This window comes from Roseibium aggregatum IAM 12614 (assembly GCF_000168975.1).
GTDB classification, from domain to species: domain Bacteria; phylum Pseudomonadota; class Alphaproteobacteria; order Rhizobiales; family Stappiaceae; genus Roseibium; species Roseibium aggregatum.
In genome coordinates this window covers 1-55,985 of sequence record NZ_AAUW01000024.1, presented here as the reverse complement: position 1 = coordinate 55,985, position 55,985 = coordinate 1, and the positions used below count along the sequence as shown (strand labels likewise).

Sequence of the window (55,985 nt, the reverse complement as noted above, 5' to 3'; positions counted from 1 at the left end):
TTCGGAGCCTCAAGCACAGTCAAACTCCCGGATTTTCTGCCCCTTGCGATCCGACTCATAGATGGCCTGTTCGATTGTAATCACCTTCAGGTAGCTCCGCGCCTCGTTTTCCAGCGGCTTTCCATCCAGGAGACCGTCTACAACATGGCTTATCAGATTCTTGACGCAATCGCCGCCAAAGCCAGGCCAATCCTGTGCCGCCAGCAGAAGAGTTTCATCCTTGTCGCCGAAATGACGCAAGCGCACCGAGCCGTCGCCTTTCAATGTCAGCGTTCCCCGAGTGCCCTCCAACAAAGCTTCACCAAGTGTGGTTCTGCAATTTTCGGCTGCGTGGTCCAGAAGCCTGTTGCCGTCGAAGAGCGCTCTCACCCCGTTTGAATAGTCGAAAATGAAGTAACCGGCATCCTCACCCTTGATGGCCGGGTTGAGCCTGCGAAGATCCGCATAGACCGCCTCGGGCTCGCCAATGAGGTAGCGAAATGTGTCGATCCAGTGAACACCGGTTTCATGGATCAGCAATCTGGGCATTTCCTGAAAATACGGTTGCCGGTCCAGGTAGGCATTCGGCCCCTGCCCGTCCCCTGTGCGCAGCCGGAAAGTTACCTGAAGCAAATCGCCAAGCAGCTGCCGTTCCAGAGCCTGTCGGATTGTCCGGTACCAGGGCTGGAAGCGGAAGTTTTCATGGATGACGATGGTCACGCCGGCTCCTTCTGCCAGCTTCGTTGCCTTCCGGGCTTCCTCGAGCGAGGTACAGAACGGTTTCTGACAGATGATCGTCTTCACCCCCTTCCTGATGGCAAGCTCGATGGCTCTGAAATGCGTTGGCGGCGGCGTGATGATGTCCAGCAGGTCTGGCTTCGCCATCTTCAGCATGCACTCCAGATCACTGAAGGCAGTCAGTCCAGTAGCCTTGGCTTTCGCGGGATCCTGATCACAGGAACCGACCAGCCGAACCCGTTCGACCCTGCGCCAGGCATCATAGTGAAACTGGGCAAAGTAGCCCGCTCCAAGACAGGCAACGCGTAACGTGTCCGAGACGCCCAAGTCTTTTGCAGAGTCTTCGTTCATCTTTTTTCGTCCTCCCGCACACTCCTGAAATCGGCAGAAGACCCGAGGGCTTTCCCTGTTTCGAAGCGGCAATTCCATCATTGGAATTTTGATAGTCGACATTAGCGCCGTTGACAAGGGATTGAGTAGCGTATACGCAGTTGAATGTGTAAATTGATACGGCCTTGGAGCGGCCGTGGGAGGAGATTGAAATGCTTAACAAGAAATCCTTGAGCCGCCTGCTGATGAGCGCGGCAATTCTCACTATGGCCATGAGCGGCGCACAAGCTGTCGAAACATTACGATTCAGCCATACAGACAACCCCGGCGGATCCCGTCAGCAGGCTGCCGAACTGTTTGCGGAGAAGGTCGCGGAATATACGGACGGCCGTTACGAAGTGCAGATCTTTCCGTCCGGATCGCTCGCAAACGATCCGAAAGCCATTGAACTGCTGCAGCTTGGCGGCATCGACTTCACGGTTTCGGCCACGGGCAGCTACGCCACGCACATGCCGACGCTGAACCTCACGGCCATGCCGTTCCTGGTTGACACCTACGAGCAGGGTTGGGAGCTCTATGACAATTCCGAATGGCTGCAGGGAGAATTCGCCAAGCTGCCGGAAAAGGGTTTCCGGGTACTGTCGACATGGGAAGCCGGCTTCCGCAGCTTCACCACCAACGAACCACTGAATTCGCCAGAAGACGCCAAGTCCATGAAAATGCGCGTCTTCCCGAACGACATGATCCGCTGGTCGATGGAAGCCATCGGCTTCCAGACGGTCGTCATGCCGATCACCGACGTCTACATTTCCATTCAGCAGGGCATCGTCAACGGCCAGGAGAACCCGGTCGACACCATCAAGTCACTGCGGTTCTATGAAGTTGCGCCCTACATAACGCTGACACGCCACGTCTACAGCCCTCTGCCCCTGACGGTGGCCGAAAAGACCTGGCAGTCCTTTTCCGACGAAGACAAGGAAGCCGTGATGAAAGCTGCAGCCGATTCCGCAGCCTTCAGCCGAAACCTCGTCAAGAGTTCGGTTGAAAGCCAACTCACGGAAATGCAGGAATCCGGCGCCACGGTCAGCGTTCCCGATATCGCGCCGTTCCGCGAGGCGGTGCAGTCGGTCTACGCAAAGGCCAAGGATGTCTACGGCGAGGAAGCCGTCGACCAGATCCTGTCCGATGCGGCAGCGATCCGCGAAAAACTCCCGGCCGAGAACTGATCAGGCAACGAGATCAACGCACGGGTGATCGAGCCGGTTGCCCGTTGAACAGTTGATCGTTTCTTGTGGGTCGGAGCGCCAAACGGCGTTCGAAAGAACGCAGGGTGCTCCGGGGCTCAACTGTCGGAACCGCACGTCACGCGGCGGTTCTGGCACTTTTCAAAAAGAGACGACCCTTGGATTACCGAGATCACTATCCGGCTGCGCTTCGCTGGCTCAGCCACCTGGTCGATATATGCCTGGCGCTCGGCGGCTTTTCGATCGTCACCCTGGTGTTCTGCAACGCCTGGCTTCGCGGCTTCGCCGGCTTCGACCTTGCTTGGTCGCTGGAAGTGACCAGCTTCCTGCTGCTCTGGAGCACCTTTATCGGCTGTGCAGCAGCGGTTGCCCGAGGCGCGCACATGCGCGTTACCGAAGTTGTCGAGAAACTGGTGCCGCTGACGGGTCAACGTGTCTTGTCGATCGCAATCGACGTGATCATCGTCGTCCTGCTGCTCAGCCTGATCTACACCGGTATCAATATCTCGGTCCACACCTGGGCACAGAAGACAACCGTTCTCTACTGGCCTGTCGGTCTGCTTTATGCGTCCATGCCAGCCGGCATGACACTGACCCTGATCTTCCATCTCTTCAACATGGTCTACGACCTCAAAAATCCTGTCGTTCCTCATGCAGCGCACTCAGATGGCGGCGAGGCCCTCTCATGATCCTGATCTTCGTTGTTGCGGTCTTCCTGACCTCCGTTTTCATCGGCATTCCGCTGGTCTGGGCAATTCTGATCACCGCTGTCTTGCCGATCATCGTCTTTGACCTCGGCTACCCCTTGCAGGCGCTGTTCCTGAATTTTATCGGCGGGGTGGAGCCGAACCACTTCCTTGCGATCCCGCTCTTCATCGTCGCCGGGGAAATGATGAGCCGCGGGGGTGTCGGCCTGCGCATCATCGGCTTTGCAAGGGCTGCCTTCGGCTTCATGGCAGGCGGGCTCGGCATGGTCGTCGTCGGCGCATCCATGATTTTCGGTGGCATTTCGGGTTCGGCCATTGCCGACAGTGCAGCCATCGGTTCGGTCATGATCAAGAACATGTCCCGCGAGGGCTACAACACCGCCTTCGCTGCCGGTCTGGTGGCTGCAGCCGGGACGATCGGCATCATCATCCCACCATCCATTCCGATGCTGATCTACGGCTTTGTCGGCAACGTTTCGGTTGCCGATCTCTTCCTCGGTGGCATGGTTCCCGGCATTCTGTTCGGCGCCTTGTTCATGGCTGTTTGCTACTATGTCGGCAAGACCACCAAGTGCGACCCCGGTGGGCGCACAACGACCTTCAAGGAATTGACCAGTTCCTTCATCGGTACCGCCCCTGCCCTGTTCATGCCGATCGTGATCCTCGGCGGCATTTTCACCGGCTGGGTGACACCGACGGAAGCCGCGGCCCTTGCCGTCGTCTACGGTCTGATCGTCACAACGGTTGTCTACCGGGACTTCAAACTCCGCGATCTGCCGCGTCTTCTGATCGACAGCTTTGTCACCAGCGCGGTGGTGATGGTCGTGATCGGCGCAACGACAGTCCTTGGCTGGCTGATCACGCTTGAACAGATGCCCCAGATCCTGGTCGGTTTCGTGCAGGAATTTTCAACCGGACCCTGGATGTTCCTGCTCTTGGTCAACATCGTTCTGCTGGTACTAGGCCTAGTGCTTGATCCGGTCCCGGCAATCCTGCTGACGGCGCCGCTGTTTCTGCCGACCGCACAGGCCTTCGGTGTCGATCCGGTCCACCTCGGCGTGATCATGACGTGCAACGTTGCCGTCGGCCTATTCACACCGCCCGTAGGCGCAACACTTTATGTTGCCTCGCGGATCTCCGGTGTCGGCGTACTGTCGATTGCTCGGAATATGGCACCGCTCTACATCGCCGCCATCGCCGCGCTGCTGGCTGTCACATACATACCCTTCCTTTCGATGGGTATGGTGAACCTGTTCCGCTGAGGAGAAGAGCATGTATGCCGTAACGGTGGTGTTCCAGATCAAGGTCGAGGCGGTGGAGGATTTTCTGCCGCTCATGATCGCAAACGCCGAAGCGTCCCTGAAGGACGAACCCGGATGCAGGCAATTCGACGTCTGCACCGACCCCGATCGCCCCGGCGATGTGTTTCTCTATGAACTTTATGACGATGCCGCCGCCTTTCAGGCGCATCTGCAAACCCCCCACTTCAAGTTGTTCGATGCAAAGGTTGCCGGGATGATCGCGCAGAAAACGGTCCGAACCTACGCGAAGGTGGCCTCATGAGCCCCTGGCAGGTTTTCGCGGTCAAATATGCCGACAGGAATGCGCGCACGCGCAAGGACAGTTTCCTGTTCGACGACAACCACGACCAGCCACACGAGATGGATTACTTCATCTGGGTGCTGCGGCGGCAGGACGAGATCATTCTGGTCGACACAGGTTACGACGGCGAGGAAGGTGCGCGGCGCGGCCGTCCTGTCCGGCTCAATCCGGTAGAGGCCTTGGCCCCTCTCGGCATTGAACCTGAGGCCGTGACGACCATCATCGTCACCCATCTGCATTATGACCACGCGGGCGGCTTGAAGCATTTTCCCAATGCCACCATCCATCTGCAGGCAGCGGAAATGGCTTTCGCCACAGGTCCCTGCATGTGCCAGGGCGCGATGAAGGCTCCCTACACCGCGGACCATGTCTGTGAAGCTGTGCAAAGGCTCTACTCCGGGCGGGTAATCTTTCATGAAGGAGATGGCGAAGTCCGGGAAGGACTTACAGTTCATCGCATTGGCGGGCACAGCAAGGGATTGCAGGCGGTTCGTGTACTGACAGAAGCCGGCTGGATGTGCCTGGCTTCCGACGCAGCGCATTACTACGAGAATTTCCTGGACGCCAAACCGTTCCCGATCGTGGTCGACATGCAGGACATGCTGGACGGTTTTGGCACCATTCAACGTCTCGCCAGCTCGGTAAACCTTGTTGTACCGGGACATGATCCGCTGGTGCGCACGCTCTTTCCGCAACACGGCCCGGACCACATCTTCCGTCTCGACCGCGGCCCGCTCATGGGGATTCGCTCATGAAGCTGGGCGTGATCGCGGATGATTTTACCGGAGCCTCTGACATCGCATTGATGTTGTCGGAAGGCGGCATGACGGCGGCTCAATATGTCGGTGTCCCCGATGTTCCGGCACTTGCGTCGGTGGACGCCGGCATCATCAGTTTGAAGTCCCGAACGATCCCAGCTGCAGAGGCAGTTGCCCAGTCTCTGCGAGCCTGCGACTGGCTGACCGATCAGGGATGCAAGCAGATTGTCTTCAAGATCTGTTCGACGTTCGATTCGACTGACGAAGGCAATATCGGCCCGGTGGCGGAAGCCCTTGCCGACAGGCTTGGCGAGACGTGTGTGATCGTCTGCCCGGCCTTTCCGGAAAACGGACGAACCGTCTACCAGGGACATCTCTTCGTCGCAGACAGGCTTTTGAGCGAAAGCGGCATGCGACACCATCCGTTGACGCCAATGGGCGACCCGGACATCCGGCGCGTGCTGGCTCGTCAGACGTCTTGGGCAGTCGGTCATGTCTCCCTCGATCACGTGGCAGATGGTCCGGCGGCAATCAACCTCGCCTGCCCTGCCGACTGCAAGTCGATGGTGATTGTGGATGCAGTCCGCAACGATGATCTTGCGACCATTGGGCGGGCAATCGCGGCGCGAAAGCTTCTTGTCGGGGGCTCGGGCATAGCCCTCGGCTTGCCCAAGAACTTTGGCCACGCGCCTGCGGGAAGCAGTTGGACCGGACATTCGGGCAAAGCCGTGGTTCTGTCCGGTTCATGTTCAATGGCAACTCGCGCTCAGGTCACGCGCTACAAGGCCATTGCCCCCTCGCGTGAATTGAACGTCGATGACATCATGGCGAAGACACTGTCGGTGCAGGAAATCGCCGGTTGGGTGCTTCGCCAGGAAGCATCGCCCCTGCTTTATTCCTCCGCCGACCCTGAGGTGGTGCGAGCAGCCCAACAAAAATACGGCAGGGTAAAAAGCGCGGCGGCGATTGAGGAGCTTTTTTCCGATCTGGCGGCGTCACTGTTCAGCGCCGGCGTCAGCCGAATGGTGGTCGCTGGCGGCGAAACGTCAGGGGCCGTTGTTTCCGGTCTCGGAGCAAACACGCTGGATATAGGTCCTAAGATTGCGCCGGGTGTTCCCGCGCTCAAGGTGAGCGGTCAGCCGCTGGCGCTGGCGCTGAAATCAGGCAACTTCGGTGGGCCGGACTTCTTCTCCGAGGCGCTAAGCGTTCTGGAGACAAGCCAATGAGCGAAAGCGCAACCACCCGCGAACAGATTTGCCTGATGGCAAAATCGATGTTCGACCGTGGTTTGACACATGGATCGACCGGCAACCTTTCCGTTCGTCTGTCGGATGGCACATTGCTCGTTACCCCGACCGGCTCCTCCATGGGGTTTCTGGACCCGGCCCGGATCAGCCATCTTTCTGTCCAAGGCGAACTGCTTTCGGGTGACAAGCCGACGAAGGAAATCCCGCTTCACACGGCTTTTTACGAGACCCGCCATTCGGCAGGTGCGGTCGTGCATCTGCATTCGTGCCACTCGGTCGCGCTTTCCCTGTTGCCGGAGATCGATCCGGACAACGTTCTGCCACCCCTGACGGCCTACGGGATCATGCAGCTTGGCAAGGTGAAACTTCTGCCGTTTTTCGTGCCGGGAGATCCGGCAATGGGAGACGCGGTCCGCGGACTTGCGGGCCGTCGCTCTGCCGTACTGCTGGCCAACCACGGGCCCGTTGTTGCCGGCCGGGATCTGGCCGCCGCCGTCCATGCCATGGAAGAGCTGGAAGCAACAGCCAGGCTTGCCCTTCTGCTACGCGGCACCGCCGCATCGGCGCTCAATCCGGACCAGATCGGCCGGATCGTCGAGCGCTACGACGTTGATTGGATTTGAGGAACAGTCCCATGAAAATTGCCCTGATAAAAGGTGACGGTATTGGCGTCGATGTCGCGGAAGCAGCCATTGCCGTGCTGGAAACAGCCTTGAAGCACACAGGAGAACCCGCGCCCCGCTATGACGAGATCCAGGCAGGGGCGGGTTACTTCAAGGAGACTGGCCTCGACATCGAAGACGGCGGAGAGGAACGCGCGGGGCTTGCCGATGCAATTTTCCTTGGGGCCATCGGCCTTCCCTCGATCCGGCATGCAAACGGCACGGAGATCTCGCCGCATTTGCGCCTGCGCGATCGCTTTGGGCTTTATGCGGGTGTTCGTCCGGTCAAAGCCTATCCCAACGCACCGCAAAGGCTCGCCGATCCGCGCGCTGCCGGTATCGATCTCGTTATCCTGCGAGAATCTACCGAAGGGCTGTTCTACTCTGCAGCGGCACACAAGCGCAGCCTCGTAGTCAATGATGACGAAGTGCAGGACGTTTTGCGCATCACGCGCAAAACCACCACCAAACTGCATCGCTTTGCATTCAACCTTGCCCGCAAACGGCGCGAGCGCGGCCATCCGGGCAGGCTCACCTGTGTCGACAAGGCGAATGTGTTCACCTCTCTGGCCTTCTTCCGCCAGATCTTCGACGAAGTGAAATCGGAATTTGCCGACGTGCCTGTCGGTTACAATTACGTCGACGCTCAAGCACTCGACCTAGTGCGCAAGCCCTGGGAGTTCGACGTTTTGGTGATGGAAAACATGTTCGGCGACATTCTTTCGGACCTTGCCGGTGGCCTGGTGGGTGGCATGGGCATGGCCGCCTGTGGGGAGATCGGCGACACCACCGGTTTGTTTCAGCCTGCCCACGGCAGCGCCCCCGACATCATGGGAGAAGACAAGGCCAACCCGCTGGCCGCGATCTTGAGTGCTGCGCTGATGCTGGACTATCTCGCCGAGAAGTTGGACAAGCCCTCCCTTGCCGATGCCGCAGAGTTGATTGATTCGGCAGTGGAAACCGGCTTTTGGCACAATGCGTTGCGGCCGATTGAATTCGGCGGCGACATGGGGACAAGAGCGGTGACGAAAGAGTTGCTTGGTCGGGTTGCTCAAACGGGCATAGGCCGCAAGAACCGCTGATCCGTCGAGTTTCTTCGTGTCCTGGTCAGCCCCGTTGAGCCAATCCCCGACTTTCTGCTTGAACCTGCGAATGCGTCTGGGGACGATATTGCTTTGACTCATCGGTACCACTTCTGAAATTGAATTGCTCGGTTGGCATTGCCAATTTGTTGATCTGGTTTCAGTTTGGTAGATCGCTGTTATGTTTCCAAGTTCAGGGCTTGTCACGGCAACTTCTCGAAAGCGTAGCAAGAGCATGGATGCCGGGTTTCAGTTGGCCTTGGTCACGACGTACCATTCCGCCATCGTCAGCAGGCGGTGATTGCGAATGTGTTGAGCCCAACGATGTGAACGGGGTGGAACGAAATGATTGCGGAGAGCGGAGAAGATCGAGACGAAGCGTTGCAGACCTCCAGGCGACCGAAAACCCTGCATCGTTCTTTCCCGTTTTCGCAAAGGCACATGGGAACCCTCGGCCCGATTATTCAATCCTTTATATGAGCGATGGTCGATGGTCGGCATGACAAGGCGTTTGGCCGCACCATAGGAACGCAGCTTGTCGGTGATCATGCGCTTGGGTGCGATACCCTGTTTCTTCAGAAGCCGGGTCAGCAACCGCCTGGCTGCCTTGGTGTTGCGACGGGTCTGCACGATTTCGTCGAGCACATATCCGTCCTGATCGACGGCGCGCCAGAGCCAGTGCTTCTTGCCAGTAATGACGATGCGCATTTCATCAAGAAACCAGACATCACTGCGGGATGGCTGCTTGCGGCGCAAACGGCGTGCATAGACGGGACCGAACTTTCTGCCCCAGCGTCGGATCGTTTCGTAGGAGACCGTGATACCGCGCTCCAGCAGCATTTCTTCGACCATGCGGAGGCTGAGCGGAAACCGATAATAAAGCCACACAGCGTGCGCAATGATCTGAGGCGGAAAGCGATGGCGTTTGTAGCTGACAGATACGGTCTTCATATCAGTGGGTCTAACCCGTAAGCGCCTGCCCCATCGTTAACGTGATAACCCCCGAAACGGAAGTTAATCGACGGCGTTGCTTAGGCTTTGTAAACTTGACGCCCGTCCATCCAAGTTTGGACCACCTTGATATCCTTAAGGCTGTCCGGGTCGACAACACGCGGATCCTGCTCGAGGATCACCAAATCGGCAAACTTGCCAGGCTCCAGACTTCCGATCTCATGGTCGGAGAACAATTGCCACGCGGCCTCAGACGTGACCGCCCGAATGGCCGATTCCACAGAGATGCGTTCCTGCGGGGCCAGAACGTAATCCGGCTCCTTCCATGTTTTTCGCGTGACCGCCATCTCGATCATGTGCAGTGGCACGGGGTCGGTCACCATGAAGTCCGAATGCAACGTAAAGCCGACACCGGCGTCTTCGACACTCTTGCAACGGTCGAGCAATTGCGCCTTTTCCTCGCCAAAGACCTCGTCGCGCATCGCAACGCCCCAGTAATGGACATGGCCGATCAGGAAACTCGCCGAAACGCTGAGGTCCTTCATGCGTTCGATCTGTTCATCGTGCAGAATCGAGCAATGCTCAATCCGTGCTCGGACGCGTGACATGTCAACACCCGCGTCGCGTACCACCTCACAGGCATCGAGAACGTTGTCGATCGCAGCGTCACCGTTGCCGTGAATCGCCAGATGCCAGCCCTTCGTAGCTCTATCCACCGCAAGTGCGACCAATTCCTCACGGGGCGTGTAGGCCAGTCCGTAATTATCAGAATTCAGGTAGGGCTCTCGCTGCAAACCGGTGAATCCCTGGTTCGAGCCATCAGCGACCAGCTTGTAGCCAGCGATGCGCCCGATGGCGTTTCCCGTGCCGGGGCGGACACCTGCCTCGTCCCATGCCTCGGCGCCGATGGTATAGAAGGGATACGCCCGTATGCGCGCCGGCAGGCGCCCTGAGGCGGCGGCTTCGAGCAGCACCTGTGTGTCCACGGGTGACTGCGAGAGGCCGCCAAGGCTCAGTTCACTAACGGTCGTCAGACCATGTTGACCCCATTTCGACAACAGACCGACAACGGCGTCGACCGGGTCTGTTGTGGCCAGCGCAGGGTAAGCCCCGAGAACTTGCAGGAAGGCCACGTTGTTCTTCATGACACCGGTCAGGTTACCATCCTTGTCGCGGACGAATTCCGCACCTGGTGGGTTCTCAACATCGGTGGGAACTCCGGCGACTTGGAAGGCCGTCGAGTTGGCATAGGCCAGATGCCCGGACGCGTTGAAGACGAAAATCGGATGATCCGTAGAGATTGCGTCGAGATCCGCGAACGTCAGTTCATCCAGACCTTCCTGCACAGCGGGGTCGAAATTTCGAAAAACGAGCCATTCCGCGGCAGGGGTTTCGGCGGCGCGCCGCGCGATATGATCTAACACTTCGGCGACTGTAGAATACGTCGCCATCCCTACGTATTCCATCACCGCATCGACGACCGACCCGGCGATGACATGGGTATGCGGATCGATGAAACCCGGCAAGACGGTTTTGCCGTCTAGATCAACGACAAGCGCGTCGGTACCAGCGACAGCGCGGACCTCACCATCGGTTCCCACCGATAGAATACGGTTTCCTTGGATTGCGATCGCTTCCGCCTCGGAAAAGCGATCATCCACGGTCAAGACGGTGCCACCAGTGAAGACGATCGTTGTGTTGGACCGTGCCCCCACCTGCGTCGGCAACATGGCCGCGAGAGTTGCCGCTGCCGCACCGCCTTTCAGGAAATCACGCCGTCCGAGATTGCCCAGGTCAAAGCCCCAATTACAGGACCAGCCATCGACAGTTGCCGCTTTTTCTTTAAGCTCGCTGACGGCATCATTCGAGCAAAACAGCTTTCCGAAATCCGCGCTGCAACAGGCGCATCCGTAGACAAGCTTGGTCATTTAACTCGCTCTCAGAAGTTGGTCGATCTAACGTGGGGCCTGAGCATCTCAGCGTTGAGGCTACCGCAGACTGCATACAGTTAGCTCACATTATACTGAAGTTGCGTTGGTAAAGTCATGGGCCGGTTTATCCGAATTGCCGGCATCTGGCGGTCAACCGTGTTCGCAAATGCAATGAAGGGTAAGCGGTGTTTTCCTCGCACATTGACCAAGCTCGATTAGGCTTTACGAAAATGCCGCTACGACATTGATGGCAAGAATGCGCCAAAAGCGGACCTAACCCAGTTGTCGCTGATGCAATAAGACAGTCGAATTAGAGATTGGTCTTCAGAAATGTCCTCATGCTCTCGGGTGCGCGTCCCAATATCCTCGAAAGTGCGGGGTCTGTCGCCGCGAACTCTCCTGCGCGGGCAGCGCGGTAATATCCCAACATAACGGCCACTGCCCCCTCAGGAACCCCTGCGGCCCGCGCATTCGCTTCCACTTGCTCTTCGCTCACTACGGTCCTCGAAACTGGCTTCCCCAGAATTTCCCCGGCGATAAGCGCAAGATCGGCAAGGTCCAGGCTCTCGCTTCCGGTGAGCGGTGCTGTCGGGCCGTCGACCACTGCGTGCCCGACAAGCAATTCCGTGTCGGCGGCCGCGAGGTCTTCATGGGTCGCCCATGCAACCTTGCCGTCTTCGGGACCTTCCAGCTTGCCCGCGTCGAAACCGCGCTTGTTCATCATCAGCGCACTTGCCGCATAGAAACCGTGACGCATTGCTGTCCAGGCAATACCCGACTCCGCCAGCATGGCCTCTGTTGCAGCATGATCCCGGCCAGGCGGGAAATAAGACGTAGCCGAACTGGATATCTGACTTGTGTAGAAGATGCGCTCTACGCCAATGTCGCGCGCGACACTGATGGCGGTGGCGTGCTGCTCCAACGGGTTGCCACCTGTCGCAGCGGCGTTGGAGGATATCAGGAGAAGTCGTTTTGCACCGGCCCACGCATGGCGAAGGCTGGCGGCATCACTGAAATCGCCTTGGCGCACGCGCACTCCGCTTTCCTCTAACTCCAAAACTTTGTTTGGATCTCGCACGCTGACACCGATCTCTCTGGCCGGCATATGAAGCAACAGGTTCTCGACGACCTTGCGGCCGAGTTTGCCAGAGGCGCCGGTAACAATGAGCATTGTTGTATTCCTTTGATTGAGAGTTCCGCTCGGACGCGGAACTTCTGCAACCAACCTAATTGCAGTCCATTTTATTGATAATCCGCCAAATCTCGAATAGTCTGTTCTCTATGAAGAACAATGTGCCTCCGAACGACCTGCAGGTGTTTCTGACAGTGCTGAACGAAGGAGGTTTCCGGGCTGCGGCCAAACGGCTGGGGCTTGCGCCATCAAAAGTCAGCACGACGGTCTCGCGGATCGAGAAGCAACTCGGTGTGCCTCTTCTGCTGCGAACCACTCGAAGCGTCAGGGCAACGGAACAAGGCCAGGCCCTGGCCAGTCGCATACAGCCTCTGATGCATGAGATGGATGCGGCTTGTTTGGAAACGCTGCACTCGGCAGACTTCGTAAAAGGGCGCTTGAAACTGAACGTTCCAGGAGCGGTCATGCCGGACATCCTGCCGCCCCTTATCGTGGAATACCAGCGGAGACATCCGACCGTGGAGGTCGAAATCGTTATGGAGAACAGTCTCGTCGACATCATTGAGGCAGGATGCGACGCGGGCATCCGCTACGGCGCGTCCGTCGAGAAGGATATGATTTCCGTTCCAATCGGTCCTCGCGTGCAGGAGATAGCGCTTGCGGCGGCACCCTCCTACATCGAGAAGTACGGCCTCCCTGAAACCCCACATCAACTGACGGATCATTATGCGATCCGATACGGCCTGAACGGCGGACCGCTTATTCCCTGGAAGTTGCAAAACGGAGATGAAACCGCAAACGTTAAGCCTTTGACACGACTCATTCTAAGCGTGAACGCATTGAACACGGGCTTGAGCTACGCCCAAGCCGGACTGGGCATTATCGGCACGTTCCGCAACTGGCTTGAAGATGACCTCCGCGCCGGAACTCTCGTTCCGGTTTTGCCAGACTGGTGGGCCGAAGAAGAGGGGCCACGCCTCTATTATCCAAGCCGGTTCACATCGACGCCTTTGCGGGCATTCATTGATCTTTGCCGCAATGAAACTTCACTCGGGTAATTTTTTAAGGCTTCCGCTTTGGGCCGACAGCAGACTTCAGCCGATTGTTCGTCCCGAATAATTCCACGGCAAAAGCATCATCGATGGGCTCTGTTGCAAACTTTGCGTCCCGACAGATTTCGGCCTATTCCGGCAATCCAGTTCAAGCTTCAGCATCTTGAAGATGGTTTTCGAGCATGGTCATCGCTTCAGCCAGAGCACAGGGACCGATGCCGAACGCTCGTTCGACAATGCGAGCCTTGCCGAGAATGTCATTTGTGAAGTTGAAGATGCCGGCTTGCCCCTTGCGCAGAGCACGCATCACTTCAAATCCTTTGATAGTCGCATAGGCAGACTTCATGGTCTCGAAACCGCGTACCGGCTGGATCAGCTGTTTCAGCTTGCTGTGATCGGCCTCGACGATCTTGTTGAGATAATTGACCTGGCGATGTTCGGTTTCTTTGGCGCATTTGCCTTCCGTCTTCAGCTCGGAAATGGCAGCACCATAAGTAGGGGCCTTGTCGGTGTTGATCGTATGGGGCTTTTCCCAGTCTTTCAGGCCTCTTAAGGCTTTGCCCAGGAACCGCTTCGCCGCCTTGGTGTTCCGGGTGAACGAGAGATAGAAATCGATTGTGTTACCGAACTTGTCCACGGCCTGGTAAAGATGGGTCCATTTCCCGCGAACCTTGATGTAGGTTTCATCGACCCGCCAACTGCCCGAAGTCGGTCGGCGCCATTGCCAGCGCAACCGTTTTTCCATTTCAGGCGCATAGGTCTGCACCCACCGGTAGATCGTGGCATGATCGACCCACACACCGCGCTCGGCCATTATCTGCTCAAGATCCCGGTAACTGACCCCATACCGGCAATACCAGCGAACAACCCACAACACGACTTCGCCTGTGAAATGACGGCCCTTGAATGCATTCATGAAATCAACAACCTGCTCTGCAAAAGCTGCTTCTCACACCACGGACAAAAATTTGCAACAGAGCCGCCTTGCGCCCGGCACCCTACTTATTGCAGGCGGCGGCGATCAGCAATGCGCCGGTATTGGCGCGGGTGTGACGCAATCGGGCATCGGGTCGGTCACGCTGGGGACAGCGGGTGTCGTCATTTGCTCCTTTGATGAGCCGCCATTCGACGCAAACGGTGACATTCCCGCGGAAATCCATGCCTATCCCGGCAAATATATCTGCGAGGGCTTGCAAAACACCGCGGGCGCGGCTTTGAAATGGCTGCGCAATCTGGTGCAGGATGCAGCCCAGGGTGGAGAAGTCGAATATCGACTATTTAACGATATGGCGGCGAAGGTGGATCCCGGAACAGGCGGCCTTCTGTTTCTTCCCTATCTGGCGGGCGCGAGCGCGCCGCAATGGAACGGTTCGGCCACAGGAACCTATCACGGCCTGACCCAGGGACACGGTATTGGAGCCATGTCTCGGGCGATTATGGAAGGCGTTGCCTATCAGAACGCGCTTATCCTGAAGAAATTTGAGACGATTGGGCGCGAACTCACCGAAATCCGGCTTACCGGTGGCGGGGCCAAATCTCCGCTTTGGTCCCAAATCCAGGCTGACATTTACGGCCGCCCGGTCAAACGGCTGAAAGAGGACGAGGCCGGTCTCCTTGGATCTGCCATTCTCGCAGCTTTTGGTGCCGGGCTGTTCCAGTCTATCGACCAAGGCGTCGGGTCTATGGTGCGAACACTGGAAACCTATGAGCCGAAACATGAGAGCGAGACCGTTTACGCCGAGGGGCTTCAACGTTTTTCGTTGTTGTATGACTCATTGTATCGGAACTGAGATCCGTCCGATGCAACCGAAGAATAGTCAATTCCCTTAATCGGCAACGGTCAATTGGTCGATCAAAAATGATTCATTCTGGCCACTCGTACAATGCAGAGCGTGAGCCAGCTGCTCTCCATCCTCACATTTGCTGCAGTTGCAACAAGAGTCTGCTTTTAGGACCTGCTCACGTTCGACAGAATGTCGATTTTGGGGACGCCTTGCTGACAGTCGGGTTTCGGTAGATAGAGTTCCCTCCCCGCCACCCATCACTTATTTGAAACCTTCGCCGCGATTCGATTCCAATCATTCATTGGACCTTGGTTCGGGGATCTTCGACACTGCGGTCATGGACCCCGGTGACGATCTCCTTCTGCTCAAGCGCGTGGACCCCGTCCGGAACATGAACCGGTTCTACCACCTGTCGGTCGAACCCACCTTGTTCGGCGGATTCGCCGTGCGCCGGTCATGGGGACGTGTGGGCACCTGGGGGCGGACCCGCCTGGATCTTTTTACGGATGCTTCATCGGCTCTGGCCCATCAGCAGAAACTGGCTTTTCAAAAACAAAGACGCGGGTATCGCCCGGCCTGATGCCATGACGTGGTGCTTGATCCTCGTCGCATCGGATCCGCTTCGGACAGCCCACTCCGGCATTACAAAATACCCCAGGCCCTGTATCGGTCGCGGCCGGTGAGCTCGCGCGGCAATGCCGGGCCGAGCTGACGGATCATGCGGTCGACAGCGGCAGCGGTGACGCCGAGGTCCTGACGGGCCATGGGTATGGTCACCAGCGGCCGGGACAGGAACATCTGCGCAAACTCCGGCAATCTGGAATGGCTTCGGCGCCCCCGGCAATGGCGTTCCAGCTGCTCCTGGGCGATGGACAACCGGTCCATCTGATCCATGGTTTCCTGGGCGGCCCTTTCAAAACCGGACAAGAAGCCGGCGATGCGTGTCTGGAACGGGTCCTTGCGGCGCCAGCGGAAGGGTGATTTCCGCAGGCCTGAAGACAGGTTCGGCAGATGACACGTCGTCACCCGGGTTTTCAGGTAGATGGCCGACAACAGACGGCCGAGTTCCGGCCAGCTGTCCAGCGGCTGAAGCATGTGCCAGGCATCCAGTACTATGGCCGCCGTCAGAACAGGGGGCAGATTCAGTGCGGCTGCCTCGTTCAGGACACTCAGCCAGTCGTCGAGCCGATCCGCCCTGTCAGATGCCTCTGGGTCGTGTCCATGACGAGTGACTGCAGTTCGGGGCATCGAAGCCCCGAGAGGCGGCAGCGTCCCTTCAGCCAAGTGTCTGGATCGTTCCAGAACAACGTCGATTTCGGCAAGAAGGGTTACTTCGGTTTCGGCAATGTCCTGACGGCTCAAGTTCGATTGGGAAAGGCTCCTCCCCTCCCCCGCTGTTCTGTCCGTCATCCACCCAGGTTCGGCTTCATCCGGCTGCCGTCCAATCAGTGCCAGAAGACCGTTGCGGCTTAGAAGTGCTTCAGGGGCCAGCCGGTCACTCCTGCGGCGCAGCGCCAGTAGACTGGCGGCCCGGGTCAGTTCATGGGTCGGGGCGCGCTTGTCTGTCCCGGCATCATGCAGGACCAGATCTTCCAGGTGCACGAGGTCACCGTCGAGAGCCATGGAGGCGCAAGTGTCGAACAGGTGAGAGCGGCTGCGCACGCCGTCCTCCAGGTGCGGCGTGCGAACCAGCCGTTCGTCCGCCCGCGTCAGCGCGCGACTGGCGCGGTCAAGCGGGTCGGCCAATATCGGCCAGTCCAGTGATGTCAATGACTTGCGGAGAGTGTAACCCATTGACATCGAGAGATAATATTTCATTAACGATAATCAACAAGCAAAAAAGTATCATCACATGGATATCTGTCAACTTAAGCTTATAAACAGTGATAAGTATCTCTTATCGATGATTAGACTTTTGCGCAGTCTCATGCCAGAATGAAGGCTCACGGTTCTGCCCTTGAGAAGTTGACAGCCCATGCCCGATATTCCCCCTCCCTCCCCTTCCGCGTCCCTCGACGAAAGCGCGGCGCGCAAGACGGAAGCGCTGGATTCGCTTGCCGCCATCCTGCCGGCCCTTGCCGGTCCGGAGCGCACGGATCAGCTGGTGGCTTTGCTCAGTGAAGAGGACATCGCCACCCTGCGCCACCTGGCACAGGAAGGCATTGGCGAAAATTCCCTGAGAGCGCTGACCTCCGATTGTTCCTATCTGGAAGGCTGGTGCCTGGCGGCGACGGGAGAGCCCCTGCCCTGGCCGGCGCCCGTGCCGCTGATCCTGAAGTTTATTGCCCACCACCTGTGGGATCCGGAGCGTCGAAAAACCGATCCCGCCCATGGTATCCCCGAAGACGTCGCCCTTGCTCTGGAGGATCTGAAGCTTCTCAGAAAGGCAAAGGGGGGCGGCGCGCACCGAGCCCCTCACGCGGTCACAACAGTCCAGAGACGGCTTGCCTCCTGGTCGACCTTGCATCGCTGGCGCGGGCTTCAGGGCGCGTTTTCCGCGCCCGACGTGCGCTCGGCCATGCGCCTTGCCAACCGCGTTTCCAGCCGGCCCAGGGCCAGAAAAAGCCGGCGGGCCGTGACCGCGGATCTGCTGGAGCAGCTTCTGGCGACATGCAATGGCACGGACTATGCCGCACCTTCTCTCGTCGATCTCCGTGACAAGGCGCTGCTCCTCATAGGGTTCGCTTCCGGGGGGCGGCGGCGCTCCGAACTCGCCGGTTTGCGCCTCAGCCAGATTGTCTGGGAAGATCCCCTGCCCGCGGATCCAATCGACCCCGGCAGTCTTCTGCTGCCCGCCGCCAGCCTGCAGCTTGGCCGCACCAAGACAGAAGACGCTTCCGATGACAACGCGGTGCTGCTGATCGGGCGGCCGGTCGAGGCGCTGAGGACCTGGCTGGAGGCCGCACCTATCGTGGAAGGGGCCGTCTTCCGGGCGATCGACCGCTGGGGCAACGTCAAGGCGCGGGGTCTCACGCCTCAATCGGTCAACGCCATATTAAAGAGCCGCTGTGCTTTGGCCGGGCTCGATCCTGCGGAATTTTCCGCCCACGGTCTGCGCTCCGGGTTTCTGACCGAAGCCGCCAATCGCGATATTCCGATCCAGGATGCCATGCAGCAGTCCCGCCATCGGTCGCTCGCCCAGGCCTCCAGCTATTACAATGATGCGGGACGGAGTAGGCACCGGTCTGCCAGAATGCTCGGGTGAAAATGCGGATCTATGTCAATCTGGCCGGATGTTGAAAGACATCCGACCAGATCTCTTTGCTGCAATGAATGCACGGACCCATCGACCGCCAATATCAATTAAATAATAAATTTAGTCTACACAATAACGTAGAGAAAGACAAGAAACCACAGGTTGATATAAAAGTAATAGGTTGTAAAAAATTTTTAATGAAAAGAATATAAAAAAACTTATTATTTGAATTTGTAATAAGTGTTTAGAATAAGAGTTTCGTGCGAAGTATTTTTTGAGATTGATGACGCCGACATGAATTTCGTGGAAATGTTGAGTGTAGAGCACGCCGTAAACGCGAGCAATGTTAAAAAGTAAACTAAAAATTGAGAGTGACGCCAATTCCTTCTTTGACGACTTCTCTGTGTTGTTTATTCCTAATTCTGGCGGCAGTGTTTTGCTTCATCCGAACAAGCAGATTGAAACCTATGTTCGAAAAAATTTACAAGTAGGGGGCAGAACAGGATTTGCTCTCGCAGTCACGCTAAGGGCGAACAGGTTGTGAACATCATGCAGCCCGCAGGATTTTTCCAGCAGACCGCAACGACCTGAAGCCATTCAGAATGTGTTGTTCCGTGTCCCAGGAATAGATGCCGGTCAGATTGATATGCTCCCAACTGAGCGGCGAGATTTGCTTCAATACGTCGTTGGGAATACTCCGGCCCTGCTTGCGGAGGTGAGCTACTGCCCGGCTGAGATAGACGGTGTTCCAGTGCACGATGGCGCTAACGACCAAATTCAGCCCGGAGGCGCGGAATGCTTGGCTGTCATAGGAGCGGTCACGGATTTCACCGCGTTCGTGGAAGAAGACGGCACGCTTGAGCTTATGGGCGGCCTCACCCTTGTTGAGATCGGCCTGACACCGTCGGCGCAGCGAAGGGCTTGAATACCATTCGATCATGAACAGGGTCCGCTCGATGCGGCCGATCTCGTGGAGCGCCTTGGTCAAGTCATTTGCTTTCGACGAAGTGGCAAACATTTTGAGGATGGTGGACGGCGCAAGGGTGCGCGTCGTGACCGATTCGCCCAGGCGTAGGAGGTCGTCCCAATTCTCCAGAATGAGCGTGGTGTTGATCGAAGTGCCAATATGTTTGGCCAGGGCCGGATAGGCTTCAAATTTTCCGAAGGTGTGGAATTTCCGGTCCTTGATGTTGCGCAGCCGGGGAGCGAAGCGCTTTCCGACGAATGGGAACAGCCCGAAAACCTGATCGCTGGCACCGCAGGTATCGGTGAAGAGTTCCTCGATGTCGAGGATCGTGTCATGGTCAAATAGCCTGTCCAGCACATAAACCGCTTCGCTCTCTGTCGGGCTGATCGGCAGGATGCTGAAGTAGCCGTACTGATCGGAGAGGCCGCTGTAGAATTTCGTGCCCGGTTCACTTCCATAGTGCAGATTGATGTCACTGGGCTTTGCGGCCCGGTCGCTGGCCCGGTAGAACTGTCCGTCGGAAGACGCGGTCGTTCCGCCGCCCCAGAGTCGTGAGTGCGGATGAAGCGTATGTGCGTCCGCCACGCAGGCCTGAGCGGCGCGATAGGTTTCGGAGCGGGCATGGAAAGTACGCATCCAGCCGATCTGGTGCGCGCTGCTCCCTTTCGAAGCTCCCGCCATGCGCTTCGGGCCGAGATTCGTACTGTCCGCGAGCACGCCGGCAAGCATTGCGGGCAAGTCCTGCGGTACGTCCCCAGTTCGGACATGGGTGAACTGATCGCAACTCAATACTGGCTGCTGCACAAGACCCAACGATACCCAAAACCCTGACAAACGAGAACTGCAATTCGCTGGCTAAAACAGGTTCTGAACATTCGCACACCAGTACATCTATCAGTCACCGTTAAACCGCAATCACAGTGTTATCTGCATCTGCAGAGGCTGACCCAAACCAAGGCGTTAATACGCTGGCATAAACCCGGTTTCAGCCAAGCATCCAAATCCTACGATTTGAGTTTGCAAGGCGGACAGTGCCAGATTCACCAGTCATGTGCACGGCTGCCGCGTGCTTGTTTTTGAACGGATACGATCCCTCCTGAGGGTGGCGCCATTTGAAAGAACGATAAAATGCGGAACGAAATCAACAACCGACGCACCCGTTCACAAAGGCGAGGCTCCCATCCTGTTCCCCGTAAATTCGTTCTGCGGAGATATCAAAAAGCCTCTCAGGATGAAGAAACGCTCATCACAGTGCCTGGTGTCGCACCATATGGCAGTTGCTGGCCGGTACCTGACGGTGCACCTCCCGCCGCAAGCCCGAAACTGGTGCGAAACCGCTTGCCGGATCCCTTTGATTTCATGGTTCGGGCGCATGCAGTCTGGGACGATGAGGGCGGTGCCCCCAGACAAGACTCAATGCATAGTGCGTATGGAAAACGGATCGAAGCAGATGGCTCCTGGACGATCTATCATGTCTTCAGTGGCGTTCCTGCAACGATCGGTGGAGACTTGATGCTGGGAATGAATTCGAACGACGCTCTGGATCAAATGACAAAAACCAACTTAGACAATTTCAGGCGGAGGGCGGTTCCCTTAGGCATATTGAAAGGTCGATTTCTGGCTGCCTGGTGGGTCAGATTAAGCAAACACTTCTAATTTACCTTCTTTATTTGCAAGTGAGATCAAACCCTATTTCACCATCTCTTCATGGCGAAGACCGCAAATTTAGGAAATTGATTATAGCTGCGCTTCGAGATGAAACTTGATTGAGCCTTCTAATTCTTCCGCAAGCGCGAGCGAAGACTGAAGAACTTTCGTTTCGTTCAAGGCATCAGATCCTTGTTCCGTGATGGCAATAGGCAATTCAACCTTGCTCGCCGCCGTGTTCACTCGGACCTGCTCCCCTGAAAATTCCGCGTTTTGAGGTTAGTCTGTTCCCAATTGAAGGAAGCAGACGATGAAGCGATCCAGGTTCTCCGAAGAACAGATCATTGGCATTTTGAAAGAACATCAGGCGGGCATTGCGGCCGCCGAGCTTTGCCGCAAATACGGTGTCAGCGATGCAACCTTTTACAAGTGGCGCTCGAAGTACGGTGGCATGGAGGTGTCCGATGCCAACCGGCTGAAGGCCCTTGAAGAAGAGAACGCAAAACTGAAGAAGCTGCTCGCGGAGTCGATGATGGATGTGTCGACGCTCCGCGAGATGCTCGGAAAAAACTACTGACGCCTGGCTCAAGGAGGACAGCCGTGAGCTGGGCAATCAAGACCAAGGGCTATTCGCAACGCCGCGCCTGTGGGCTGGTTGGCATCGAACCGCGTGTTTACCGCTATCGGTCGACGAGATCCGATGATGCCGGGTTGCGTCAGAGGCTGAAGGAATTGGCTTCGGAGAGACGGCGCTTTGGCTATCGTCGGCTGCACATCCTGCTGAAGCGTGAAGGCATCGAGGTCAACTGGAAGAAGGTCTACCGGATCTACCGGGAAGAGCGTCTCACAGTGCGCAAGCGCGGCGGTCGGAAACGAGCCCTGGGAACGCGAGCGCCGATGGCTGTGCGGCAAGCCGCCAATCAACGCCTCCTCTCGGGCATTGCAAGGCAATGCCCTGCCGGGCAGTGGGTCTCTCGACTTCGTCTCTGATGCCCTGATTGACGGACGCAGGTTCCGTATCCTGTGTGTCATTGATGACTTCAGCCGCGAATGTCTGGCAACGGTGGTCGACAACTCGATCTCCGGAGCCCGGGTCGCACGGGAGCTGGACATGATCGCGGAGCGCCGTGGCCGCTATCCCTTGATGGTGGTCAGCGACAACGGTACGGAACTCACCTCAAACGCCATGCTCAAATGGCAGCAGGACCGCAGCGTCGAATGGCACTACATCGCACCGGGAAAACCGATGCAAAATGGTTTTGTCGAGAGCTTCAACGGCCGGCTAAGGGATGAATGCCTCAACGAACATCTGTTCCGCAGTTACCGACACGCCCGGGACATCATTGAAAACTGGAGGATCGACTACAATGTGAACCGACCACATACGAGCCTCGACGGGCTTACACCCCATGAATTTGCATCCCAGTCCAACAAAGATCACACCGTGAACAGGGCTAACTTATGAACGCGGACAATCAGGGGAGCAGGTCAAAAGCGCAAACACGTCAGAAACGGAATGCTGTCACCCGTCGAGTTCGAACGGCAGCAGGAAATGAACTCTGAAGGCGTCTAGAAAACGCGGGGCTATTCAGACTTCATTACGACCGTCTTTCATGTTCAGGTTCGAAAATGGATATTCCGAGACTTCAACCCGACCTGACCTTTCCCAGGCTGAAGGCCATTTCCGGCGATATCGATTTTGCCTTTAAAGCAAAACGTGCCGCATTGGGCCCTCACATCACCCAGAAGTGGGGATGGGATGAGGAGTTCCAGCGCGATGTGCATATGCGCCGCTACCAGGAAAAACCGTTCTTTGAGGTGAAGAAAGCAGAACTGCGTCTTGGAACGGTATCGTTTCAGGCCTTTTCCGATCACGTCCGGTTCGGGGAGTTTTACCTGTTTCCGGAATTTCAGCGACAGGGCACGGGATCCAGGATCCTTCAACACTGTTTACAGCTTGCCGACAGCCTGTCCCTTCCAGTGAGGTTGGAATATCTGATCTGGAACCCGGTCGGGTCGCTCTACCGCCGGTTTGGGTTTTTGGACGTCGGGCACTCAGACATTCACTGCTTCATGGAACGTCCACCGCGGAAATAGGATCTTGCGCACCCGGGATGCCATCTTGAATAGGCCGCTGCGGAGTACCCCATTGGGTTCAAGACATTTCTGAGAGGCGTCTTCGAAAACAGGGACCGAGGTGATCATCTCCTTCCGCCAGGTGTGGCGCACCGCGGACGATGGACGATTTTCATGCCCAGCAGGTCCGGTGATATCGTTCAATCGGATCGGTCTGTCAGCTCTCAGACATGCAAAAGAGCGTTGCCGGTCTCCTGGTCAAACAGATGAACATGCTCCGGCTTGATGGCAACGGAAACCGAGCCCACACCGTCCTCAATACGCAAGGGTGCGGCAATCAGCAGGCCCGGGGTCGTATCGGTGAGCACGTAGGAAACCGCACCCGTCCGCTCGATGAGCGAAACCGGAAGCGACATTCGGTTGCCTGCCTCCCCCTCCCCCACCACGAGATGCTCCGGGCGCAGTCCGACTGTTACCTTTCGGCCTGCGGCCTGCTCATGTCCTTCAAAGGCGATTTCCGGCTTGCCGGGCAGGTCCAGCGCGATACTCGTGCCGCCTCCCGATACGACGCCATCGACGAAATTCATTGCTGGAGAACCGATGAAGCCCGCGACAAACTTGTTGACCGGCCTGTCGTACAGGTCGAGAGGCGCGCCCTTCTGTTCGATCACCCCGCTGCGCATAACCACAACCTGATCGGCCATTGTCATGGCTTCGATCTGGTCATGGGTCACATAGACGGACGTTGCCCCGAGGCGGTTGTGCAGTTGGCGGATTTCGGAGCGCATGTGCACCCTGAGCGCCGCATCCAGATTGGATAGCGGTTCGTCGAACAGGAAGGCCTTTGGGTCCCGGATGATGGCACGACCCATGGCAACGCGCTGACGCTGGCCGCCGGAGAGCTGCCGCGGATACCTGTCGAGTAGCTCGCCCAGCCCGGTCACGCGGGCAATTTCGTCGACCGCCTTGTCAATTTCGGACTTCGGGCGCCGGCGGAGCCGCATGGAATAGGTCAGATTCTGGCGCACGGTCATATGCGGATAGAGGGCATAGGATTGAAACACCATTGCCAGGTCGCGTTCCCGGGGGGCCTTGTCGTTGACCGGATTGCCCGCGATCCGCATCGTGCCACTGGTGATTTTCTCCAGCCCGGCAATCGTGCGCAGCAATGTGGATTTGCCACATCCGGACGGGCCCACAAGAGCAACGAATTGTCCCTTCGGGATCTGCAGGCAGACATCGCGGAGCGCGTGGTAGGCGCCGTAGTATTTCTGGAGATTTTCCAGTTCGATCTGATAGCTCATTTGAGGGCTCCGGATGTCAGGCCGCTGACGATCTGGCGTTGCAGCAGCACAAAAATGATGAGAACCGGCGTCACGTAGATCGCGGAATAGGTCATCACACCGGACCAGTCGGACGTGTTGGGCCCCATGAAGGATTGCAGACCGACCGTTGCCGGCTGCAGCGCCCGCTGCGTGATCAGGGAGCGCGAATAGACGTATTCCCCGAAGGACTGCAGGAAGATGAGCACCGACGTCACGAGAATGCCGTTTCTTGCAAGCGGCACGATGATGGACAGGAAGGCACCGATGCGCGAGTTGCCATCGACGAGCGCGGCTTCTTCCAGTTCTCTTGGCACCTGCAGAAAGGTTGCCCGGCACAGCACGATATAGAGCGGCAGAACCTTTGCCGCCTGTGCCAGTATCACCGATGTCCTGGGCACCTCGTTGAGGCCAACCTGGTTGAAGGCGACGAATATCGGCGTGATCATCAGGGAGGATGGCAGAACCTGCATCATCAGAACAATGAAGAGCACCACGTCCATCCAGCGGTTGCGGATGCGCGCAAGCACATAGGCACAGCCCGTGCCGCAGATAGCGACGATTATGGTCACGCCCGAAGCGATCAGAAGCGAGTTCCAGAGATAGACGTCCATCTTCAGGCGCGTCCAGACTTCACCAACCATCCATTGCGGATTATCCGGCCAGAAGGTTGGCGGATTGGCGAAGATTTCCGTGCCGCTTTTCAGGGCCGTGACGTACATCCAGTAGAGCGGGAAGAGATAGAGGCTCACGAGACAGAGCGCGATTGTCGTCAAACCATATTTTTTCATCATCGCTCGGCGCCTCAGGCTATATGTTCATGGCGCGTTGACCGCACGTAGACCGCAGCAACGAGGATCACGAACAGGATCATCAGAACCGAAATCACCGATCCGACCCCGATTTCGTAATACTGAAACGACAGTTGCCAGCTCCAGTACTGGAAGACGTTGGAAGCGTTCGACGGGCCGCCCTGCGTCAGGGCTGCAAACAGGTCGAACTGCTGAAGCGTGAAGATGACACCCAGTGAGATCACCGCTCCGAGCTGGGCGCGCATCATCGGCAGGGTGATGGTGAAGAACCGCTGGACAGCATTCGCGCCGTCCATTTCGGCCGCTTCATAGATGTCTTCCGGAATTCCCGCCAGACCGACAGACAGCAGGATCATGTTGAACGGCACACCCAGCCAGATGTTGGCAAGAATGACCGAATAGAGAGAGACATTCGGGTCCGACAGCCAGAAAATGCGCTCACTGGTCAGGCCGAGAGACATCAGGACATGGTTGAGAACACCGAAGTCGCCTGCAAGAATCCAGCTCCAGACCGCGCCGACAACAAGCGCCGGCATGATCCAGCCCGCAAGGAACAGGCCCCGCAGCCAGGTGCTGCCCGGGAAGTTCTGCTGAAAGAACATCGCCAGGGCAAACCCGATGGACAATTGCGCGGCAACGGAGATGCCGACGAACTTCACCGTATTGAGGAAAATGCCCCAGGTTTCGGGCCGGGACAGAACGTCGGTGTAATTGTCGAGGCCAACGTACGGCCTGTCGAACGACGCCAGCGAAAACAGGTCCACTTCCTGAAACGACATGACGAGGTTGTAAACGAGTGGAAATCCTGAAAACAGAACCAGGTAGCCGAGCGCCAGCGTCACGAGAACTGTGTCGAAGCCGGCCCCGTCCCGGAACGGTTTGGTAAAGGTGAGCATCCGTCTCCTCCTCAATGGCGGATGAAAAAGGGTGTGCGCTCCCGCCCGTAAGGACGGCCCGCGAGCACACACCCCAAGGCAGGGCGAACATCGCAGAACCCCGCCTGAACAGACCTACTTGAGTATCTTGTCGATGCTGGTCTGCGCGGCGGCGAGGGCATCTTCGGGCGTTGCCTGACCGGTCAGTGTCGACTGAATCGCGGTCTGGATTGCCTTGCTGATGCGCGGCCATTGCGGATGAGGTCCGCGGTTACGGGCATATTTCATCGATTCTTCGAAGACCGCATAGATTTCGGGATACTTCGGATCCTTCACCTCGACCTTGGAAGCCGGCAGATAGCCGAAATCGTTCCAGACCCTGTCCATGTTTTCATAAAGGAATTCCAGGAACAGGAAGGCTTCGTCCGGATTGTCGGTGCTGGCCAGGATGACGTTGTCCCCCTCGCCGAGCGCCGAGGCGCGATCCGCCCCCTCTTGCGGAACGGGCAGCAGCGCAGCCCTGAAATCGAACTTGGCTTCCGAGCTCATCCGGGGTAATTCCCAGGGGCCAGAAATCGACATGGCGGCTGTGCCGGCATTGAAGGTGCCGGTGCTGTCCCACTGCCCCCGGATCAGCGTGTCCGGCGAGGCAAGTCCTTCATCAAGGATTTTCTTCCAGAGCGACAACGCCCGTGCGGCACCCTCCGTGTCGACATTGTCGTAATTCCCACCGGTCATCTGAAGCCAGGGCAGGAACTGGAAAGTGCCTTCTTCGGTCGCTACCGCGGAAAAAGCCAGGCCGTAGACATTGTCTTCCGGCTTGGTGAGCACCTTGGCAGCTTCATAGAGCTCGTCCCAGGTGCGTGGTGGAGTGTCGGGATCAAGCCCGGCCGCGCGATACATGTCGGCATTGTAGTAGAGCGCGATGGTGTTCGCACCGCGGGGAATACCGTAGATGCCCCCCTCGTAGCTGACCGACGACAGCGGGCCAGGGAAGATGTCTTCGGCATTCACGATATCGGACTGCTCGATATAGGGTTTCAGATCAAGCAACAGGCCTCGGGAGGCAAACAGCGCCACTTCCGGGTTGTCGATGTAGGTGATGTCGGGGGCATCGCCCGTGGCCACGCCGCGTGCAAGGTCGTTGACCATGTCCTCGAACTGCACGGTACGCACGTTGATCTTGATGTCGGGATGCTGCGCCATGAATTCGTCGGCCATGACGTAGTGATATTCACCTGGATCGTCGATGGTCCACAGATCCAGCTCGACCGGATCGGCGGCGGCGGTTGAAGCCAGCGCGATCAACCCGGATGTTGCCAATGCTATTGATTTCAAGTCCATGTTGGGTCTCCTCCCTGTATGCGACATGAATGACGGACGGCGTTGCCCTAGGTGAGTGAGGGATCGCCGCCTTCGTATTTGCCGGTGCCTGGTATGAAGGCTCCGCCCCGGCAGGTTTTCAGATGGTTGAGTGCATGCACCTGCCCGGTCATTTCCAGCTCGTCGCGGTAGACCGGGTCGTGCCAGCCCTCGATGTCGATGGAGCCTGAATACCCTGCAAGACGAAGCTCACTGATGATGTCCGTCCAGTTGCTGTCGCCGAAACCGGGCGTGCGCATGAAGACGAACGGATGTTTTCCGAAGATGCCGTGTTCGCGGATGACATCATGGCGGACGGTGGCATCCTTGCCGTGCACGTGAAAGATCTTGTCGGCCCATTTGCGGATCTGCGGCAGCGGATCGATCAGATAGACAAGCTGGTGGCATGGCTCCCATTCCAGGCCGAGATTGTCGTCCGGCGTTTCGTTGAACATCAGTTCCCAGGCATCCGGATTATGCGCGATGTTCCAGTCGCCGCTCTGCCAGTTGCCGTCCATGGCGCAATTCTCGAAAGCGATCCTGACGCCCTTGTCGGCTGCGCGTTTTGCCAGCTCTGACCAGACTTCCTTGTATTTCGGCAGGCTGTCTTCCAGAGGCTTGCCGCGGACCCTGCCGGTGAAGCCAGCGACGCAAGTGGCGCCGAAGTGATGGGCGTTATCGATGCAGTCCTTCCAGCCCTGAAGGGTGTCGCGATCCAGCGGCTGATCTTCCAGCGGATTGCCGAACATACCCAGGGTCGAGATGGTGATGTCCCTGTCGCCGATCGCCTCCACGCAGCGTTTGCCTAGCTCGGCCAGATCCTGCCCGTTGGTCGTCTGCCAGAAGAAGGGTTCGAAACTTTCGAACCCGAGATCGGCGATTTCATCGATCCGCTTCGCCGCTTCTCCGCCTGAAGCGGAAATCATCGTGCCGATGCGGATGGATTTTGCAGGATTGCTCATGAATAAAGGTCCTTGGGTCAGATATCTATCTCGACGAAGCGCTCTTCCTCAGCGCTCCGGATTGCGGCGAATGTCATGGCGAGGGAGCGGATGTTGTCGGCTGAATCCGTGAGGGCAGGCCTGCCGGTCTCGCGCGCATCCAGGAAGTCGGCAATCACGCCGGCATGGCCCGTCGTTTCCAGCGAGGCAGGCAGGTCTGGCACCTGGACCTCTTCCAACGGATAGAGAAAGCCCTCGGACGATTTCACGACTTCGGCCCTGAAGCCTTCGTTGCCGTTCCACAGAAGCGTTCCGCGGGATCCTATGATCCGCCACGACGCCTCCCAGTCAGTACGCGCACCTTCGGCGCACCACGACCCGCGATACGTCATGGTTACATTGTCATGGCAGTCGAATATCGCGGCGGCACTGGCCCCATGGCGATACCAGGAATGGGTTGGATTGCTTTCGTGACAAAAGACACGGTGCGGCTCCAGGCCGGCAACGAAACGGGCAGCATCGAATGTATGGATCGCCATGTCGTGCAGCAGCACGTGATCCATTTCCTCCCGGAACCCGCCGAAATGCGGCGCGATGAAGAAATCGCAATGGACCTCCGCAATCCGCCCTATTCCCCCCTCGTCCAGAAATTGTTTTGCCCGCCGGATTCCAGGCAGAAACCGGCGGTTCTGAATGACGGCATGCAGCCTGCCCTGATCCCGGCTCGCCTTAAGCAGCGCCTTCGCCTCGTCAAGCGAGTTGGCCATCGGCTTTTCGGAAAGCACATCGCAGCCTGCCGCAAAGCCCTGTATCACCACCTCGTTGCGGGCGGACGGGACAACGATGTCGAACAGAAGGTCGGGCTTCAGCCTTGACAGCAGTGCTGTCAGATCGCTTCCCGCCTCGGCGTTGCTGAAGCCAGAAGTCTGGGCGCGTTTTTGTGCCAGATCCTTGTCCAGGTCCACGAAGCCGACGATTTCGACGCGCTTTCCGGATGAATTGATATCCTGAAGTGCACGCAGCCAGCCCTCGGACATAGCTCCGCACCCCACCATGACGGCGGTCTGCATGTGATTTCCTCCCATCGGGCACGGTTGTGACCTTTCGTCTTTCCGTGCTCCGTAAACGTTTACGACGCTAGATTACGATGGGAGTTTGTGTCAAGAAGTTTTCGTAAACGTTTTCGGAACCGTTTCAGGAGCCTTGTCCTTGAACATAAAAGACCTCGCGCAACATCTTGGAATCTCAATCGGAACCGTTTCGCGAGCGCTGAACGACAAACCGGACGTAAATGCCAAGACCCGAGAGCGTGTGCTGAACGCTGCCGTCGAACTGGGTTACAGCGCAAACGCTTCAGGGCGTTCTCTGCGCCGCGGAACAACTCAAACCATTGCCTTCATGCTCGAAACCGGACAATCGGAACTGAGGAGCGGCGACAACTTCTTCATGCGCGTCATCGACGCCATGCAGGCGGAACTCGATGACGAGGGCTACGACCTCATCATCCTGCCTTGCCATTCCAAGAACGATCCGACCGAGTTTCTGAAACGTGTGATCGCACGTGGCACAGCGGACGCCATTGTCGTCACGGCCACCATGAAGAACGATCCCCGGATCGAGTTCCTGCTCAAGTCAAGACTCCCGTTTCTCACTCTCGGCCGATCGCGGCTGGAGGATCAGCATCCCTGGATCGATCTCGATTTCGAAGGTTATGTCGAACAGACCATCCGCAAGCTGGTCGAACTCGGTCACAAGCGTATCGCGATCACGGTGCCCCCTACCCGGTCCAACATTGCCAGCCTGCTGCGCGAAACTTATGAAAGAGCCATTGGCGAAACCGGACTGCACTTTGACCCTGCTCTGATTTTCGAATGTGAAGTCAGCGAGTCCGGTGGCAATCAGGTAACCCACCAGATCCTTGGCATGCCAAATCGTGCGACCGCGCTGCTTCTCAACTACGAACCGATGGCGTTTGGCGTTTACTCAGCCCTGCAGGAAGCCGGCCTCTCGCCGGGAAAGGACCTTTCGGTTGCAACACTCCGCCGGAGCAAGCTGCTTCGTTTCCTGAACCCCCCTGTGACGGCTTTCGAGATCGATCTGAAAGAACTCGGCCGAACGATTGCCCGGGAAGTGCTGTGGGTGTTGCGCGACAACACCCACAAGACCAGGATCGTCTGGCCCGCCACCATGACCGTCACCGAGAGCTTCGGCCCACCCGCTGAGGGGTAGTCTCAGAGGGTTCATTTGGCTCTGGTCCCAATGGTACGCTTGGAAGCATGGACTTAAAGGACAGGCTGTTGTCAGAGCCGGGCTTTCTTGCCACCTCCTGGCAAAGCCCCCTCCCCTGCCACCCAGAATGTACTCTGGAATCAGACCTCCCCCGGTGACTGTCTAACGAGGTGAGGGAGATAATGCTGCTATCGGATGTCTCCGACAAGAAATCTCGTTCACTAAGGCGAAAGCGCCGCGGACCTGGCTTCGTTTCGAGTTACTTGCCTGCAGAAATAGGCTTGACGAGTGTCCTTTTTCCTTGAGGCAAATGGCTTCACCGCCTGCCTCTGGCTTTAGGTGTCCATCAAGGGGCAGACGGGCTCCGGACCACCCTGCCCCGCGACCGATCAACAGATTGTGTCGATGAGTTCCCGCATCTGGCGCCCCTGCCCTCACACAGGGACGCCGACTTTGAACGTCACTTGCGGCGTCACTGTTCGAGGTTTCACCCTTCAGAAAAACAACGGTCTGGCTCTCGGCATCACGAGTGTCTTCACCTGATCCGAACAAGCAGGGCCACTCTGAAGCGCACTAAGATGGCCTGACACCCGTTGCCACAACGCTGCAGTTGACGGCTTTGCCAAGCGTTGCCGATTGGGCAGTTCGCTATGCATTCCCGTGACGCGAGGCAAGAGTGCGAGATACTTCGAACGCGACTTTCGAGTTTCAAAGTTAGACAAGGATCGCCACCAAGCAACAGCCGCCATCCTGCAAACTAGCAACGCGGAAACGCGAATATAGCAATTGCTATAAATCGCGTATGGAGGGCGCTTAAGGAGGGCTGCGCGACACCAATGTGCAGACTGACCAGGCAATATAGCAATTGCTATAATTGAACTGATTCATCGCCACAAAATTCGAAACCCGGCTTTTTCAAAGGATCCGCAAGGCCAGAGACGTCACAAAATGCGGGGATTTTTACGGTTGGCAGCCCCATGAACGAAACCACAAACTTGGGACTTCAGCCTTATCCGCTACCTCTGACTTGCACTGAAACCCTTCAGCGAACGGCAGCACACCGCACCTGCCACAGTGAACGAAAACCACTTAACGAAGAAACTGGTTCCAGCTTTGAGCAGCGCCGCGTCCCAAAAGAGCAGTGCGCGGTGTCGGGGCAAGCTGGTTGAGTGGACGAAATCATACGGAGTTAATCGCCAATGGTGACCAAGCGGGAGGACGACAATATCGAAGAAGGGCAGGGGCAAGCAGGCTCTAGGCCGCTGAGGGGGGTGGCAAATCCGTTTGACGTCTGTCGGCTCCCCGATAACGTCAAGACTCCGCATTCAGGCCGCCCTAAAAGAGGAATAAGCGATTACGAGTTTTAGAATGCAAACGCCTTAAAGCCAGTCTTCTATCTGCAGGGCAACTGCTCAAACGATTGTGTGTTGCCTTTAGCAATTGCCCAGCACTATCCGCGTCGGGTAACCGCCCCTCTGACCCTGCAACCGGCGCAACTTTCACTGACGCATCGTCTCCTTGAGGTGCTGAACTGGGGAGGAGGATGCAGGATGCAGATGTTATTAACGGGGAATTGTTAGCTCTGGTGTGAACGCGGATACAAACATTTCCGGTGCAAGGCGAAAAACTTGCCTATCCTGGCGCTGCGATCGAAGCCTCGCACATCCAGCGCTGAGCCGACAGGTAGGTGGGTTGCAAATAACCGAGGAAACGTTGCCCGGTCCGTCGCGCACTAAACTCGTAGCGAGTTGCCTGGTCTCATCCCAGCAATCTGGCAGAGCGCCTTCTGCGGCGACCGGCACGTTGTAATAGCTGGAGGCCTCGGCGAGGGAGCGGTGGCGCGATTGCAGCATGACGTCCTGGATCGGAATGTCCCTGTTGGCGGCTTCCGTCAGAAAACCGGAACGCAAACCATGCGCGGAGGATTCACTCGGATCAAGACCCGCAAGTGTACACCGTTTCTTGAAGATGGCATTGATCGACTGCGGGGTGAGAGCGCGGTGCTTGAGGTTGCCCTATTGATCAATGGCGCGGAACACGCCGCCGTCGCGGATCTGAGCAGCCTCCAGCCACGCCTTCAGCGCATCGGCGCTTCGGCCGATCAGAAGCACCGAATTATCGTCTGACGGCTCTTTGGTCTTGGTACGTCCAAGCCTCAGACTGGCCGCAGTCACGAGTTCGCTTTCCGGGTCACCTAGATCAAGGGGCAGAGCATCCTCCCAGGCAATCTGATCGACCCGCAGACCCGCCAGCTCAGAACGCCGACGCCCCCGGATGCAAAGCCGACGAGCAGCAAAGCCTTGTCGCACAAGTCCATCAAGTCAGGCCCGGAATAGTCGCTGCCGTCGCAGGTGGCGAGCAAATGCTCCAGACACTCTGCCGTGGTTGCCTTGCGGCTTTTCCTCGTTGTTGGGCGGCCAGCGGCACGGACGGCCAGTCGTATGGCCGAACGCACGTCGGGTGCGGAAAGCGCGCCAGAAAGACCACGCCAGCGATGCAGGGTCGACAAGGACGTCAGTCGCCGCCGCACGGTCGAAGGTGCATGCGGAGACCGGAAACCCGCCGTATTTTTTGATCCGCGGAACAGTCCTTGCGCCGCAAGCTGCGTCGCTAGGTCTTCAGGCATGCCGTGAGACGGATCCGACAGCTTCTTGTCGGCATCCCACAGGTGATGCGCAATGAACTTCAAGACAAGCGGCACGGGCGCCGGCCAGGGCAAGGGGGTGCCGGTCGCTGCCAAGCACCAGCCTTCCAAATGGGAAAAGTCGGAGGTCACCGCTCTCAGGGAAGCCTCGCCCATGCCCTCGCTGGCAAGGTTGCGCAGTGTGTTGATGTCCTCATCAGTCAGAAGCCGGGCAAGTTGCTCCACGCTGTCTGGGCCGGCAAGCGCCGGCAGAATGGCCCCCAGTGTGTCGAGGCTCTCGATTTTCTGACTTACATCGTGAGCGGAGGGATCACTCTTTCCGCTAAGAAGCACGGGGAGGGGGGGGCTGGCATCGGCTCGCAGGCTCTTCCGGGGCAGGGTTAGATCCGAACATTTACCATGAGGTCGCTAAGAAGTATAACTATCGATAAACATGGGTTATCAATACAGAAAATGATGCTTTCGCGGGCATCCATGTAATGATAGTTTATTACTTGTATTTTATCATTAATGAAATATTATCGACCAATGTCAATGGGTTACGATCTCCGCAAGCTACTGAAATCACTGGACTGGTTCGTTTTGGCTGGAACGCTCGATTCCGCCAGCCGTGCACTGACGCGCTCGGACGAAAGGCTGCGGCGTACGCCGGCACTGGAAGACGGTGTGCGCAGACGGTCTCACCTGTTCGACACCTGCGCCTCGATCGCCCTGAACGGCGATCTCGTGCATCTGGAAGATCTGGTTCTGCACGACGCTGGCACAGACAGACGCGCACCCACCCATGAGCTGACCCGGGCAGCCAGACTGCTGTCCCTTCGGCGCCGGATCGACCGGCAACCACCAGAAACGATTTTGAGCCGCACTGGGGTGCTGACACTCATCGGCCAGCAAGCAGAACAGACTTCTCATGGTGATGCGATGGAAAGCGACCCGGAGCAGGGGAGGGGAGGGGGCCTCTCTGCCATGCATGAGCTTGAAGACACCGAAGCGGAAGAAGCTCTGCTTGCAGAGATCGACGCTGTCCTCGAGCGCTCCAGACATCTGGCGGACGGAACAATTCCACCGCGACGGATCACATCCCCCCAAGCCACAACGGCGCATCTGGCGAGCATCTCCGAGACACCTGACAGGGACGGACGTCTGGACACTTGGCTAGCCTCCCTGAACGAAGCTGAAGCACTGGATTTCCCCCCTGTTCTGACAGCGGCCCTTTTGCTGGATGCCTGGCACCTTCTGCAACCTCTGGACAACTGGCCGGAGCTCGGCCGCCTGCTACCGGCCGTCTTCCTCAAAGCGCACGTGACACCTTCACATCTGCCAATACTCTCCGCGGGGCTCCGAAAATCGCCGTTCCGCTGGCGCCGCAAAGACCCTGTCCAGACCCGCATTTCCGGCCTGCTGCTAGGATTCGAGAAGGCCGCCCAAGAAACCCTGGACCAGTTGGACCGTCTGTCCATCGCCCAGGAACAACTGGCACGCCATTGCCAGTCCTGTCGGAGCCACTCCAGACTGCCGGAGTTCGCGCAGATGTTCCTGTCCCATCCGCTGGTCACCATTCCCATGGCTCGCCAAACCCTCGGCGTCACCGCCGCCGCCGTCGACCGCATGATCCGCCAACTCGGCCCCGCGCTCCCGCGCGAGCTCACCGGTCGTGACCGCTACAGGGCCTGGGGTATTCTGTGACTTTTGATTGAGCGAACTGTCTGAGGCCGATCCCAGGGGACTGGGATCAGGCACAGCACCACAGCCTTACTCCGGACGATACCCGCGCCTGTGTTTTTGCGCGGCCAGCTTCTGCTGATGGGCCAGAGCCGAAGTAACATCTGCAAAGAGATCAAGCCGCGTTTGCCCCCAGGTTCCTAAACGTCCCCAGGCCCGGCGAACGGCAAATCCGCCGAACAGGGTGGGTTCGACCGACAGGTGGTAGAACCGGTTCATGTTCCGGCCGGGGTCTACACTCTTGAGGAATAAAGAGGTATCGGAAGGTTCCATCGCGCAAGTGTCGAAGATCCCCGGTCCGCGGTCCAATGAATGATTGGAATCGAACCGCGGGAAAGGATTCAGACCGATGATGAGTTGCTGGGAGGCGGATGAAGTCCGTCAGACGAAGGAGTGCACCCTCGTTAGACGTCAGGCTCTCTGGGTATATTGCGAGAAAACCGAAATTATACGTCGCCAGATTTCATGAGCACCCCAGGGTGACCGAGGTCCCTTCGGACCCGTCATCCATGCATTCTCCCGGTGGACCATCGGGAGTTTGGTCGCCAAAGCCGACGTCGACCCCAGGTTCGTTCAGTCCTGCTTCAGCCCCAGAGCCTGACTGACATCCTGCCAAGGCCAGCATCAACAGGCAGAAGCCGATATGGAAGCGAATAAGCTTCATGATAATCTCCAGAAGTGGAAACTGCGCCTTCAGCCTATTTGTACCCGAGATTGATCAGCTGAACCCTTCGATTGACCGCAGCATCCGGATTTGAAGGGTCGCGGAGCTGTTCCTCGCCGAGGCCGACGGCAAACAGGTATTCTGCGGGAACCTGAAAGGTTGTTACGAGCGCGTCGCGAACAGCTTCTGCGCGCTTGATGGAGAGCTCCAGATTGTACTCCCGGGTACCCTTGGCGTCGGTGTGCCCGACGATGAAGAAAGTCTGGCCCTGCAGATAAGGCGTGTGCAGAGCATCTGCGATCAGTCCCACAGTTTCGTAGGACGCAGGTGCGATGGTTGCGGAGTCGAAGTGAAACGTGATTTCCAGATTGAACTGCCGCAGGGAGGCCAGCTTTGCCGCGAGCGGTAACTGCTGCGGCGAATTCGCTCCGGGATATTTTTCGACGTTCTCGATCGCTGCCTTTTGCAGTTCGTCGGCGCTGATGTTTACCTCCTGCTGCGCGCCCTGCAGGGAGTTGATTATTTCGTTTCGGCTCAGTTTGGTCTGCGAAAGCGCCCCGGTGGCAGAGGCGATGACAGCGATGGCAACGCTGCTCAGAAAAAGCTTGTTCATTGGAATATCTCCTCGGCCGGATGTTATCTGTAGCCAGCCAGATCGATGGCCTCATTGCATTTCGCGCTAACGGAGGGCTGTGCCTTGAGAAGGCAACGGAGCATGTGACCCGCGCCCGGCTTCACACCCTTGCAGTATTGAGCCATGTCCCGATTGCAGATCTTGGCGACCTCGGACTGGGCGGCCAGTCTGGCCTCAATCAAACCGATCACGACCAACCGGTCCGCATTGCATTTTTGCGAGATCCTCGACTGGTTCTTTTCCAGACAGTTGGTAATGCCATTGTTGGCCAGCGACGCAGACTGACAATGTGCCTGGATATCGTTGCCGCAACTGGCCGCCAGGATCTTGATTGCATCCGCAAAACCGACGGTCTGCGCAGAAGCCAGCGATACAGACATCATCAAGACAACTGTAGTGGCGCAAACACGTAGATATTTCATGATAGTCATCCCCTCAATAATCGCGCCTTTTGCCGCGATCGTTTCCACGCTTCAGGTCGTGGTGGATACGTTCTGAATCTTCTGCCCCCGGTCACGACACCCGCGTTTTGCACTCTGTCGATTTTGACCCGACAGTCTGCCCAGACGCTGTCTGATCATCCAATCTTTGATGCGAGAAATCCGGTGCCGTTCTGCCGAAAGGTGTCTTCTTGCAGTCTGATGATGATCGGGCACTTGAAGATCAAGCCTCGGAGGCCGCTAAACACGAAGCCGCGCAAACTGCGCACCCTCGGCCAGCGCCCTCCCAAGACTGCCAATTTCCGGGCAGTCTTGGGTTTCAGACAAACGGAAGGTCGATCGGGCAGATCATCAGGTGTCAGTCGACGTTACCGATTTGCTTGGCCTGATTGATCAACTCCTGGCACTTAGCCTCGTCGCCCTTTTTCTTTTCCTCATTGGCGTTATCAAGAAGTACGCGCATCTGCTCTGCAGTTGTTTCTGCAATGTCGTTTTCCTTGGCTTTGAAAATGGCCGCTTCCACCTTGTCGATGTCCGACGAACAGTCTGCCAGAGCACTCATGGGTGCGGCCATCAAGACGCCGACGGCCAGAACTGCCTTTGACACGGAATTCAGATGCTTGGTCATATTTCCATCCTCCACTTGAACATAGGTTGTGCCCCTGGGGCTTTATTGCTCGGTGTCTGTCATTCCCGCGGTTCTGAAACGGCTCCGTCGAGTCGAACACTATCCTGATCTGGCTCACAAGAAAGTAACCGGAAGATAGTCCACCGACATCAATTCCGATTAAATTGGAGTTATACTCACCAGCAACCCAAATGACATCTTCATGAAATCGTAATCTCTAGCACTTTTCAATAAAAACCATGTGATTATCGAATGATATTTCTAACAGAAAGTATATATTAGAATAAAATGACCTTCGCAGCGATGTTACTTAAAGTAAATCGCTTGATACGTTTCCTGGTTCTCAGGACGCCGAGTTTGAGGCGGCTCCTTGGCCTGTTTGTCCTTGGCAGGCGGCTCGTTCTGAAAATAAAGCGTCAGCGACCCATCGGCATTTTTCGTCAGGTCATTGCGCGGGCTGACGGTAAATTTGTTCAGCACGTTCGGCGTGAACCACCATCCCTGGTCAATCTCATACATGGTGATCGACCAGAAACCCTTGACCGGAGGCTCTTCGCCCTTGGCAAACGTCACAGTGTACCGGTTAGTGCCGTTAAGGGGGCACCCGTGCTGTCCGTTGCTGTATTGGGATAGACCGCATCCTCCTGGCGGTTGGCAGGCCACCCGAAGGCAGCGACACCGCTCTTTTCAGATAATCGGTTCCGTAAGCACCCAGGCCCTTGGTAATGGTCCAGCCGTTGACGGTCGTCCCCATGACCTTCCGGTTCGCCTTGATCTTTGCGAGCGCGTCCTTCGGCACGCTCTCCAAAGCCGCTTGCACTGCGGGCTCAAGAGTGTCCGGAGCAAAATCCTTGCAAGGTTCGATGCCGATTTCTTTCATCCTTCCGAGGATCGCCACATCGTCCCTGGACGGAGGTGCGACCTTGCACATCAAGGTTGCCATCCTGTCGAAATAGCCTTCCATGCCCATGTCCAGGATGACTTTTTGCGGTTTGTCGGTCATCGAGAACGGTGCGGGTGTCTGCACCGGCGGCGCCTTGGGTATGTCGTCTGTTCCGCAGGCCGAAAGCGGTGTGATCTTGAGCTGCGCCTGAAGCGCGTTGTCCGCCTTGTAGTCCTCTGCGGTGCCCGTCGAGTAGATGCGGCCGAGCACGGCCATATAATCCGTCGCGAAGGAAATATGCTCCACGCCATCCGGGACGGTTCATGCTTGGCCAGATCGGTCAGCTCTTCGGCCTGTCCGGACAGAAGGAGCGCGGTCGAGAGCTTCTTGAAAAACCGCTGGTGTTCAACCCAGGAAAAACGGGTTCCTACCAAGGCAGCCTGGCAATCATCTGCTACATGCAGAAAGACTATTCTTGCGCCACCAATGCCATCGAACACTCCGACGCGACCCAGGTAAACACCTATTTCGGTATAGCTGCCGTCATCTATGCTCAAACCGGTGACATCGGGAAAGCCAACGCCGCACTTGAAAAATTCCGGCAGGCAGCCCCCTCGTTCATTCCGAATATGTGGCAGGAATTGTCGGCTCGAAACATCCCCCTCGAAGACCAGCTTCACATCGCCGATGGTTTGCGCAAGCTCGATGTGGCAATTCCGCAGTTGCCGGAAGTGCAATGAATATTTGCCTGAAAACAGCAGCGTATGAGCAGCCCTACGGACGAGATTCAGCCTGAGCCAGAAGAACAAGACCTTGCAAGGCTGGATCGAACTGCCGCGGCTGCATAACCGAGACCTGGAGCTGGAAGGGGAGTTTCCACTTCGGCTGGAAAGCTGGCAGTTAACTTTCGCTTTTGCCGCGCCCTTCCGGTTGCAAATTTAACATAAGCCTCTGAATCTTATAGGCTAACAGTGTCTGGCACAGCGGTTGCTTTGCTCCTTCCTGACGCGTGTGAAAACAAACAGCGCGATTAGGGTCCAAGAGGAGGAGACGCCCATATGACAGAAACCTTTTATGACGTGATGCGCCGACAGGGCATCACCCGCCGAAGTTTTCTGAAGTTCTGCTCGTTAACGGCAGCGGCTCTTGGTCTTGGACCCAGCTTTGCTCCGAAGATCGCCGAGGCGATGGAGACAAAGCCGCGGATTCCAGTGCTGTGGCTGCACGGGCTGGAGTGCACCTGCTGCTCGGAAAGCTTCATCCGCTCGGCTCACCCGCTCGCCAAGGACGTCATCCTGTCGATGATTTCTCTGGACTATGACGACACGATCATGGCGGCGGCCGGGCATCAGGCCGAAGCGATCATCGAGGAAACAATCGCCAAATACGATGGCAACTACATTCTCGCGTGCGAGGGCAATCCGCCGCTCAACCAGGAGGGCATGAGCTGCATCATCGCCGGCAAGCCCTATCTGGAACAACTGAAGAAGGCCGCCGAGCACTGCAAGGCGATCATCTCCTGGGGCTCTTGCGCGTCCTGGGGCTGTGTCCAGGCGGCGCGGCCGAACCCGACCCAGGCGACCCCGATCCACAAGGTGCCGGGTCTTGCTCCGAAGCCGATCATCAAGGTGCCCGGCTGCCCGCCGATCGCCGAGGTGATGACCGCCGTGATCACCTATATCCTGACCTTCGAGCGCTTCCCGGAACTTGACCGCCAGGGCCGCCCGAAGATGTTTTATTCCCAGCGGATCCACGACAAGTGCTATCGCCGGCCGCACTTCGATGCCGGCCAGTTCGTCGAATCCTTCGACGATGAGGGCGCGCGCAAGGGGTATTGCCTCTACAAGGTGGGCTGCAAGGGCCCGACCACCTACAACGCCTGCTCCACCGTGCGGTGGAACGGCGGCCTGTCCTTCCCGATCCAGTCCGGTCATCCCTGCTTCGGCTGTTCCGAAGACGGCTTCTGGGACAAGGGCTCCTTCTACGACCGCCTGACCGATATCCATGGCTTCGGCATCGAGGCCAACGCCGACAAGATCGGCGGCACCGCGGCGGTTGTCGTGGGTGGAGCGGCGGCGGTCCATGCAGCAGCAAGCGCGGTCAAACGCGCGCGGCATAAGGGAGGCGACAGCCACAAGGGGGGAGATAACTGATGGCGACGATCCAGACACCCAACGGCTTCAATCTCGACACCTCCGGCCAGCGAGTGGTCGTCGATCCGGTGACCCGTATCGAAGGCCATATGCGCTGCGAGGTGAACATCGATGCGGACAACATGATCCGCAACGCCGTTTCGACAGGCACCATGTGGCGCGGGCTTGAGGTGATCCTGAAAGGCCGCGACCCGCGCGACGCCTGGGCTTTCACGCAGCGCATCTGCGGTGTGTGCACCGGCACGCACGCGCTCACTTCCGTGCGCGCGGTGGAAGATGCCCTCGGCATCGATATTCCCGAAAATGCCAACTCGATCCGCAACATCATGCAGCTCTCGCTGCAGATCCACGATCACCTTGTGCATTTCTATCATCTGCACGCGCTTGACTGGGTCAACCCGGTCAACGCCCTGAAGGCGGATCCGAAGGCGACCTCGGAGCTGCAGCAGAAGGTCTCGCCGCATCACCCGAATTCCTCGCCAGGCTATTTCCGGGATATCCAGAACCGCCTGAAGAAGTTCGTGGAAAGCGGCCAGCTCGGCCCGTTCAAGAATGGCTACTGGACCAACCCGGCCTATCTGCTGCCGCCGGAAGCGGATCTGATGGCGGTGACCCACTATCTGGAGGCGCTCGATTTCCAGAAGGAGATCATGACCACGCGCACGATCTTCGGCGGCAAGGACATCCATCCGAACTGGCTTGTCGGCGGCGTGCCCTGCGCGATCAACCTGGATGGCGAGCTGGCGGCGGGCGCACCGCTCAACATGGAGCGGCTGAACTACGTCAAGAGCATCATCGACCGCTCGCTCGAATTCGTCCGCAACGTCTATCTGCCCGATATCTTCGCCATCGGCTCGTTCTACAAGAGCTGGCTCTACGGCGGTGGATTGTCGGGCCAGAGCGTGCTGGCCTATGGCGACATCCCGGACAAGGCGAACGATTATTCTGCCGCCAACCTCTTGATGCCGCGCGGCGCGATCATCAACGGTAACTTGAAGGAAGTGCATGAGGTCGACCTCCGGGATCCCGAGCAGATCCAGGAATTCGTGCCGCACTCCTGGTACAGTTATCCGGATGAGAAGAAGGGGCTGCATCCGTGGGACGGCATCACCGAGCCGAATTACGCGCTCGGACCGAATGCCAAGGGAACCAGCACCAACATCATCGAGCTTGATGAAAGCGCGAAATACTCCTGGATCAAGGCGCCGCGCTGGCGCGGCCATGCGATGGAAGTCGGGCCGCTCGCCCGCTATGTGGTTGGCTACGCCCAGGGGCATGAATATTTCACCGAGCAGATCAATCGCACGCTGACCACCCTCAACGTCCCCGTCGACGCACTGTTCTCGACGCTCGGCCGCACGGCGGCGCGCGCGCTGGAGGCCGAATGGGCGGCGGAAATGCAGGTCTATTTCTTCGACAAACTGATGGCCAACCTGAAGGCTGGCGACAGCGCGACGGCAAACACGGAGAAGTTCGACCCCTCGACCTGGCCGGCAGAGGTCAAGGGCGTGGGCTTCACCGAAGCGCCCCGTGGCGCGCTCGGCCACTGGATCCGTATCAAGGACGGCAAGATCGACAACTACCAATGCGTCGTGCCGACCACCTGGAACGGATCGCCGCGAGACAACGAAGGCAACATCGGCGCTTTCGAGGCGTCATTGATGAACACCAAGGTTGAAGTCGCCGAAGAACCGGTCGAGATCCTGCGCACGCTGCACAGCTTCGACCCATGCCTTGCCTGCTCGACCCATGTGATGGGGCCGGACGGCGAAGAGCTTGCCGATATCAAGGTGTGCTGAGGGAGGAGATCATCATGAAATCTGTTTTCGGAAAGATGTTTGGCGCATTCGTGCTGACCGCTGTGGCAACACCGGCACTGGCACACACGGGAGGTGCTGCCGGCGGATTGTCATCCGGCCTGTTCCACCCGATCCTGGGAACCGACCATCTGCTTGCGATGGCCGCCGTCGGGGTCTGGTCGGCCGCGCAACCCGCGAAACAGGCCTGGCGCGGCCCGGTTCTGTTTATCGGGGTGCTTGCGGTCGGTGCGTTGATCGGTGTGAGCGGCTTGCCGTTGCCGATGGTCGAGCCGGGCATTCTCGCCTCTGTCGTCATTCTTGGCCTCATGATCGCCACCGCGCGCGTCTTGCCTGCGGGTGCCGGTCTTGCTGCAATCTCGGTCTTCGCCCTGTTTCATGGTCACGCGCATGGCACGGAAGCCGTCGGAGCCCTGGCGGGGTATATGGCCGGCTTCATGATCGCAAGTGCCGCCTTGCATGCGGCCGGTTTTGGCCTTGGCCGTCTTGCCGGCGAGTTGAAGCACGGGCATGCAGGCGTCGGACTGGCGATTTCCGGAGCCGGTCTCTTGCTGGCCGGCGGATAGGAGGGAGCAATGAGTATCGAGACCACTCCCTCTCACAAGGAAGAGGCCGTCTATGTCTATGAGGCGCCGGTGCGTCTGTGGCATTGGATCAATGCCCTGGCGATCCTCGTTCTCGGCATCACCGGTTATCTGATCGGATCGCCGCCTCCGGCGATCCATGGCGAGGCTTCCGCCCATTTCCTGTTCGGCTGGATCCGCTTCCTGCATTTTGGCGCGGGCTACATTCTCGCCGTCGGAATTCTGCTGCGGATCTACTGGGCCTTTGTCGGCAACAAGCATTCCCGGCAGATCTTCCTGCCGCCGGTCTGGCGGGGGAGTTTCTGGTCGGAGCTTGTGCATGAGGTCAAATGGTACGCCATGATCGCGCGGGAACCGAAAAAATATGCCGGCCATAACCCGCTCGCAACCCTGGCGATGCACGTGATGTTCGTCTGGGTGATCATATTCATGATCTTCACCGGTTTCGCGCTCTATGGCGAGGGTGCCGGCATGGGATCGTGGCAGTACACTTTGTTTTCGAGCTGGATCATTCCCCTGTTCGGCCAGAGCCAGGACGTCCACACGTGGCATCACCTGGGACTGTGGGCGATCGTGTGCTTCGTGATCATTCATGTCTACGCCGCTGTCCGGGAAGACATCATGTCCCGGCAGTCGATCATTTCATCCATGTTTTCCGGCTGGCGGACATTCCGTGACGACAAGCCGATGGATGACCCTCATTAGCTTGGTCAATTCTGCACATCCAAGCTTACTCGGGCGGAGCTGGAATGGCTCCGCCCTTTTTTATCGCCAACTGGATTCTCCGCTTCCAGGCCACAGGACCAGTTGGACGATCTCTTTAAAGCAGCCTCGCAGAACTGGTTAGTAAGTTTCCAGTTTTAAGCCAAAATGGATATTTTCTAACCATGCACTTGTGGAGGCACGGACAAGGAGCGAGAGAAAACAAGGAGATAATCAGCTCCAAGGTCTGGCATGGCTCTTGCGATAACCACCTTACCCCGTATTCCGGCAAGGCTCGACAAGACGCTGACGGCGGCGGGGGTTGCGCTTCAGGGATTTCATCTTTGGCGCAAGAGGGAGGAAAAGCTGTGACAATGGACGCGCCAGCCGTACTCGTGCTCGGCATTGGTAACCTGTTATGGGCGGATGAAGGCTTCGGCGTTCGCGCCGTGGAAGAGTTTCACCGCCGCTTCGAGGTGCCTGAAAATGTGCGGGTGATGGATGGGGGTACCCAAGGGGTGTATCTCGTCCAGTATATCCGCGAAGCCGACATACTCATTGTTTTCGACGCTGTCGATTATGGCCTGCCGCCCGGCACGCTGAAGCGGGTGGAAGGTGAGGAAGTCCCCAAATTCCTCGGTGCCAAGAAAATCTCGCTGCATCAGACCGGTTTTCAGGAAGTGCTCGCCATGGCGGAAATGCTCGGCGACTATCCCGACCATCTGCTGCTGATCGGCGTGCAGCCCGTGGAGCTGGACGACTACGGCGGCAGCCTGCGGCCGGAAGTCAAGGCGCAGATCGACCCCGCGATCGATACGGCACTTGCATTCCTCAAGGATCACGGCGTCTCGGTTACGCCGCGCGGCGATGCTCTCGGTGAAGACAACACCATCGCTTCGCTTGAGATGACGCTCGGCCGGTATGAAGCCGGAAGGCCGGCGGAGGACGAAGCCTTCCGCCACGGTGACAACCGCGTGCTGGCCAGCGAAGGCTGGCGGGGGCCGGAAGACTTCGACGCTGAAATGACCCGTTTGGTCCACACAGCGGCAGAGCAAAGCTGATGTGTCTCGGCATTCCCATGCAGGTTCTGTCTGTGTCCGGACTGACGGCGCGATGCCGTGATCGTGGCACAGAAACGGACGTCGATCTGAGCCTTGTCGGCCCCGTCGCACCCGGAACCTGGCTGATGGTTTTTCTGGGCGCGGCCCGCGAGGTTCTCAGCGAGGAAACGGCGAAACAGACAGCCGACGCGCTGGAGGCGCTCAGCATGGCCATGCGCGGCGAGACGGATTTCGACCATCTCTTCGCCGATCTGACTGGCCGGGAACCGAGCCTGCCGGATTTTCTGAAACCCACGGAGAGCAGTACCTCCAAACCTTGAGGCAGCACATGTTTTCACCTCTTCTGCAATCGATCATCGACCGGGAAGGCTACGAAGTCGTCAGTCATGAGACGCTGGCCTCAACCGCGCAGGCACATGAGTTTGCCATGGTGTTCTTCCCCGGGGACGCGGAGCGGCTGGCGGAAAGCAACGATGTCGCCGTCGTGCTGCCGGAACTCGGCAAGGCGTTGATGGGCAGGGTCGCGACACTCGTCGTCGAGCGGGACAGCGAACGCGAGCTGCAGCGGCGTTATCTCTTCAATGCGTTTCCGGCAATCGTCTTTCTGCGCCGGGGCGACTATCTCGGCGTTTTGCAGGGCATTCTCGATTGGGCCGATTACCTTGAGCAGATCCCCGATATCCTGGGGCGTGAGCCAAGCGATCCGCCACCTTTCAAGTTCCCCGACGGCTGCGGCGTTGCGCCCGAGAGCCTTCGGCACTGACTAATTCATTCTTAGGAGGGGACGGCAATATGAGCAATCCAATCGGACCAGTGGTCGGGCCTGGTAGCCAGCCTCTGGATGAGGACGGCGGCGTTCTCGATTATATGAGCATGCCGTCGGGCATGATGATCTTTGCAGCCCCGAACCTGCCGGAGGCGGAGGAAGCAGAGGATCTGGACGCCGGGAAGGCCGCGCTTGAGGCGCTTCTGCGACTGCTCGAAGACAGTGAGCGGACAGGCACCAATGGGCGCGTGGATCTGAACGGCCTGGACGAAGCCAACCTTGCCCTGGTCAATCAGGTGCTCGGGGAAGGGGAGGTCTCGGTAATCGGCGGCGCGGCGCTACAAGCCCAGGAAGCCGTGCTGGCGGGTGTCTGGAGGGTTCGGGAGACGGCCGCGGACGGTCGCACGACCGCCGACTATGTCGAGGTCGCCGCGTTTCCGCGGACTGTTCTGGCCAGGGCTTTCGCGGGCGCGCAGGCGCAGGTCCCGATACCGGAGCGTTTCGGCCCCAATGTCTTCAACGCACCGCCCTTGCTGCCGGAAATCAACGAGCACATCGCCAAGTCGCGGCCGCATGTGATCAATCTGTCGCTGCTGCCGCACACGGAGGAGGACCTTGGGCTCTTGAACGATCTTCTCGGCAGGGGAGAAACCACGATCCTGTCGCGCGGCTACGGCAATTGCCGCATCATGGCGACCGCGACACGGGATACCTGGTGGGTTCAGTTTTACAATTCCCAGGATACGATGATCCTGAACACCATCGAGATCTGCCCCATACCGGCTGTCGCCTGCGCCGCGCCGGAGGACATCGCCGATTCAGCCGAACGCCTGAACGAAATCCTTGAGGTCTACCGATGAGTGAGGGGTTCTTCGCCGGTTCCTACGGCGGCGACGCCAGCAAGATCGGTCCCGCGACAAGGCTGGAATGCAAGATCTGCTGGCATGTCTATGATCCCGCCGAGGGAGACGACTACTGGCAAATTCCGGCAGGGACGCCGTTCGCGGCGCTGCCGGACCACTGGACCTGCCCGGAATGCGACGCCAGCAAAGCGGGCTTCATGGTGATCGGAGACGCATAGGTCCGACCATGAGCAACGCCACCGCCATCACCGACCGTCTGGAGACCTGCTTCCGGCAGGTGCATGCAGAACGCATGAGCGGAATACCGATCCTCAACGAGAAGCTCGGTGTGCGTGCGGTCGGCATTGTGCCCTGGAACGGTTTCTGGTTCGGCGCTCTGATCACGCCCTGGTTCATGAACCTCGTGCTGATAGCTCAGGAACCGGATCAGAACATCATCCGCTCCGGCGAAAAGCGCCTGTTTGTCTTTCCCGCCGGGCGGTTTGAATTCATCCGGGGGCACGAGGACCATCTCGGAGCGTTCTGGATGTGCTCCCTGTTCTCACCGGTGTTTGAGTTCGAGGACATGGAGACAGCGGAGGCCACGGCCATAGCGGCGCTCGCCGGTCTGATGGAAGGCGCTCAGGAAGACGAGGACCGCGACATGCAGCGGATCTGGCAGGGAGAGCTGCCGGAACCCGGTGACCGGTCGGGGGAGGACAGGGCTGCCGAACCTGGGGAGGCTGCAAAGGCTGAAGAGGACGGCAGGGCACCGGTTGCGGCCGAGCTGAACCGGCGGAGCGTGTTGACCGGCCAGTTCAGGGAAACACCGCAATGACGGCGGAAGGCAGGGTCATGATCGATCTGCCGGCAACGCCCGGCGCTCCGGTGGGCATGACCTATCTGCCGCCGTCGGATGTGACACGTCTGATGATCGGGAAAACACCGGAAGAGGTTTTGAAAATCATCCCCCTAGTCCACGGTGTTTGCGCAACGGCACAAACCCACGCCTCGGTGCTGGCTCTGGAAGGCGCACTCGGCATTAAGCCACCGAAGCAGACCCTATCGGCACGACAAACATTGACGATGATGGAGTGCCTGCGGGAACATGTCTTGCGTGCGATCATTGACTGGCCGAAACTGATGGGCCAGAGGGGAGGAGTAATGGCGGCGCGGCAGGCAATTGCCTTTCCACCGCGCTTTCAAGCAGGCTTTACCGGTGCCGAGGGTGCCTTCGGCCTCAATGCCGAGGTCGCTGCAAATCTTCCCCACCTCGCAGGTCTTCTTGATGACGCGACGGCATTTCTTGAAACCGCCGTTTTTGGAGAAGCGGCAGATGTTTGGCTTTCGCGGCGCGGGCACGATCAGCTACGGCAGTGGGCTGCTGCGGCGGACACGACGGCGGCATGGTTTGTCGGCTGGCTGTTCGACACCGGCCGTTTCGGCATTGCCGCTTTCCCGGCCTTCGGAGCTGGCGACACCGCTGTTGACGCGACGTCCTATGTCCGCCGAGCCAGCGACCCACTGCTTGCCAGTTTGGGCGCTCCGGCAATTGGCGCTCGTTTTGTCGCGCGTCTGGTGGAGCTTGCCCGCTTGCCGGGTGAAATCCGTGGCGTTCTTATCGGTGAAACTTCGGCTCCGGCGCCCCTTGCGAGCGGCCGGGGAGAGGTCGAGGCGGCGCGCGGCCCCTTGCTTCATTGGGCAAGGGTCGAGGAGGGCCGTGTGCGTGAGTACCGGATCGTGCCGCCCACAGCGTGTAACTTCGCCCGCCAGGGTATCGCCAGCCGGTGTCTGGAGGAAATTGCGGCCATGGACCGGGAGGAGCAGCAGCTTTGCGCTCATCTGGTGGTCAACGCGGTCGACCCCTGTGTCGCTTATGAAGTGAGGGCCGCCTGATGCATGAAATGTCGATTTGCGAAAGCATTCTCGGCCTGCTTCAGGAGCAGGCACAGGCGCAGAACTTCTCGAGGGTCGACCGGATCTGCCTTGAAATAGGCCCGCTTTCCGGGGTGGAGGTCGAGGCGCTCAAATTCGGATTTGACGTGGTCATGCGCGGCACGCTCGCCGAAGGGGCCCGTCTGGATATCATCGAGCCGGAAGGCAAGGCCTGGTGCATGCCCTGCGGACAAACCGTAACCATCGAACAGCGTTTTGACGCTTGCCCGGAATGTGGCTCACACCAGTTGCAAGTTACGGGTGGTGACGAACTTCGGGTCAAGGAACTGGAGGTGAACTGATGTGTACTGTCTGCGGCTGCGGCGAAGGTGAGGTTCGCATTCACGGTGGTGATCACCATCACCACGATACCGGCCATGGCCATGAACACCACCATGGGCACCACCATGAACACGGGCATGGGCATCATCACCATGATCATGACAGCGGCGCGCACCACTATGGCGAAGGCCCGGCCGGCGCTTCGGTTCCCGGCATGAGCCAGACCCGCCTGATCCAGCTCGAACAGGATATCCTGTCGAAGAACAATACCTATGCGGCCGGAAACCGGCAGCTCTTTGCCGAACGGGGCATTCTGGCGCTCAATCTGGTTTCCAGCCCCGGTTCGGGCAAGACAACGCTTCTGGTGAAGACCATCGAGATGCTGGCTGACCGGTTCAGGCCCTGCGTGATCGAGGGCGATCAACAGACCTCAGCCGACGCGGACCGGATCCGCGCCACCGGGGCACCGGCGGTCCAGGTCAACACCGGCAAGGGCTGCCATCTGGACGGCCACATGGTCGGTCACGCTCTGGAGCAATTGCCACTTTCGGACGGAGGCATCGTGTTCATCGAAAATGTCGGCAATCTCGTTTGCCCGGCGGCTTTCGACCTCGGCGAAGCCCATAAGGTGGCGATCCTGTCGGTGACCGAGGGCGAAGACAAGCCTCTGAAATACCCGGATATGTTCGCGGCAAGCGATCTGGTTCTCCTGAACAAGACCGATCTGCTGCCGCATCTCGATTTCGACATGGACGTGGCAATTGCCAACGCGCGCAAGGTCAATCCTCAGGTTAAGGTGCTGCGGGTGTCGGCTCGCAGCGGCGAGGGGATGGGCGCCTGGTGCGCCTGGATCGAGGCGGCAAGAGCAATGCAACTGGCCGGGCACCCGGCCGGCGAGGCGGCGCAGTAAGGGAGGGGAAAATGTGTCTGGCAATCCCGGCAAGGGTCGTTGAGCTGGAAGACGGCGATATTGCCGTCGTCGCGCTGGAGGGGGTGAAGAAACGCATTTCCACGGTGCTCCTGGAGGACGTCGCAATTGGGGATTATGTCCTTATCCACGTCGGTTACGCGCTTCATAAGGTAAGCCCGGAGGAAGCTGCCCGCACGCTTCAACTGATGGCGGAGGCTGGTGTTCTTGAGGAGGAACTGGCCGAGATTGGGGAGAGCGCGGCATGAAATACGTCGATGAATTCCGGGACCGCGATCTGGCGGCCACACTCGCCAAGGCCATTCGCAAGGAGGCCGATCCCGCGCGGCATTACTACCTGATGGAATTTTGCGGTGGCCACACGCACGCGATATTCCGTTACGGCGTTCAGGATCTGATGCCGGACAATGTCACCTTCGTGCATGGACCGGGGTGTCCGGTCTGCGTCCTGCCGGTGCGCCGGCTCGATGACGCAGTGGAACTGGCCGAGCGCCACAACGTCATCTTGTGCACTTATGGCGACATGATGCGGGTGCCCGGCACCAAACAGCGATCCCTGATCCGGGCCAAGGCGGATGGCGCTGATGTGCGCATGATCTATTCGACCGCCGACGCCCTGAAGATCGCCCGTGACAACCCGGACCGGGAGGTGGTGTTTTTCGCCATCGGCTTCGAGACCACGACGCCGCCGACAGCGGTGGCGATCCGCCAGGCCGAAGCGGAAGGCCTGAGCAACTTCTCGGTGTTCTGCAATCACGTGCTGACCCCGGCTGCCATCGGCCATGTTCTGGGGTCGCCGGATCCGAGAGACCTCGAAAAGGTCCGCATCGACGGCTTTCTTGGGCCTTCTCATGTCAGCGCGGTCATCGGCTCCAAGCCGTATGAGGCCGGAGCGGAACTATACCGCAAACCGGTGGTGATCGCCGGGTTCGAACCACTGGATGTCATGCAGTCGGTGCTGATGCTGATCCGCCAGATCAATGAAGGCCGGTATGAAGTTGAAAACCAGTACACCCGCGTTGTAACCCGCGAGGGCAACAGGAAGGCACAGGATCTTGTCGCCAGCGTTCTTGAACTGCGGCGGGAATTCGAGTGGCGCGGGCTGGGCTCCGTTCCGGACAGCGGTTTGAAGATCCGCGAGCGTTATGCGGCCTTCGATGCCGAAAAGAAGTTTGAGGTCAGCGCAAAAGTGTCGCGCGAGGTAAAGTCCTGTGAATGCCCTGCGATCCTGCGCGGGGCGAAGAAGCCGACCGACTGCAAATTGTTCGGCACGGTCTGCACGCCAGAATCGCCGATGGGATCGTGTATGGTGTCTTCTGAAGGAGCTTGCGCCGCCTATTGGAGCTACGGCCGGTTCCGCACACCGGCGAAAGCGGAGGAGGCGGTCGCATGAACAAAATGGATGAGACTGTCTCGTTCCGAACCGGGTCCGTCGACATGACACACGGCGGTGGTGGCCGGGCCATGGCCGAGCTGATCCGCGATCTGTTTCATCGGCATCTTTCCAACCCGATCCTGGATCAGGGGCATGACGCCGCGCTATTCGGTGTGCCGGCCGGACGGCTGGTGCTTTCGACCGATGGCCACGTGATCTCGCCGTTGTTCTTTCCGGGCGGCGACATCGGCTCGCTGGCGGTTCATGGTACGATGAACGATGTCGCCATGGCCGGGGCGCGGCCGCTCTATCTGACCGCCGGGTTCATTCTTGAAGAAGGCTTTCCGCTCGCCGACCTGGAGCGCATAGTCATGTCGATGGCACGGGCGGCGGATGAGGCGGGCGTGCCCATTGTTACCGGCGACACCAAGGTGGTGGAAAAGGGCAAGGGCGACGGTGTCTTTATCACCACGACCGGGCTTGGTGTTGTTCCTGATGGGGTCCACATCGCCGCTGAAAAGGCCCGCCCGGGTCAGGCGATACTGCTGTCCGGCTCCATTGGCGATCATGGGGTTGCCATCCTCTCCAGCCGGGAAAATCTGGAGTTCGAAACGGTCATCCGCTCCGACAGCGCCGCGCTTCACACGCTGGTGGCCGACATGATCCACGAAGTGCCGGGCATTTCGGTGCTGCGCGACCCGACCAGGGGTGGGCTGGCAGCCACCTTGAACGAGATTGCCCGTGCTGCCGGCACAGGCATGCTGCTCGACGAAGCCGCCATACCGGTGAAGCCGGATGTTGCCGCCGCCTGCGAGTTGCTTGGTCTGGATCCACTTTATGTCGCCAACGAAGGCAAGCTGATCTGCCTGTGCGAAGCGGCGGATGCAGAGCGCCTGCTCGCCGTGATGCGGCGTCACCCCCATGGCGCCGATGCGGCCTTGATCGGCGAAGTGGTGGAAGACGACAATGCTCTGGTCCGGATGCGCACAGGCTTCGGCGGGCAGCGGGTGGTCGATTGGCTGGCGGGCGAGCAATTGCCCCGGATATGTTAGGGGTTGGACAATGGGGGCTCAATCATGACCGACCTGCCCACAATCCTGGTGATCGACGACGAAATTCGTTCTCTGGAATCGCTGCAGCGGATCCTGTGCGACGACTTCGACGTCAAGACTGCCGCGACCATTAAGGAAGCCAACGCCATCCTTGAACAGGAATGGGTTCAGCTCGTCCTGTGCGATCAGCGCATGCCCGACCAAACCGGCGTGGAATTCCTGAAAGCCATGCGCACGCGCTGGCCGGACATCATTCGCATGATCGTCTCGGGCTACACGGATGCCCATGACATCATCGACGGGATCAACGAAGCCGGCATCTTTCAATATATCACCAAGCCCTGGCACCCGGAGAACCTCATCCTGACGCTGAAGAACGCATGTCGTCTTTACGAGCTTCAGCGACAGAACGAATTGCTCGCCATCGAGCTGAAAATGTCGCCCTCGGGCGCGGGCAAGGTGGTGGCCGAGCGCCGCGAGGCGCTGCGCAAGGACTACGACTTCGACGACGGCATCATCCGGGGCAAGGACAGTTTGATGAACGAGGTCTGCGCGACCTTGCGTCAGGTCGCGCCTTACGATGTGCCGGTGCTTCTGTCCGGCGCATCGGGCACAGGCAAGGAACTGGCAGCCCGCGCGCTGCACTACGGCTCCCTGCGGTGGAACAAGCCTTTCGTAGTGGAGAACTGCGGAGCGTTGCCCGACCAGTTGCTCGAAAGCGAACTCTTCGGACATAAACGCGGCGCTTTCACCGGCGCGGTCGAGGACCACGTCGGATTGTTCGAACGGGCAAGCGGCGGCAGCGTCTTTCTGGATGAGATCGGCGAAGTATCACCGGCGTTTCAGGTGAAGCTGCTCCGCGTTCTCCAGGAAGGGGAAATCCGTCCGGTCGGCAGTGCCAAGACACGCAAGGTCGATGTCCGGGTGATCGCCGCCACCAACCGGGACCTGGAGGATGAGGTCAAGGCCGGCCGGTTCCGGGCCGACCTCTACTACCGTCTTGCCGGAATGGTGATCCGTTTGCCGGACCTCAAGGACCGACGCGGAGACATACCGGTTCTGGCCAAGGCACTTCTGTCCCGGGCAATGGCCCATCTTGGCAAGGAAGTGGAAGGCTTTTCACAAGAGACATTGGACTGCATGCAGAGCTACCACTGGCCCGGGAATGTCCGGGAACTGCAAAATGAGATCCAGCAGATGCTCGTGATGGGCAAGGAAGGCAGCCTCTTGGGAGCCGATCTTCTCTCTCGCCACATCCTGCGGGCCGACCGCACCGAAGACGAGGACGGCGCTGATTTGTTTGACGGGCTGGAAGGCACTCTCAAGGATCAGATCGGCCAGCTCGAATGCAGGATCATCCGCGAGACCCTGATCCGCAACCGCTGGAACAAATCGAAGGCGGCCCGTGAACTGGGCTTGTCGCGGGTGGGGCTTCGCAGCAAGCTGGAGCGCTACGAACTGGAAAAAGTCAAACCGCTGCCGTCCATGCGCCGGGCTGCGGGTTAACCGGGAGCGCTCATGACACCCCGTCTGCCAGGAAGCCATGATGCTCGTGACCTCATCGTGCCGCAGTTGAGCGGCGCGATCGAAGGAACTGGCGATAACGTCTGGATCGAGGTGATCCAGAAGATGGATGAGGTTTATACCGACCTTGTCGATTCCCAGACGGCGCTGGAGGAACAGAACGCCCGGCTGGAGGAAGCACAGGACTTCATTGGCTCTGTCCTTGGCGCCATGACGGACGTCCTTGTCGCCTGCGATACGGACGGCCGCATCCAGCAGGTGAACCCGGCCCTGGAGGCGATTGTCGGCAAACGCGAACGGACCTTGATCGGTCGGCCCATCGCGGAGCTGTTTCAGGAAAAATCGCAAGCGGTTGTCACCGGGTTTCTGCAAACCCTTCGTTCAGGCGAAGGCATCGAACAGCGAGATGTCTCTCTGGCGGCATCGGACAGCCAGAACGCCCTGATATCGACCATTTGCACCGCGCGCCGGGACCATCGCGGCCGCTTGGTCGGCATGGTGCTGGTGGGTCGGCCCGTCGGTGAATTGAAGCGCGCCTACCGGGATCTCGACGCCGCCCAGGCAAAATTGACCAGAACCCAGCAGCAGCTTTTCGTTTCGGAAAAAATGGCGGCACTCGGCCGGCTGGTTGCGGGTGTCGCCCATGAGCTCAACAATCCGATCAGCTTCGTTTTCGGGAATATGTACGCGTTGAAACGCTATGGCTCCGCGATTACGCGTTATCTGACGGCCAGTGACGAGAACAAGTCGCCGGAGGAAATGAAGGAGCTGCGCAAGGATCTCAAGATCGACCAGGTTCTGAGGGACATCGGCCCGCTGGTCGACGGCACCCTGGAAGGGGCGGAGCGGGTGCGCGATATCGTGCAGGAACTGCGGCGCTTCTCTTCCAATCAGCAGGAGCAGCCCGAGGAATTCAACGCTGTCCGGCTGATCCACACGGCCGCGGACTGGGTGATCAAGGCACAGCGGGTGAAGCCTGAAGTGCTGCTGGATCTTCCGGACACGCTGGAGATGACCGGCCGCAAGGGGCAGCTGCATCAGATCCTGGTCAATCTGGTGCAGAACGCTGCGGATGTGCTCGACGGACGCCCGGACGGTCAGATTCTTCTGTCCGGCGCGCGGCAGGGAGAGGACATCGTTATCAAGGTCGCCGACAATGGAACCGGCATATCCGACGCCCACCGGGACAAGATCTTCGAACCTTTTTTCACCACCAAGCCGATCGGCACGGGCACCGGCCTCGGGCTTTACATCAGCTACAACATGGCCGCCAAGCAGGGCGGCAGCCTGTCGGTTGAAAACCGGCCCGCGGGCGGAGCTGAGTTCATTTTAAGGATACCGGCGGATGTCCGTACAGAGAGCTGACAGGGCCGCCCCGGTCCGCCTGTTCTGGATACAGTCGGGAGGCTGTGGCGGCTGTTCGCTGTCGCTGCTTGGCGCAGAGGCGCCCGATCTGGTCACCGTTCTGGAAGCCGCGAATATCGAGGTCCTCTGGCACCCCTCGCTCAGCGTTTCGAGTGGTGCCAGTGTCATCGGTTTGATGGAGCGCATCCGCGACGGCGAGGAACCGCTGGATATCCTGTGCCTGGAAGGATCCATTATGCGCGGGCCGAACGGCTCGGGCCGGTTTCACATCATGGCGGGAACCGGCAAGCCGGTGATGGAATGGGTCGAGGCACTGGCGAAAAAGGCACGCTATGTCATCGCGGTAGGAAGCTGCGCCGCCTACGGCGGTATCACCGCTGCCGGCAGCAACGAAGTCGAGGCCTGCGGACTGGCCTATGACGGACGGAAGCCGGGTGGACTGCTCGGAGCGGATTTCCGCTCCGGCGCCGGCTTGCCGGTCATCAACGTTGCCGGATGCCCGATCCATCCGGGCTGGCTGACCGAAACCCTGCACCAGATTTCCGCCGGCCGGTTTTCGCAAAAAGACATGGACGAGTGGGAACGGCCGCTCTCCTATACAATGCATCTGGTTCATCACGGCTGCGCGCGCAACGAATTCTACGAGTTCAAGGCCAGCGCCGAACGCCTGTGCGATCTCGGCTGCATGATGGAAAACCTTGGCTGCAAGGGAACCCAGGCCCGGGCCGATTGCAACATGCGAAGCTGGAACGGCGCGGGTTCTTGTCTGGACGGCAACTATCCCTGCATCAACTGCACAGCGCCCGGCTTCGAGGAGCCGGGGCACGGCTTCACCGAAACCCCGAAGATCTCGGGGATTCCGGTTGGCCTGCCAACCGACATGCCCAAGGCCTGGTTCGTGGCGCTGGCTTCGCTCTCCAAGGCGGCGACGCCGAAACGGCTGAAGGAAAACGCGGTGGCCGATCACTTCCGGCGGCCTCCCGTCGACAGGCAGAAGAAGAGCTGATGACCCGGCTGATTGTTGGTCCGTTCAACCGCGTGGAAGGGGATCTGGAAGTCAAACTGGACATCCAGGACGGCCGCGTGCACCAGGCTCAAGTGGTCTCTCCACTCTACAGGGGTTTTGAGCGAATTCTGGCGGGCAAGCCGCCGCTGGATGCGCTGGTCTACGCACCGCGCATTTGCGGCATCTGCTCTGTGTCGCAGTCGGTTGCCGCCGCGAAATCCCTGGCTGCGGCCATGGGCCTTTCCATGCCCGCAAATGGCGAACTGGCGGTCAATCTCATTCACGCGGCAGAGAATGTCGCTGACCACCTGACCCATTTCTACCTGTTCTTCATGCCCGATTTCGTCCGGGA

Annotated in this window: 57 protein-coding genes and 3 pseudogenes (1 of these 60 running past the window's edge); 37 read left to right on the top strand and 23 right to left on the bottom strand. The window is 58.6% G+C overall.

Annotated elements, in window-relative coordinates; all coding sequences use genetic code 11:
- On the bottom strand, positions 1-17 hold the 5' end (the start) of the coding sequence (locus SIAM614_RS26085; protein WP_006939190.1) for a GntR family transcriptional regulator. 658 nt of this gene lie to the left of the window's left edge; 17 of the gene's 675 nt are visible here — the first part of the coding sequence; the start codon lies at positions 15-17; the stop codon falls past the left edge of the window.
- Positions 10-1,068: a Gfo/Idh/MocA family protein gene (locus SIAM614_RS26080; protein WP_006939189.1), complete on the bottom strand. Its 1,059-nt coding sequence runs from the start codon at positions 1,066-1,068 to the stop codon at positions 10-12. The genes SIAM614_RS26085 and SIAM614_RS26080 overlap by 8 nt, the downstream gene beginning before the upstream one ends.
- 191 nt (positions 1,069-1,259) lie before the next feature.
- Here SIAM614_RS26080 and SIAM614_RS26075 point away from each other — a divergent pair, with 191 nt between their 5' ends.
- The 8 genes from SIAM614_RS26075 (at position 1,260) to SIAM614_RS26040 (ending at position 8,349) form a co-directional block, all read left to right on the top strand.
- On the top strand, positions 1,260-2,273 hold the full coding sequence (locus SIAM614_RS26075; RefSeq protein WP_006939188.1) for a TRAP transporter substrate-binding protein: 1,014 nt from the start codon (positions 1,260-1,262) through the stop codon (positions 2,271-2,273).
- Positions 2,274-2,449: 176 nt separating this feature from the next.
- On the top strand, positions 2,450-2,980 hold the full coding sequence (locus tag SIAM614_RS26070) for a TRAP transporter small permease (protein WP_006939187.1): 531 nt from the start codon (positions 2,450-2,452) through the stop codon (positions 2,978-2,980).
- A complete protein-coding gene (locus SIAM614_RS26065; RefSeq protein ID WP_006939186.1) occupies positions 2,977-4,260 on the top strand; it encodes a TRAP transporter large permease in 1,284 nt (427 codons plus the stop codon). Before SIAM614_RS26070 ends, SIAM614_RS26065 begins: the two co-directional genes overlap by 4 nt.
- 10 nt (positions 4,261-4,270) lie before the next feature.
- On the top strand, positions 4,271-4,561 hold the full coding sequence (locus SIAM614_RS26060; RefSeq protein WP_006939185.1) for a putative quinol monooxygenase: 291 nt from the start codon (positions 4,271-4,273) through the stop codon (positions 4,559-4,561).
- Positions 4,558-5,355, top strand: coding sequence for an N-acyl homoserine lactonase family protein (locus tag SIAM614_RS26055; protein ID WP_006939184.1), 798 nt, complete (start codon positions 4,558-4,560; stop codon positions 5,353-5,355). The genes SIAM614_RS26060 and SIAM614_RS26055 overlap by 4 nt, the downstream gene beginning before the upstream one ends.
- Positions 5,352-6,584 carry a 3-oxo-tetronate kinase gene (gene otnK, locus SIAM614_RS26050; protein WP_006939183.1) on the top strand — a complete coding sequence of 411 codons (1,233 nt, stop codon included), beginning with the start codon at positions 5,352-5,354 and terminating at the stop codon, positions 6,582-6,584. Before SIAM614_RS26055 ends, otnK begins: the two co-directional genes overlap by 4 nt.
- Complete coding sequence (gene otnC / locus SIAM614_RS26045; protein WP_006939182.1) at positions 6,581-7,228, top strand: 3-oxo-tetronate 4-phosphate decarboxylase; 648 nt, start codon at positions 6,581-6,583, stop codon at positions 7,226-7,228. The genes otnK and otnC overlap by 4 nt, the downstream gene beginning before the upstream one ends.
- An 11-nt stretch (positions 7,229-7,239) precedes the next feature.
- Positions 7,240-8,349, top strand: coding sequence for an isocitrate/isopropylmalate dehydrogenase family protein (locus SIAM614_RS26040; protein ID WP_006939181.1), 1,110 nt, complete (start codon positions 7,240-7,242; stop codon positions 8,347-8,349).
- A 249-nt stretch (positions 8,350-8,598) separates the two neighbouring features.
- Here SIAM614_RS26040 and SIAM614_RS26035 read toward each other — a convergent pair whose 3' ends face one another.
- From SIAM614_RS26035 to SIAM614_RS26025, 3 genes are all read right to left on the bottom strand, one after another.
- A complete protein-coding gene (locus tag SIAM614_RS26035; protein ID WP_006939180.1) occupies positions 8,599-9,300 on the bottom strand; it encodes an IS6 family transposase in 702 nt (233 codons plus the stop codon).
- A gap of 80 nt (positions 9,301-9,380) precedes the next feature.
- A complete protein-coding gene (locus SIAM614_RS26030) occupies positions 9,381-11,228 on the bottom strand; it encodes an amidohydrolase (RefSeq protein ID WP_006939179.1) in 1,848 nt (615 codons plus the stop codon).
- A 313-nt stretch (positions 11,229-11,541) separates the two neighbouring features.
- Positions 11,542-12,402 (bottom strand): NAD(P)H-binding protein, encoded by an 861-nt coding sequence (locus SIAM614_RS26025; RefSeq protein WP_006939178.1) that lies wholly within the window; start codon positions 12,400-12,402, stop codon positions 11,542-11,544.
- A gap of 110 nt (positions 12,403-12,512) precedes the next feature.
- Between SIAM614_RS26025 and SIAM614_RS26020 the strand changes: the two genes are divergently transcribed.
- Positions 12,513-13,421, top strand: coding sequence for a LysR family transcriptional regulator (locus SIAM614_RS26020; protein ID WP_006939176.1), 909 nt, complete (start codon positions 12,513-12,515; stop codon positions 13,419-13,421).
- A 142-nt stretch (positions 13,422-13,563) separates the two neighbouring features.
- On the opposite strand, the gene SIAM614_RS26015 is transcribed toward SIAM614_RS26020, so the two are convergent.
- A complete protein-coding gene (locus SIAM614_RS26015; RefSeq protein ID WP_006939175.1) occupies positions 13,564-14,331 on the bottom strand; it encodes an IS6-like element ISStag1 family transposase in 768 nt (255 codons plus the stop codon).
- Between SIAM614_RS26015 and SIAM614_RS26010 the strand changes: the two genes are divergently transcribed.
- Together SIAM614_RS26010 and SIAM614_RS26005 are read left to right on the top strand one after the other, a co-directional pair.
- Positions 14,330-15,205, top strand: coding sequence for an FGGY-family carbohydrate kinase (locus SIAM614_RS26010; RefSeq protein WP_006939174.1), 876 nt, complete (start codon positions 14,330-14,332; stop codon positions 15,203-15,205). The genes SIAM614_RS26015 and SIAM614_RS26010 overlap by 2 nt on opposite strands.
- A gap of 331 nt (positions 15,206-15,536) precedes the next feature.
- Complete coding sequence (locus tag SIAM614_RS26005) at positions 15,537-15,779, top strand: WGR domain-containing protein (RefSeq protein WP_040441186.1); 243 nt, start codon at positions 15,537-15,539, stop codon at positions 15,777-15,779.
- Between the two features lie 62 nt (positions 15,780-15,841).
- On the opposite strand, the gene SIAM614_RS26000 is transcribed toward SIAM614_RS26005, so the two are convergent.
- The gene (locus SIAM614_RS26000) at positions 15,842-16,945 is read right to left on the bottom strand and encodes an RHE_PE00001 family protein (protein WP_208984102.1); all 1,104 of its coding nucleotides are present in this window, start codon (positions 16,943-16,945) and stop codon (positions 15,842-15,844) included.
- Between the two features lie 229 nt (positions 16,946-17,174).
- Here SIAM614_RS26000 and SIAM614_RS25995 point away from each other — a divergent pair, with 229 nt between their 5' ends.
- Positions 17,175-18,404 carry a site-specific integrase gene (locus SIAM614_RS25995; RefSeq protein ID WP_006939171.1) on the top strand — a complete coding sequence of 410 codons (1,230 nt, stop codon included), beginning with the start codon at positions 17,175-17,177 and terminating at the stop codon, positions 18,402-18,404.
- Between the two features lie 538 nt (positions 18,405-18,942).
- Here the strand turns inward: SIAM614_RS25995 and SIAM614_RS25990 are convergent.
- Both SIAM614_RS25990 and SIAM614_RS32235 read right to left on the bottom strand, forming a co-directional pair.
- Positions 18,943-20,142: pseudogene (locus SIAM614_RS25990) on the bottom strand (transposase); the annotation flags it as partial.
- 957 nt (positions 20,143-21,099) lie between these two features.
- Positions 21,100-21,252 carry a hypothetical protein gene (locus SIAM614_RS32235; RefSeq protein ID WP_006939168.1) on the bottom strand — a complete coding sequence of 51 codons (153 nt, stop codon included), beginning with the start codon at positions 21,250-21,252 and terminating at the stop codon, positions 21,100-21,102.
- A 67-nt stretch (positions 21,253-21,319) separates the two neighbouring features.
- Between SIAM614_RS32235 and SIAM614_RS25975 the strand changes: the two are divergent.
- Positions 21,320-22,474 (top strand): annotated as a pseudogene (locus SIAM614_RS25975) (IS3 family transposase).
- A 164-nt stretch (positions 22,475-22,638) separates the two neighbouring features.
- On the top strand, positions 22,639-23,106 hold the full coding sequence (locus SIAM614_RS25970; protein WP_006939164.1) for a GNAT family N-acetyltransferase: 468 nt from the start codon (positions 22,639-22,641) through the stop codon (positions 23,104-23,106).
- 203 nt (positions 23,107-23,309) lie between these two features.
- Here the strand turns inward: SIAM614_RS25970 and SIAM614_RS25965 are convergent, their stop codons facing one another.
- From SIAM614_RS25965 to SIAM614_RS25940, 6 genes are all read right to left on the bottom strand, one after another.
- Entirely contained in the window at positions 23,310-24,389 is a 1,080-nt protein-coding gene (locus tag SIAM614_RS25965) for an ABC transporter ATP-binding protein (RefSeq protein WP_006939163.1), read from the bottom strand.
- Entirely contained in the window at positions 24,386-25,201 is an 816-nt protein-coding gene (locus SIAM614_RS25960) for a carbohydrate ABC transporter permease (protein ID WP_006939162.1), read from the bottom strand. Before SIAM614_RS25960 ends, SIAM614_RS25965 begins: the two co-directional genes overlap by 4 nt.
- Positions 25,202-25,212: 11 nt before the next feature.
- Positions 25,213-26,115 carry a carbohydrate ABC transporter permease gene (locus SIAM614_RS25955; RefSeq protein ID WP_006939161.1) on the bottom strand — a complete coding sequence of 301 codons (903 nt, stop codon included), beginning with the start codon at positions 26,113-26,115 and terminating at the stop codon, positions 25,213-25,215.
- A gap of 114 nt (positions 26,116-26,229) precedes the next feature.
- Positions 26,230-27,438, bottom strand: a complete 1,209-nt coding sequence (locus SIAM614_RS25950) for an ABC transporter substrate-binding protein (RefSeq protein ID WP_040441166.1) — start codon at positions 27,436-27,438, stop codon at positions 26,230-26,232.
- A 47-nt stretch (positions 27,439-27,485) separates the two neighbouring features.
- Positions 27,486-28,418, bottom strand: a complete 933-nt coding sequence (locus SIAM614_RS25945) for a sugar phosphate isomerase/epimerase family protein (protein WP_006939159.1) — start codon at positions 28,416-28,418, stop codon at positions 27,486-27,488.
- 17 nt (positions 28,419-28,435) lie between these two features.
- Positions 28,436-29,467, bottom strand: a complete 1,032-nt coding sequence (locus SIAM614_RS25940) for a Gfo/Idh/MocA family protein (protein ID WP_040441165.1) — start codon at positions 29,465-29,467, stop codon at positions 28,436-28,438.
- A gap of 139 nt (positions 29,468-29,606) precedes the next feature.
- On the opposite strand from SIAM614_RS25940, the gene SIAM614_RS25935 reads away from it, so the two are divergent.
- Positions 29,607-30,626, top strand: a complete 1,020-nt coding sequence (locus tag SIAM614_RS25935) for a LacI family DNA-binding transcriptional regulator (RefSeq protein WP_050789498.1) — start codon at positions 29,607-29,609, stop codon at positions 30,624-30,626.
- Between the two features lie 1,758 nt (positions 30,627-32,384).
- On the opposite strand, the pseudogene SIAM614_RS25930 reads toward SIAM614_RS25935, so the two are convergent.
- Positions 32,385-33,603, bottom strand: a pseudogene (locus SIAM614_RS25930) (tyrosine-type recombinase/integrase).
- Positions 33,604-33,804: 201 nt separating this feature from the next.
- Between SIAM614_RS25930 and SIAM614_RS25925 the strand changes: the two are divergent.
- The gene (locus SIAM614_RS25925) at positions 33,805-34,956 is read left to right on the top strand and encodes an RHE_PE00001 family protein (protein ID WP_006939153.1); all 1,152 of its coding nucleotides are present in this window, start codon (positions 33,805-33,807) and stop codon (positions 34,954-34,956) included.
- A gap of 66 nt (positions 34,957-35,022) precedes the next feature.
- Here the strand turns inward: SIAM614_RS25925 and SIAM614_RS25920 are convergent, their stop codons facing one another.
- From SIAM614_RS25920 to SIAM614_RS33130, 7 genes are all read right to left on the bottom strand, one after another.
- Positions 35,023-35,265 carry a WGR domain-containing protein gene (locus tag SIAM614_RS25920; protein ID WP_006939152.1) on the bottom strand — a complete coding sequence of 81 codons (243 nt, stop codon included), beginning with the start codon at positions 35,263-35,265 and terminating at the stop codon, positions 35,023-35,025.
- Positions 35,266-35,455: 190 nt separating this feature from the next.
- The gene (locus SIAM614_RS32230; protein ID WP_157140091.1) at positions 35,456-35,656 is read right to left on the bottom strand and encodes a hypothetical protein; all 201 of its coding nucleotides are present in this window, start codon (positions 35,654-35,656) and stop codon (positions 35,456-35,458) included.
- 34 nt (positions 35,657-35,690) lie between these two features.
- A complete protein-coding gene (locus SIAM614_RS25915) occupies positions 35,691-36,269 on the bottom strand; it encodes an OmpA family protein (RefSeq protein WP_006939151.1) in 579 nt (192 codons plus the stop codon).
- Between the two features lie 23 nt (positions 36,270-36,292).
- Positions 36,293-36,760: a hypothetical protein gene (locus SIAM614_RS25910; protein ID WP_229598016.1), complete on the bottom strand. Its 468-nt coding sequence runs from the start codon at positions 36,758-36,760 to the stop codon at positions 36,293-36,295.
- A 328-nt stretch (positions 36,761-37,088) separates the two neighbouring features.
- Positions 37,089-37,358 carry a hypothetical protein gene (locus SIAM614_RS25905; RefSeq protein WP_006939147.1) on the bottom strand — a complete coding sequence of 90 codons (270 nt, stop codon included), beginning with the start codon at positions 37,356-37,358 and terminating at the stop codon, positions 37,089-37,091.
- A gap of 306 nt (positions 37,359-37,664) precedes the next feature.
- Positions 37,665-37,931, bottom strand: coding sequence for a DUF1214 domain-containing protein (locus SIAM614_RS33135; RefSeq protein WP_006939144.1), 267 nt, complete (start codon positions 37,929-37,931; stop codon positions 37,665-37,667).
- A gap of 19 nt (positions 37,932-37,950) precedes the next feature.
- Positions 37,951-38,547, bottom strand: a complete 597-nt coding sequence (locus SIAM614_RS33130; RefSeq protein WP_050789497.1) for a DUF1254 domain-containing protein — start codon at positions 38,545-38,547, stop codon at positions 37,951-37,953.
- A gap of 17 nt (positions 38,548-38,564) precedes the next feature.
- On the opposite strand from SIAM614_RS33130, the gene SIAM614_RS25895 reads away from it, so the two are divergent.
- The 21 genes from SIAM614_RS25895 to SIAM614_RS25795 form a co-directional block, all read left to right on the top strand.
- Positions 38,565-38,981, top strand: coding sequence for a tetratricopeptide repeat protein (locus tag SIAM614_RS25895; RefSeq protein WP_006939140.1), 417 nt, complete (start codon positions 38,565-38,567; stop codon positions 38,979-38,981).
- Positions 38,982-39,299: 318 nt separating this feature from the next.
- The gene (locus tag SIAM614_RS25890) at positions 39,300-40,394 is read left to right on the top strand and encodes a hydrogenase small subunit (RefSeq protein WP_006939139.1); all 1,095 of its coding nucleotides are present in this window, start codon (positions 39,300-39,302) and stop codon (positions 40,392-40,394) included.
- Positions 40,394-42,193 carry a nickel-dependent hydrogenase large subunit gene (locus SIAM614_RS25885; protein ID WP_006939138.1) on the top strand — a complete coding sequence of 600 codons (1,800 nt, stop codon included), beginning with the start codon at positions 40,394-40,396 and terminating at the stop codon, positions 42,191-42,193. The genes SIAM614_RS25890 and SIAM614_RS25885 overlap by 1 nt, the downstream gene beginning before the upstream one ends.
- A 14-nt stretch (positions 42,194-42,207) precedes the next feature.
- Positions 42,208-42,777, top strand: a complete 570-nt coding sequence (locus SIAM614_RS25880) for a HupE/UreJ family protein (RefSeq protein WP_208984101.1) — start codon at positions 42,208-42,210, stop codon at positions 42,775-42,777.
- Positions 42,778-42,786: 9 nt separating this feature from the next.
- Positions 42,787-43,500, top strand: coding sequence for a Ni/Fe-hydrogenase, b-type cytochrome subunit (gene cybH / locus SIAM614_RS25875; protein ID WP_006939136.1), 714 nt, complete (start codon positions 42,787-42,789; stop codon positions 43,498-43,500).
- A 371-nt stretch (positions 43,501-43,871) separates the two neighbouring features.
- A complete protein-coding gene (locus tag SIAM614_RS25870) occupies positions 43,872-44,558 on the top strand; it encodes a HyaD/HybD family hydrogenase maturation endopeptidase (protein WP_006939135.1) in 687 nt (228 codons plus the stop codon).
- Positions 44,558-44,878, top strand: coding sequence for a HypC/HybG/HupF family hydrogenase formation chaperone (locus tag SIAM614_RS25865; protein ID WP_006939134.1), 321 nt, complete (start codon positions 44,558-44,560; stop codon positions 44,876-44,878). The genes SIAM614_RS25870 and SIAM614_RS25865 overlap by 1 nt, the downstream gene beginning before the upstream one ends.
- Before the next feature lie 8 nt (positions 44,879-44,886).
- Positions 44,887-45,321, top strand: a complete 435-nt coding sequence (locus tag SIAM614_RS25860) for a thioredoxin domain-containing protein (protein ID WP_006939133.1) — start codon at positions 44,887-44,889, stop codon at positions 45,319-45,321.
- 29 nt (positions 45,322-45,350) lie between these two features.
- On the top strand, positions 45,351-46,184 hold the full coding sequence (locus tag SIAM614_RS25855; RefSeq protein ID WP_006939131.1) for a hydrogenase expression/formation protein: 834 nt from the start codon (positions 45,351-45,353) through the stop codon (positions 46,182-46,184).
- On the top strand, positions 46,181-46,405 hold the full coding sequence (locus SIAM614_RS25850) for a rubredoxin (RefSeq protein ID WP_006939129.1): 225 nt from the start codon (positions 46,181-46,183) through the stop codon (positions 46,403-46,405). The genes SIAM614_RS25855 and SIAM614_RS25850 overlap by 4 nt, the downstream gene beginning before the upstream one ends.
- A gap of 8 nt (positions 46,406-46,413) precedes the next feature.
- Positions 46,414-47,004 carry a [NiFe]-hydrogenase assembly chaperone HybE gene (gene hybE / locus SIAM614_RS25845; protein WP_006939127.1) on the top strand — a complete coding sequence of 197 codons (591 nt, stop codon included), beginning with the start codon at positions 46,414-46,416 and terminating at the stop codon, positions 47,002-47,004.
- Complete coding sequence (locus tag SIAM614_RS30885; RefSeq protein ID WP_006939124.1) at positions 47,001-48,062, top strand: nickel-dependent hydrogenase large subunit; 1,062 nt, start codon at positions 47,001-47,003, stop codon at positions 48,060-48,062. Before hybE ends, SIAM614_RS30885 begins: the two co-directional genes overlap by 4 nt.
- A complete protein-coding gene (gene hypA / locus SIAM614_RS25835; protein ID WP_006939116.1) occupies positions 48,062-48,403 on the top strand; it encodes a hydrogenase maturation nickel metallochaperone HypA in 342 nt (113 codons plus the stop codon). Before SIAM614_RS30885 ends, hypA begins: the two co-directional genes overlap by 1 nt.
- Positions 48,403-49,293, top strand: coding sequence for a hydrogenase nickel incorporation protein HypB (gene hypB, locus SIAM614_RS25830; protein WP_040441163.1), 891 nt, complete (start codon positions 48,403-48,405; stop codon positions 49,291-49,293). The genes hypA and hypB overlap by 1 nt, the downstream gene beginning before the upstream one ends.
- A gap of 11 nt (positions 49,294-49,304) precedes the next feature.
- Positions 49,305-49,559 carry a HypC/HybG/HupF family hydrogenase formation chaperone gene (locus SIAM614_RS25825; protein ID WP_006939110.1) on the top strand — a complete coding sequence of 85 codons (255 nt, stop codon included), beginning with the start codon at positions 49,305-49,307 and terminating at the stop codon, positions 49,557-49,559.
- Complete coding sequence (gene hypD / locus SIAM614_RS25820) at positions 49,556-50,704, top strand: hydrogenase formation protein HypD (RefSeq protein ID WP_006939109.1); 1,149 nt, start codon at positions 49,556-49,558, stop codon at positions 50,702-50,704. The genes SIAM614_RS25825 and hypD overlap by 4 nt, the downstream gene beginning before the upstream one ends.
- Positions 50,701-51,738, top strand: coding sequence for a hydrogenase expression/formation protein HypE (gene hypE, locus SIAM614_RS25815; protein WP_006939107.1), 1,038 nt, complete (start codon positions 50,701-50,703; stop codon positions 51,736-51,738). Before hypD ends, hypE begins: the two co-directional genes overlap by 4 nt.
- 24 nt (positions 51,739-51,762) lie before the next feature.
- A complete protein-coding gene (locus SIAM614_RS25810) occupies positions 51,763-53,244 on the top strand; it encodes a sigma-54-dependent transcriptional regulator (protein ID WP_006939105.1) in 1,482 nt (493 codons plus the stop codon).
- A 12-nt stretch (positions 53,245-53,256) separates the two neighbouring features.
- Positions 53,257-54,627 carry a sensor histidine kinase gene (locus SIAM614_RS25805; protein WP_006939103.1) on the top strand — a complete coding sequence of 457 codons (1,371 nt, stop codon included), beginning with the start codon at positions 53,257-53,259 and terminating at the stop codon, positions 54,625-54,627.
- A complete protein-coding gene (locus SIAM614_RS25800; RefSeq protein WP_006939101.1) occupies positions 54,608-55,633 on the top strand; it encodes an NADH-quinone oxidoreductase subunit B family protein in 1,026 nt (341 codons plus the stop codon). The genes SIAM614_RS25805 and SIAM614_RS25800 overlap by 20 nt, the downstream gene beginning before the upstream one ends.
- Positions 55,633-55,985: nickel-dependent hydrogenase large subunit (locus SIAM614_RS25795; protein WP_006939098.1), on the top strand; the 353-nt coding region annotated here is incomplete at its 3' end. The genes SIAM614_RS25800 and SIAM614_RS25795, both read left to right, overlap by 1 nt.

Bases quoted from the DNA above. Each gene is read 5' to 3' on its own strand.
- hypD (WP_006939109.1), top strand. From the start codon at position 49,556: ATGAAATACGTCGATGAATTCCGGGACCGCGATCTGGCGGCCACACTC.
- SIAM614_RS25825 (WP_006939110.1), top strand. From the start codon at position 49,305: ATGTGTCTGGCAATCCCGGCAAGGGTCGTTGAGCTGGAAGACGGCGAT.
- SIAM614_RS25965 (WP_006939163.1), bottom strand. From the start codon at position 24,389: ATGAGCTATCAGATCGAACTGGAAAATCTCCAGAAATACTACGGCGCC.
- otnK (WP_006939183.1), top strand. From the start codon at position 5,352: ATGAAGCTGGGCGTGATCGCGGATGATTTTACCGGAGCCTCTGACATC.
- SIAM614_RS25955 (WP_006939161.1), bottom strand. From the start codon at position 26,115: ATGCTCACCTTTACCAAACCGTTCCGGGACGGGGCCGGCTTCGACACA.
- SIAM614_RS26005 (WP_040441186.1), top strand. From the start codon at position 15,537: ATGGACCCCGGTGACGATCTCCTTCTGCTCAAGCGCGTGGACCCCGTC.
- SIAM614_RS25895 (WP_006939140.1), top strand. From the start codon at position 38,565: ATGCTTGGCCAGATCGGTCAGCTCTTCGGCCTGTCCGGACAGAAGGAG.
- SIAM614_RS26015 (WP_006939175.1), bottom strand. From the start codon at position 14,331: ATGAATGCATTCAAGGGCCGTCATTTCACAGGCGAAGTCGTGTTGTGG.
- SIAM614_RS25995 (WP_006939171.1), top strand. From the start codon at position 17,175: ATGCCCGATATTCCCCCTCCCTCCCCTTCCGCGTCCCTCGACGAAAGC.
- SIAM614_RS25915 (WP_006939151.1), bottom strand. From the start codon at position 36,269: ATGAACAAGCTTTTTCTGAGCAGCGTTGCCATCGCTGTCATCGCCTCT.
- SIAM614_RS25940 (WP_040441165.1), bottom strand. From the start codon at position 29,467: ATGCAGACCGCCGTCATGGTGGGGTGCGGAGCTATGTCCGAGGGCTGG.
- SIAM614_RS26020 (WP_006939176.1), top strand. From the start codon at position 12,513: ATGAAGAACAATGTGCCTCCGAACGACCTGCAGGTGTTTCTGACAGTG.
- SIAM614_RS25970 (WP_006939164.1), top strand. From the start codon at position 22,639: ATGGATATTCCGAGACTTCAACCCGACCTGACCTTTCCCAGGCTGAAG.
- SIAM614_RS26030 (WP_006939179.1), bottom strand. From the start codon at position 11,228: ATGACCAAGCTTGTCTACGGATGCGCCTGTTGCAGCGCGGATTTCGGA.
- hypB (WP_040441163.1), top strand. From the start codon at position 48,403: ATGTGTACTGTCTGCGGCTGCGGCGAAGGTGAGGTTCGCATTCACGGT.
- SIAM614_RS25850 (WP_006939129.1), top strand. From the start codon at position 46,181: ATGAGTGAGGGGTTCTTCGCCGGTTCCTACGGCGGCGACGCCAGCAAG.
- SIAM614_RS25945 (WP_006939159.1), bottom strand. From the start codon at position 28,418: ATGAGCAATCCTGCAAAATCCATCCGCATCGGCACGATGATTTCCGCT.
- SIAM614_RS25890 (WP_006939139.1), top strand. From the start codon at position 39,300: ATGACAGAAACCTTTTATGACGTGATGCGCCGACAGGGCATCACCCGC.
- SIAM614_RS26035 (WP_006939180.1), bottom strand. From the start codon at position 9,300: ATGAAGACCGTATCTGTCAGCTACAAACGCCATCGCTTTCCGCCTCAG.
- hypA (WP_006939116.1), top strand. From the start codon at position 48,062: ATGCATGAAATGTCGATTTGCGAAAGCATTCTCGGCCTGCTTCAGGAG.
- SIAM614_RS25950 (WP_040441166.1), bottom strand. From the start codon at position 27,438: ATGGACTTGAAATCAATAGCATTGGCAACATCCGGGTTGATCGCGCTG.
- SIAM614_RS25905 (WP_006939147.1), bottom strand. From the start codon at position 37,358: ATGACCAAGCATCTGAATTCCGTGTCAAAGGCAGTTCTGGCCGTCGGC.
- otnC (WP_006939182.1), top strand. From the start codon at position 6,581: ATGAGCGAAAGCGCAACCACCCGCGAACAGATTTGCCTGATGGCAAAA.
- SIAM614_RS25855 (WP_006939131.1), top strand. From the start codon at position 45,351: ATGAGCAATCCAATCGGACCAGTGGTCGGGCCTGGTAGCCAGCCTCTG.
- SIAM614_RS25920 (WP_006939152.1), bottom strand. From the start codon at position 35,265: ATGGAACCTTCCGATACCTCTTTATTCCTCAAGAGTGTAGACCCCGGC.
- hybE (WP_006939127.1), top strand. From the start codon at position 46,414: ATGAGCAACGCCACCGCCATCACCGACCGTCTGGAGACCTGCTTCCGG.
- SIAM614_RS25810 (WP_006939105.1), top strand. From the start codon at position 51,763: ATGACCGACCTGCCCACAATCCTGGTGATCGACGACGAAATTCGTTCT.
- SIAM614_RS26025 (WP_006939178.1), bottom strand. From the start codon at position 12,402: ATGCTCATTGTTACCGGCGCCTCTGGCAAACTCGGCCGCAAGGTCGTC.
- SIAM614_RS25860 (WP_006939133.1), top strand. From the start codon at position 44,887: ATGTTTTCACCTCTTCTGCAATCGATCATCGACCGGGAAGGCTACGAA.
- SIAM614_RS26060 (WP_006939185.1), top strand. From the start codon at position 4,271: ATGTATGCCGTAACGGTGGTGTTCCAGATCAAGGTCGAGGCGGTGGAG.
- SIAM614_RS25880 (WP_208984101.1), top strand. From the start codon at position 42,208: ATGAAATCTGTTTTCGGAAAGATGTTTGGCGCATTCGTGCTGACCGCT.
- cybH (WP_006939136.1), top strand. From the start codon at position 42,787: ATGAGTATCGAGACCACTCCCTCTCACAAGGAAGAGGCCGTCTATGTC.
- SIAM614_RS32230 (WP_157140091.1), bottom strand. From the start codon at position 35,656: ATGAAGCTTATTCGCTTCCATATCGGCTTCTGCCTGTTGATGCTGGCC.
- SIAM614_RS25805 (WP_006939103.1), top strand. From the start codon at position 53,257: ATGACACCCCGTCTGCCAGGAAGCCATGATGCTCGTGACCTCATCGTG.
- hypE (WP_006939107.1), top strand. From the start codon at position 50,701: ATGAACAAAATGGATGAGACTGTCTCGTTCCGAACCGGGTCCGTCGAC.
- SIAM614_RS25865 (WP_006939134.1), top strand. From the start codon at position 44,558: ATGTGTCTCGGCATTCCCATGCAGGTTCTGTCTGTGTCCGGACTGACG.
- SIAM614_RS26040 (WP_006939181.1), top strand. From the start codon at position 7,240: ATGAAAATTGCCCTGATAAAAGGTGACGGTATTGGCGTCGATGTCGCG.
- SIAM614_RS25960 (WP_006939162.1), bottom strand. From the start codon at position 25,201: ATGATGAAAAAATATGGTTTGACGACAATCGCGCTCTGTCTCGTGAGC.
- SIAM614_RS25885 (WP_006939138.1), top strand. From the start codon at position 40,394: ATGGCGACGATCCAGACACCCAACGGCTTCAATCTCGACACCTCCGGC.
- SIAM614_RS26055 (WP_006939184.1), top strand. From the start codon at position 4,558: ATGAGCCCCTGGCAGGTTTTCGCGGTCAAATATGCCGACAGGAATGCG.
- SIAM614_RS26080 (WP_006939189.1), bottom strand. From the start codon at position 1,068: ATGAACGAAGACTCTGCAAAAGACTTGGGCGTCTCGGACACGTTACGC.
- SIAM614_RS25925 (WP_006939153.1), top strand. From the start codon at position 33,805: ATGGGTTACGATCTCCGCAAGCTACTGAAATCACTGGACTGGTTCGTT.
- SIAM614_RS25800 (WP_006939101.1), top strand. From the start codon at position 54,608: ATGTCCGTACAGAGAGCTGACAGGGCCGCCCCGGTCCGCCTGTTCTGG.
- SIAM614_RS26075 (WP_006939188.1), top strand. From the start codon at position 1,260: ATGCTTAACAAGAAATCCTTGAGCCGCCTGCTGATGAGCGCGGCAATT.
- SIAM614_RS26065 (WP_006939186.1), top strand. From the start codon at position 2,977: ATGATCCTGATCTTCGTTGTTGCGGTCTTCCTGACCTCCGTTTTCATC.
- SIAM614_RS30885 (WP_006939124.1), top strand. From the start codon at position 47,001: ATGACGGCGGAAGGCAGGGTCATGATCGATCTGCCGGCAACGCCCGGC.
- SIAM614_RS26010 (WP_006939174.1), top strand. From the start codon at position 14,330: ATGAAATCAACAACCTGCTCTGCAAAAGCTGCTTCTCACACCACGGAC.
- SIAM614_RS25870 (WP_006939135.1), top strand. From the start codon at position 43,872: ATGGACGCGCCAGCCGTACTCGTGCTCGGCATTGGTAACCTGTTATGG.